The sequence below is a fragment of the Mesorhizobium sp. M7A.F.Ca.MR.176.00.0.0 genome, assembly GCF_004023165.1.
Classification (GTDB): domain Bacteria; phylum Pseudomonadota; class Alphaproteobacteria; order Rhizobiales; family Rhizobiaceae; genus Mesorhizobium.
Window position 1 is genome coordinate 20,311 of record NZ_RZTC01000022.1, and the last position, 47,230, is coordinate 67,540.

A 47,230-nucleotide genomic window follows, 5' to 3' on the forward strand; every position below is an offset into this window, starting at 1 on the left:
GCCTGCTGAGAGGCTAGTTCGCGCAGCGTTATTTTGCGCAGGCGTCGGGGACCTTCGAATAATCCCAGCCCTTGGTCGGCGCCGGGTTCGAGAAATAGGCGTCGAGCCATTCCTCCGGCATCGGATCCTTCGGCGGGATCGGGAAGATCGACACGGCATCCGTCGTCATGCAGTCCTTGTACCAGGCACCGAGATCGGCGGTGTGGACAGGCGGGATCGGGATCAGCATCGTGTTCAGCTTCGGCTTCTGTCCGTCGAGCATGCGCTCGCCGACGCGGAACAGCGTTTGCGCGGTCCAGTGCGGCAGCACCGCATGGCCTTCGAAGCGGTACTTGTCGGGGTTGGCCTTCCAGTAGCCCAGCGCATCGCCGGTGATCGAGCCGGTGATCAATGGCGCCGGCCGGCCGGCTTCGGCGAAGGCTTCGGCAACGACGCGGCTTTCGCTGCCTGTCGTCCACACCGTATCGATCGGCGCCGGGTTGGTGGCGATCGCCTGCAGCACCACGGTCTTGGTGACGTTGGCCGTCCAGTTGCCGTTGACGTTGCGCGAGATCTTCAGCTTCGGATTTTCGGCCAGCGCCTTGTCCGCGCCCTGGCGCTCCTGCACGACGATCGGGTGTCCCGCGATGCCTTCGACCAGAAGGATGCTGGCGCCGTCCGGCTGCGCCTTGCCGATCGCCGCCATCATGTCATAGCCCCAGCGCGCATAGTTGGAATCGACATTGATCGCGTTCGGGCTGGTCACCGAGCCGGCCGCGGTGATGAACGGAATGCCGGCCTTGGCGGCAGCGTCGATGGCGTCGTCAAGCGCCGTCGCCGAACCCGGGATCGAGGTGATGATCGAGCACTTCTTGTCGATGAAGGCGCGGATCTGGTTGATCTGCTGGCTGGCATCGTTGTTGGAATCGGACACTTCGAAGCTGGACACCATTCCGTCGGCAATCAGCCCGTCGACAAGACGCTTCAGTTCCTTGGTCACCGTGACCCGCCACGGATTGCCCTGGTATGATTCCGAGTGGCACCATTTCCACGGCTTCGGCGGCGCGGTGAAATTGTCCCAGGCCGAGGGCAGCACTTTCTGGGGCGCGCCGTCATACTGCGCCTTGAGTTCGGTCGGCAGTCCACCGATGACGCCTTGCACATCCTGTGCAAAGGCGGTCGTTGCAAGCGAGGCAAGCGCCGTTGCGGCCAGCAGGCCGCGGATCATTCCTGTCATTCTTGTTCTCCTCCGTTCGGTTTGGTTCAGGCTCCTCCACCGCAGCGCCGGACACCTGCGCCGGGGAACTCTCCCGAAACAGGCGATTGAGATCGGCAACGACCTGTCGGGCTTGATGCCGGGAGGTCATGCCGGAAAGGATGCGTTCGGAAGCCGCCTGCTGGAACGCCATGTAGCCGTCATGGCGCGGCCGCACCCATGCGCCCTCCAGCGTCGCGCGCGTATCCCGATAGAAGTCGCCGGTTGCTTCATTGACGGCTTGATCTTCCCAGGCCGCTGCATGGCCGGGCTGGCCCCCGGCGGCGGCATAGGGGCCGCGCTGGACATCGCCGCTCGCGACCCAATAGGCGAAGTCGATCGCGGCATCCCTGGCTTTGGAAAAGGCTGAAACCGCTATGCCGGTGCCGCCAAGCGCCGAACCGACCGGGCCGCCGGAACGGATGACCGGAACATCGGCAAAGGCCAGCCGGTTCGCCCGAAAGCCATCCGTCGCATAGGACACGTAGCCATAGATCAGTGGCGCGCAGACGAACCTGGAACTGGCCTCCGCCATACGTTCGGAGACGGCAATCGGGTCCATCTCGAAACACGCGGGATCGACCAGCGCTGTGATCTCGCGCATTGCCTCGAAGACTTGGCTACCGATCTCCACATCGATCAGATCGTCGGATGAATCGGTCGTGCAGGCATGCCCGAGATTGCCGGCAAGCGTGTAGAAAACCATCAACACGTGAGGCGGCCGCAACGGCAGCAGCACGCGGTCTTGACGGGCGAGATCGAGCACCTCGCTCCAGCGCGCCGGTGGCGCACTGATCGCATCCGGCCGCCATGCCTGGACTTGGCTTGCCGCATCGATCGGGAAAGCCCATTGCCGTCCTTGCCAGTTGTAGCTCGGATAGGACTGGCCGACGCTGCCCGAGGCAAGGGCCGTGCGTTCCGCCTCGCGTCCGGCGACATCCAGCGGCTCCAGGCAGCCTTCGGCCGTGATCTGGCCGACATGCGGATGGTCGATGACGATGAGATCATAGGCGCGCGCCAGTTCCTCGACCGGAAAGGATTCGAAGTCCTGAAGTGAGCGCTTGTCCCATTCGATCACGACGCCGGTCTTCTGCTGCCATAGCGTCGAGCAGGCGACCATCGGATCGTAGCCACGCGGATGGCTCCAGGTCATGCCCTTGAGGATGGGCACGCTCACAGGCCGAACTCCGCGCGGATGGCGGCACTGTGCTCGCCGATGCGGGGCGCCGCCCGATCGACCTTGGCCCTTATGCCATCGACCCGGAGCGGCGAACTGGTGGTGAGGATCGACACATCGTCCTCGCGCGTCACAGTCTGCAGCATGTCGAGGGACTGGAACCCTTCGCTCGCCAGCATCTCCGGCCAGGTCAGCACTTTGGCGCACCAGATGTCGGCCGGCTCGAGGATATCAAGCCACTCATCGATGGTCTTGGTCGCGATCCGCTGCGCGATGATCGCCTTGATGTCGTCGCGCGCGGTGAACCAGGATGCCGGCTTGTCGCGATAGGGTGCGAGTTCGCTGAGCGACAGGAGATCGGCCAGCTTGGGGATCGGCGTCATGGCGATGGCGAGATAGCCGTCCTTGGCCGGATAGACACCGTAAGGCGCCGACAGATAGGCATGCGCACTGCGGAAACTGGAGCGCCTGGGCAGCCGGCGGCCGTCATTGAGATGCGTGGTCAGCACCTCGAACTGGAAATCGACAAGCGCTTCCAGCAGGCTGGTTTCGATGTGGCTGCCCTGACCGGTGATACCGCGCCGCACCAGTGCGGCCAGAATGCCCTGCGCACAGGCCGCACCGGCCAGCATGTCGCCGATGGCGAGGCCGAATGGCACCGGCCCCTGGTCCTCGTCGCCGTTCAACCACATCACGCCGGAACGCGCCTGCGCCAGGAGATCCTGGCCCGGGCGTTTGACCCACGGGCCGTCCTCGCCATAGCCGCTGATCGAGGCATAGACCAGGCGTGGATTGATCTTGCGGACCGCCTCATAGTCCAAGCCGAGCCGTTCGATGACGCCCGGCCGGAAATTCTGGATCAGCACGTCGGCCTTGGCCAGAAGGCCGCGCAGCGCCTCGAGGTCGGCCTCGTTCTTGAGGTCGATGGCAAGACTTTCCTTGGCCCGGTTGATGGCATGGAAGATGGTGGAATCGCCGCCGATCTCGGTGTCGCTGAGATAGAGCCGGCGCGACAGGTCGCCGCCATCCGGGCGCTCGATCTTGATGACGCGCGCGCCGAGATCGAGCAGCCTCAGCGAGCAATAAGGCCCGGACAGGAACTGGCTCATGTCGACGACGACGAGACCGGCGAGCGGCAATTCGGCTGCTGCCGGCATCGTTATTTCTCCGTCTTGCCGACGAAGTCGGCCGGGTTGCGGTACTTCACCGTCTGCAGATGCTCGCAATAGAGAACCAGCTCGCCTTCGCCCTTGAACACCTCGTAGCTGGCGCGGATCAGCCCCATCTCCTGGTAGCGGGGCTTCTTGTCGAGATTGGAGCGGATCGAATAGATCGTGTCGCCAATGAAGACGGGTTTTATGAAGCGGAGCTTGTCGTAGCCATAGGAAAAGGCGTTGACGCAGTTGGTGGCGACCAGTCCCAGGCCAGCCGAGAAGACGAAGGCGCCGGCGATCAGCCGCTTGCCGAAAATGCCTTCGCTCTCGGCAAACATCTGGTCCTGCACATAGGGGTGGATGTCGAGCACCAGCGTGTTGAACAAATGGCTGTCGCCTTCGGCCATGGTCCGTCGCAACGAGCGGATCTTCTGCCCGACCGGCCAATCCTCATAGAACCAGTTTTCGGCGTTCCATACCGGCAGCGCGGCATGATCCGCCGGCATGTTCTTGGGATACGTCGAGGCGACACCGACGGTGGATGCGAAATCGTTCATGACCGAATCCGCCAGTCCTGCCGAAGGGACCGCGCAACCATTTGAACACGCATCAAGGCGCCTGAGTGCAAGACGTCTCCTCCCGTCAATCTTCTTTTGTAAATAGTATTTTCACATATGGGGTTGCGTTGCAAGCGTGAACAGGCGAAATTTTGGCTGCTCCGGCGCGCTGAAGCGCAGGCGGGCAGGGAGGAAAATCATGCGCAAGGATTGTCTGGTCTTTGTCGGCAGCCTGAACCGGGAGGCGCCGTATTTTCAGGGCGCTCGGGGCGTCGGTCTCGGCGTCTACAGCTTTGACGAGGAAACGCTGGAAACCCGAAAACTGGCTGAAGCCGATGACGTCGACAATCCAACCTTCTTCTCGGTGACGCCGGACGGTTCACACGTCTACGCCAATTCGGAAGTCTTCACCTGGCGCGAGGGAACTGTCTCCGCCTACAGCTTCGATCGTGCCTTGGGCGCGCTCACCTATCTGAACAAGCAGCCGTCGCTGGGCAGCATCACCGCGCACAACACCATCACCCGCGACGGGACGAAGCTGCTGGTCGCCAATTACGGCATGGGGGAAGGCGGCCCGGACCGCGCGGTGGCGGTCTATTGCTTAGAGGAGAGTGGTGCCTTGTCGGCCCCGCTGGCCAGCGTCTCGCATTCCGGCAGCGGCCCGAATGCGGCACGACAGGAACGCTCGCACGCCCACAGCATTACCGAAACCATTGCCGGCGGGACAGCCATCGTCGCCGATCTCGGCATCGACCAACTGGTGTCCTACCGGATCGAGCACGATGGCAACCTGACCAAGCTTGCGGAATCCGCTTTGCCGGCGGGCGCCGGTCCGCGCCATCTTGCGCTGCATCCAAACGGACGTTTCGTCTTCGTTATGAACGAGCTGGATTCGACCATCGTGGCGATGGCGCTGGACGAAGCCTCGGGCAAGCTCACGCTCATCGACGCGAAGCCCGCGGTGCCGGCCGAGGCGCGCGACAGCAACCATTGCGCCGACATCCAGATCTCGCCGGATGGCCGTTTTGTCTACGGCTCCAACCGTGGCCATGACAGCGTCGTCATCATGGCGGTCGACCAGCAGACGGGTTCGCTGAGCCTCGTCGGCTATATCTCTTGTGGTGGCGCGACGCCGCGCAATCTGGCGCTGACGCCGTCAGGCGGCCATCTGTTTTCCGCCAACCAGAACGCCGACCGCATCTCGATCTTCGCTCGCGACGCCGAGACCGGCATACTCAGCGACACCGGGCGCGCCATCGAGATCGGCACGCCGATGTGCGTCAAGATCGTGCGCTGAACGCCGACAACTGTGAAGCCTTGGACAAAATCGCCCTGGGCTCAAGCCTGTTGTATTGCCGAGAGCTTCCAGTTCGAGCCATTCTCACGCACGAATGTCCACAGCTCGGTCGTCTCTGTCGGATGATCATCGTCGCCCGCGACGACCTTGCCGCTGGCCCGTTCGCGCGTGACGTCACGAGACTCGTAGCGCAATGCGGCCGTGGCGTAGTCGCGGTCATCCTCACGCCAGCTTTCAGCGACGTCGGCCTGCAGCAACGTGATGTCCGTTACCTCGTTCCTGAGACCTTTCTGGGCATTGTCGGCCAGCTCTTCCGACAGATAGGATACCATTTCGGGGGTAACAGCCCGGCGCAAAGCGGCATGGTCTTCGCGCCCGAATGCTTCCTGGACATCGGTCAACAGCTGCTGGAATGCGTCGAGGTCGGTCTGAGCCAGCGTGATCTCATCAGAACCGATGGCCGGAGAGCTTCCGCCCGAACCACCGCCAAAGCCGGGAATTGTGAAGGAGCCTGCAGTCTGCTGCCCTGCCGTTGCGCGGTTCTCAAATCTCGAAGCCTGGGCATGGCCGGCACCGGCGAGCGCTGGCGCAGGACCACGCGCCGATTGCGAGCGGAAGAAGCGGATAGCCAGCATTATCGCGCCACCGATGAGCAGGGCCTGAAGCAGGAAACCGAACATGCCGGCCAGGCCGCCGAAGCCTTGGCCGACGAGCAGACCGATCAGGCCGCCGAGCAGCAGGCCCCGCATCATCGTTCCACCAAAACCGCTCATGAAGCCGGGCCTCTGCGGGCCGGCCTGCGGCTGCCGGGCCGCGTTGTTCACACCGGTGTTGGGCGTCATCGAACGCTCGACCGGAGCGGTCGGGGCCGGTGCGGTCCTAGTCGGCGGTGCCGATTGGAACGTGCGCATGCCACGACTGCCGAAACTGCCGCCGCGGCGCGCCTCGGCATGGTCTATCGCGACCATCGAAAACGCCAGGAACAGTCCTGCAAAGAGGGCTGCAAATCGGCTTGTACGGGAAGTCATCGGAGATGAACCTTTGTCTCTGCGGTTTCGGAAATTTTCAGCCGTCGCCGGGTGCCGGCGTCATGCGGTCAATCGAACAACTCTTCGAAAAATGATTTCTTCCGCTTTGGATAGCGGTGGCCGTGGGAGCGGGAATAATCGTCGTCGCGGCCCTGGCCGTGTTGCGGCTGGGAGAATGCTGCCGGCTGTGGCTGCGGCGCCGGCGCCGCTTCCCTGCCGGAACGCTCGATGATCTTGTCGAGTTCTCCCCGATCAAGCCAGACGCCGCGGCACTGCGGACAATAGTCGATTTCGATACCCTGGCGTTCGCTCATCACGAGCGCAACGCGGCAGGAGGGGCAAGTCATGCCAAGGAGAGAAGTAGATGTCATACGGCGCTCCAAACCAAAAAAGAAGGAACCCGCTCGACCGAAAAGGATGAAAACGGGCCCGTTACAGCGGTCCGACATCACAGTCGCCAAAAGCGACAGTCAGAGGGGCCCGGCCCGCAGGGGACAATTAGGAATGCAGCGCCGCGCCTTCAAGGGGCGATATTGCCCGCAAGAGTGATTTGTTCGCCATCTCGCTCAGACCGTGACCACGATTTCAAATCGTCACCACGATTTCAGATCGTCACCACGATCTTGCCGAACTGCTCGTTCGACTCCAGGTGGCGATGTGCCTCGACGATTTGGTCGAACGCGAAGGTCCTATCGATGATCGGCTTTAGAGTCCCGGTCTCGAGTCCTGCGAGGATGAAAGCCTTGGCGGCCTCCAGTTTCGCCGGGTTGCCGGTGATCTCGTGGACGAGATAGCCGCGCAGCGTCAGCGTCTTGGCCAGCACGGCGAATAGCGGAAACGGTGTCGGCGCCTGGCTCAGTCCGCCATATTCGATGAGGATGCCGCTATGCGACATGGCCGCCGTCAGCGGCTCAAAGATCGGGCCGCCGACCGCATCGAACACGACGCGCACGCCTCGCGGCCCGGCGATCTGGTTCAACCGCGCCGCCAGATCTTCCTCCGTCGAGGACACGACTTCGGCCGCACCTGCCTCGAGCAGCGCCCGCATCTTCGCCGATGTTCGCGTCACCGCAATCGTCGTCGCGCCCACACTGTTGGCGATCTGGATCGCGGCAAGCCCGACACTGCTCGACGCCGCGGTGATCACCACGTGGTCTCCGCTGCGCAGCCCGGCGATATCGATCAGCGCGCCATAGGCGGTGAGGTATTGCATCCAGACCGCCGCTGCCGTTTGCCAGTCGAGCGACGGCGGGTGCTTGACGATAAGTTCCGCGGGATAAGTGGCAAGCTCGCCATAGGCCGGCCAGCGGATCATCGATTGCGGCGGGATGACACTGACGCCGTCGCCCGGCGCGAATTCCTTCACGCCGTCGCCTATAGCCTCGATGACACCCGCCGCTTCGAGACCAAGCCCCGAGGGCAGCTTCGGCGTCTCGATATAGGCACCCGCGCGCAGCAGCGCCTCGGCGCGGTTGAGGCCGAGCGCCTTGACGCGGATTTGAACTTCGCCCGGACCCGGTGGGGAAAGCTCGACGTCCTCGATGCGCAGAACCTCGGGGCCGCCATGCTGGTGAAAGCGAACCACACGTGTCATTCGGGATACTCCAAATCACCTGAACCGAATGAGCTATGCAGATAGACCTTCCGGGGATAAATGGCTGTAGAAGGAGAACAGTAGAAACCAGGAGTTCCGAATATGGACCGGCTCGAGAGCATGGCGGTGTTCGTCAGGGCCGTCGACCTCGGCTCGTTCGCGGCCGCCGCGGTCGCGCTCGACATCTCCGGACCGATGGTCGGCAAGCATGTCCGGTTCCTCGAGGAGCGGCTGGGCGTTCGCCTGCTCAACCGGACCACGCGACGGCAGAGCCTGACCGACTTGGGCCGCGCTTACTATGAACGCTGTCGGGTGGTGCTGGCCGAAGCCGAAGCCGCCGATGCGCTCGCCGCCGACCAGTTTTCAGAGCCACGCGGAAAACTGCGGGTCACCATGCCGGCGCATTTCGGTCGCCACTGCGTGACGCCCGTGCTGCTGAAACTCGCCCGGCAATATCCGATGCTGGAACTCGACCTATCTCTCAGCGATCGCTTCGCCGATCTTGCCGAGGATGGCTACGATCTCGCCATTCGGACCGGCACCCTGGACGACAAGGCGGGGGTGATCGCACGCCGCGTCGCGCGCCAGGGCATGGTCGTCTGCGCGGCACCCTCCTATCTCAGAATTCATGGCGAACCGCGATGCATCGAGGATCTCGCCGATCATCATGCCATTATCTACCGCCGGCTCGGTCAGGTCGTTCAACCCTGGCTGTTCATGCGCGAAGAGCAACCCGCGCTCGAGATCACACCAACCGGCCGGCTTCGGCTCGACGATCTCGACGCCATCGGCGATGCGGCTGCCGACGGCATGGGCCTTGCCTGGTTGCCCTGGTGGCTGGTGCGCGAGCGCATTGAAGCCGGCGTTCTGCTGGCGCTGTTGCCGGATCAGCCGCGATATCTCTACGACTGCCACGCGCTTTGGCTGCAGACACCGCATTTGCCGCTGAAGGTGCGGCTGGCCGTCGATGCGCTGGCCGCCGCCTTGCCGAAGTCGATGGCTTAGACGCAGCGTCGCAGCCGCTTTCAGTTGAGATCGCGCGGATACTCCTTGACCTCGCTGCGGTCGACGATCAGCTCATCGCCATCATGGGCGGTGATGTGGGTCTCGATCCGCCAGACCTTTCGCAGCGCCCTTACCGTCGCCTTCACTGAAAGCCGCACCTGCCAGTCGCCGCGACCATAGGACTTGTCCCAGGTGCAGGTGCCGACCGCCGAGTTCGGATCGTCGGGGTGGATGATGAACCGGTCGACATGCCTCGCCGAGAGCACCATTCCCGTATGCGGATGCCGCACCGTGCCGCCATCATTGACGACCTGGTAGACGGTCTCGCCGGTGACCTGGTCCGTCGACACCGAGCGCTGAAAACCGTCGCCCTTGGCCAGCACCTCCTGCTCCATCGGCGCGGCGCTTTCCGGAGTCAGGAAAACCCCCAGTGTGTCGTCCAGCTTCTGCTGCGCGCGCACCGGCAGGATCAGCCGGCTGTCGCCGCAATGGATCGACAACGTCGCCTGCTCGGCCGTCGGGAAGACGATCGGCCAATGCGATGTCGCCAGCGCCAGCCGGATACGCTCGCCGACCTCGAAACGCTGCCCGCAGCAGCGCAGCTTGATGCGCACCGTCTCCGCCTGGCCCGGCACCATGGGTGCGATGTCCAGATCATCGTTGCGATGGCTCAGATTGAGGATGCCGTAGCTGATACGCGAGGCGGCACCTTCAGGAAATACCTGCGACAGCGTGGCGGACAGAAGGGCGACGGGCTTGTCGGAGGAGAGCTTGACCTCGAATTCGGGGAAGCCAAGGATCTCGACCGCTTCGGTCAACGGCGCCGTCTCGAAGATCAGGGCATTGCCTTCTTCCATGCGCTGGTCGACCGGCAAGGTCGGCATCACGCCATAACCGCACCAGGCGCCGGACGACAGACCGGCCGTCTGCGGCGATGAAATCTCCAGAACCGCGTTTTCGCCCTTGGCTTCGCTCAGCACATGCGGCGCAAGGTGCAGCACCTTTTCGCCGACGCCGGGTCCCGGCCACGCCGGTTCCGCCACCCAGCGGCCGGGCCGCTCGTCATAGATCGCCGCCGGCCGTGCGGGATCCTGGATCCAGGCGCGCAGCATCGGCTCGTCGGCAATGCCGGTGTCGATGCCCTTGAGATATTGATCCCACCAGCGCAGGCACTCCTGCAGGAAGCCGATACGCGGGCCGGGCATGGCGAAGTGCGGATATTTGTGGCCCCAGGGTCCGATCAGGCCCTTGCGAGGGCCGCTCAGCTTTTCCAGCATCCGGAAGATCGGATTGGGATAGCCGTCGGCCCAGCCGCCGACGGCATAGACCGGGATCTCGACATCGGCATAATCCTCGCAGATTGAACCGTGCTTGTAGAAATCGTCGCGGCGCTGGTGTTCGAACCAGTCCTGCATCCAGATGCCGTTGCCGTTCAGCCGTTGCTCCCAAAGATCGCGCCAGCGGTCGCCGACGATGAGCGGATCCGGTGGCGTCATGGCGATGGCCCAGGCGGTGGTTCCCCACATCAGATTGTCGCACATCATCGCGCCGCCGAGATAATGCACGTCATCATTATAGCGGTCGTCGGTCGAGCACAGCGAGACGACGGCTTTCAGCGCCGGCGGGCGGCGGGCGGCGACCTGCAGCCCGTTGAAGCCGCCCCAGCTGATGCCGATCATGCCGACACTACCCGAGCACCAGGATTGCCCAGCCAGCCATTCGATGACCGCCAGGCAGTCATCCTGCTCCTGCTTCAGATACTCACCCTTGCACAGCCCCTCGCTGTCGCCCGAGCCGCGCATATCGACCCGCACGCCGGCATAGCCGTGACCGGAGAAATAGGGATGCGTCAGCGCATCGCGCTCCACCGTTCCGTCACGCTTGCGATATGGCAGATATTCGAGGATCGCCGGCACCGGATCGGCCTCCGCGTCTTCCGGCAACCAGATGCGTGCGGCCAGCTTGACGCCGTCCGGCATCGGAATCCACAAATTCTCGATCTCGCGGACTTTTCGCGGGAAATCGGTGACGACGCGGATATCATGCATGGTGGCTCCTCTCAACGCCCCGGCCGACACTTGCGCCGGTGGCGATCCTTATGTGTTCAGCGGGAAATGGCAGGTCAGGCGGCTGTCGCCAACCGCGGCCGGGACGGGGACATCCACCGCGCAGCGGCCTTGGGCCTGCGGACAGCGTGTGTGAAATTCGCAGCCTGAAGGGCGCGCCAACAAGGACGGAACGTCAGCCGGCAGCGTGATGCGCTGATGCACCCTGTCGGGATCGGGCTCTGGATTGGCCGAGAGAAGGGCCGCCGTATAGGGATGATGCGGCGCGCGGAAGATCGCTTCGGTTTCGCCCTGTTCGATGAAGCGTCCGAGATACATCACCGCCATGCGGTCGGCGATCTGGCGCACGACATGCAGATTGTGGGTGATGATCAGCATCGACAGGCCCATGCGGTCGCGCAGATCGTTGAGCAGGTTCAGCACCTCTCCCTGCACGGAGACGTCGAGGCCGGCGGTCGGTTCGTCGGCGACGACCAGCACCGGGTCCAGCGCGATCGCCCGCGCCACACCGACGCGGCGTGCCTGGCCGCCGGAAAGCTGGTGCGGGTAGCGGTCGGCGAAATCGCGCGGCAGTCCGACCAGCGCAAGAAGCCGTGTGACTTCGGCGTTGAGATCGCGATCCGATAGTCCGTGGATGACGAAAGGCTCCGACAGCAGCGAGCGCACGCTGAGCCGTGGTGACAGCGATCCGACCGGATCCTGGAACATCATCGGCATGCGTCGCCGCACCGGTTTCATCGCGGCGTTGGACAGGCCTTGCAGTTCCTGCCCTTCAAACAGGATCGTGCCCGCTTTCACCGGCTGAAGACCGTTGAGCGTGCGCGCCAGCGTCGTCTTGCCCGAGCCGGATTCGCCGACCAGCGCGAAGGTGCTGCCTCGTTGAAGCGTGAAGCTGACACCGGACACCGCTTCGATCTCGGTGGCCCGCCCCGCGAGCCTGGCGGACAGGCCGCCAACCCGGAACGAGACGCGCAAATCGCTGACGCGGAGCAGGTCGTCGGAGCTCATGCGTTCATCGCTCCCAAGGGAATGTCCGCATGCCAGCAGTGGGCGATGTGAGACCCACCGAGGACTGCGCTGGGGGGCGGCGTCAGGCATTGGGCGTCGGCGCGATCGCAGCGCGGCTGGAAGACGCAGCCGCTCGGCCGGCGGCGCAGGTCCGGTAAGGTCCCGGCAATGGTCGGCAGGCGGGCAACCCGCTGCGACAGCCGGGCCGGATCGCAGGCCAGCAGCTTCTGCGTGTAGGGATGTCGGGCGTCGTGGAATATCTCGCGGGTCGTGCCGCTCTCCACCACCTCACCGGCATACATCACGATCATCTCGTCGCAGAGTTCGGCAATCACGCCCAGATGATGCGAGATGAACAGCACCGAGCAGCCGATGTCGCGCTGCAGATCCTTGAGCAGTTCGATAGTGGCCACCTCCAGCGTCGCATCGAGCGCAGTCGTCGGCTCGTCGGCGATCAGCAGCGCCGGTTCCATCATCAGCGCCATGGCGATGGCGATGCGCTGCTTCATGCCGCCGGAGAACTCGTGCGGAAACTGCGTCAGCCGGCTTTCCGGATCGGGAATGCGAACCTTGCGCAGCATTGCGACCGAGCGCGCATCCTTGTCCCGCTTCGACAGGTTCGAGCGATACTGGATGTCGCGCATCTGGCGCCCCACCGACAGCACCGGGTTGAGCGCACCCATCGGGTCCTGGAAAACGGTGGCGATCCTGAGACCGCGCAAGCCGCGCATCGCGGTGGGGTCGAGCCGGGCAAGGTCCTTGTCGCCCTCGAAGATGATCTCGCCCGATGTGATTTCACCATTGTCGGCGAGCAGGCCGAGAATGGCGTTGATGAGCGTCGATTTCCCGCAGCCGGATTCGCCGACCACGCCGACGCTGCGGTTGGCCGGCACGGAAAAGCTCACCTGCTTCAGCGCCTCCAATCGCCCACTCTCGGTGTGGAAGGCGACGCTCAGATTCTTGACCTCGAGAACCGTCATGAGCGTCCCTTCAGCCTGGGATCGAAGAGGTCGCGCAGCGTCTCGCCGAAGAAGGTGAAACCGAGTGTCGTCAGCACGATCGGCAGGCCGCCGGCAATCACGATCCAGTAGGAATCGCGAATGTTGGCGAAGCCGTCATTGAGGATCGCGCCCCAGCTCGGCGTCGGCGGCCGCACGCCGAGCCCGAGGAAGCTCATGCCGGCCTCGATCGCCACCACCACGGGAATGTCCATCGATATCAGGATCAGGATCGGGCCGATGATGTTGGGCAGGATGTGGACGCGCAGGATGCGGCCCGCACTGGCGCCCATCGAGCGCGCCGCCATGACATGTTCGGCTGATTTGAGCACCAGCGTCTGGGTTCTGATGATGCGGGCATAGCCCGGCACATTGACCAGCATCACCACCAGCACCACCGCGTAGAGCGAGGGGCCGAACAGGGTGACCAGCGTTAGCGCCAGCATGACGGTGGGAAAGCTCTTCACGGCGTCGAAGATAAGCAGCAGCACATTGTCGAGCCAGCGCGGCCCATAGCCTGCGATCAGCCCCAGCACGACGCCGACAACCAGCGACACCGCTGTCGCGCCCAGCGCGATCAAAAGCGCGACGCGCCCGCCATAGAGCACCCGGGTGAGAAGATCGCGGCCGAGATGGTCGGTGCCGAGCAGATGCAGGAGGCTAGGCGAAGCGAAACGTTCGGCCGGCGATATCTTGCTCGGCGCATAGCTGGTCAGGCCGCTGGCGAACACCGCCGACAGCACCACCACCGTCACCAGCGTCAGGCCGATGGCGCCCAGCGGTTCGCGCATGATGCGGCGCACGGTGCGCCATATCATGCCGAGACGGAAGCTGCGGGATGGCAGCTCAGTTGAAACTTGATCTGACACGGGGATCCAATAGGCCGACCAGAATGTCGGCCGCTACGTTGACGAGGACGAAGAAGACCGTGGTGACCAGCACGGCTCCGGAGACGATGGGGTAGTTGCGCACCGAGATCGCCTCATAGACCAGCTTGCCGATGCCGGGGCGGGCGAAGACGATTTCGGCGAAAACGGAAGACGACAGCATGTGGCCGATGCCGACGCCGAGCAAGGTGATGGTCGGCAGCACGGCGATGCGCAGCGCATAGGTGTAGACGATCCGGTGCTCGGTCAGGCCGAAGGCGCGCGCCGTGCGGATATGGCTGGCCTCCAGCGTCTCCAGCATCGAGGCGCGCACCATGCGCGAGATGTAGCCGATCCAGCCAAGGCCGACCGCCAGAGACGGCAGGATGAGGTGCTGAAGCCGGCTGGCGAGGTCGCCCGGTTCGCCGGCGCCGATCGCCGGCAGCCATTGCAGGGCGACCGCAAACACCAGCAGCGAATAGATGGCGACGACGAAGGATGGCACGGCGATCATCGCCACCGACAGCACCCCGATCACCTGATCGACAAAACCGCCGCGCCGCACCGCCGCGATGCAGCCAAGCGGGATGCCCAGCGCCACCGACCACGTGATGCCGCCGACCACCAGCGCCAGCGTGAACGGAAGCTGTTCCATCACCACGTCCAGAACTGGCCGATCTGATAGCACCTCGGTGCCGAGATCGCCGCGCAGGACCGATCCGTAGAAATGTAGGAACTGCCGCCAAACCGGCTGGTCGAGGCCCATGCGTACGCGCAGCGCCTCCATCATCTCCGGCGTCGCGCGCGGCCCCAGCGCGACGGAGGCCGGGTCGCCGGGAATAAGGTAGACCATGGCGAACATCATCATCATGGCGACGCTGATGATGATGGCGCCAAGCCACAGACGCTTGAGGGCGTAGCGGATCATTTCCAGTACCTGTCGGACGGTCTTTGGCGGGAACGAGCCCCGCCCGCCGATGTCATGCCGGTTTGAAGTCGGTGAACACGGGTTCGCCGTTCGGCTTCAGGCCGGCCACTAGCGTGTCTCGATTCATGATGCCGGTGACCTCATGCGTCAGGAAAACGTAGTTGCCGTTCTCCTCCATCAGGTCCTGCAGCTTCTTGTAGATGACATCGCGTTTTGCCGGGTCGAGCTCGACCATGCCCTCGGCGTTGAGCTTGTCGAATTCCTCGCTTGAAAAACGCTCCCAGTTCCACACACCGATCTGGTCGCGGGTAAACCAGGCGGTGGCCCAACTCGGATCCGGCTGCATGGAGAAGCGGCTGATGATCATCTGCAGCTTTTTCCAGTAGTCGCCTTCCTTGGCGCCAAGCGTCCAGAAAGTGCCGCTGTCGTTCTGCTTGATCTCCACATTGAGGCCGACATCCTGCAGGTTCGACTGCACGACCTGCGCCGCGGTCAGCCGCTCGGTCTTGTTGAGGATGTCGAGCGTGATCGTGGTGCCGGCCAGCCCCTCCTTGGCGATCATGTCGCGGGCGCGGTCCGGATCGAAATCGAAGAGGTTCTTCTCGCGATGGCCGGGCAGGCCGGGCGCGATGATGCCGGTGGCGGTGGCGGCGGCGCCGAAATAGGCGGCGTCGACCACTGCCTTGCGGTCCACGGCGTACTGAACCGCGCGGCGCATGTTCGGATTGTTGAAGGGAGCGACATCCTGGTTCATGCCGAGCCAGACAAAGGCCAGCGAAGGCTTCTCGACGACGGTCGTCTTTGGCGGCGGTGTCTGCTTCAGCCGCGAGATCGAGGAGACCGCGGTCCAGGTGTAGTCGAGGTCGCCGGCCTCATAGCCAAGTTCGGCGGTCTTCTCGTCCTCGATCGGATGGATGTGGATTTCCGCGAAGGCGCCTTGCTCGTACTTCCAGTCGGGATTGCGCACCAGCACGGTGCGCTGCTTGGGCAGCCATTCCTTCAGGATGTAGGGGCCCGACTGGGCCACCGGCTTGACGCCCATCTTGCCACCGAGTTCGGTGATGGCGCGCTTCGACAGGATGGTGCCGGACGGCGTCGGCAAGGTCGACGTCCATAGCGGCGCGAAGGCCTGCTTCAGATGGATCAGGCCGGACAGCTTGTCCTTGACCTCGACCTCCTTGAGCGTCGCCCAGTCGCCGGAATAGGGGCTCTTGTTGGCGGGATCGGCGATGCGTTCGATCGAAAACTTGACGTCTTCGGCCGTCATCTGGCCGTAGCCATCGGTGAAGCCGATATTGTCGCGCAGCTGGAAGGAGACGGTCAGCGGATCGAGCTGCTTGATCGTTTCCGCCGCCATCGGCCGCCAGCCCCAGCTATCGCCCGGCGTGGTGACGACGAGGCCGGCGAAGATGACGCTGGTGATGTCGCCTTCGGGGGCCGCCAGCCGGAAACAAGGGTCGAGCGTCTGGATGTCGGCGTAGGAGCGCACCTTCAGGATCGGACCGTCGCTCGACCAGGAAATTTTCGGATTGACCATTGAGGCGAGGCCGAAAGCGCCGGCTCCTGCGAGCAGGCTACGGCGCGAAACCCTGGTGTCGGCTAGAATGGACATGCTCTACCCCTCTGCTGTTTTCGTTGTCTTGTTTCCGGCCGTTGGCCATTCTCCAAGCCGGGCCGAATGTGTCTGTCAGCTAAAACTGCTAATAATAGACATCTATGTCTAGCGAAAATTTTGCCGGCATGTCCGAATCTTGGATACGGACGATCTTGCGGGAAATCTCGATATCCGATCCGACCCCGTCGCTGCGTCGGCATGGGCAAGCGGCTAAGCGCGAAATGTGATCGCGCACACGGTGCGGCCTGGCCCGCCATTCGGTGGGGCCTGGATCAAGAGCTGGAGCGGAGACGCGCTCTCCGCTACCTTCACTTCCAGATTTCGGCCGCCAGGCGCACGAAATTGCCGCCCAGGACGTTGCGCACGGTCTGCTCGGACTGGCCGCGGCGCAGAAGCACATCGGTCAGTTCGCGCATCTGGCCGGGAGCCGCGTAGGTCGTCGCCCCTTCCGGATATTCGCTCTTGGGCCAGAATTGCGGATTGTCGGAAATGATACGGTCGATGCCTTTGACGTCGACGGGGAAGGCGTAGTCCAGCCCGATGCCGACATGATTTGGGCCAGCCAGGTCGACGAGATATTCGATGTGGTCAGCCAGCCTGTCCGAGTCCGTGCGTCCCTCTCCCAGGAAACGATTGAGCCCTACGATCGCGACGATGCCGCCGGTGCGCGCGCAGGCCTTGATCTGCTCGTCGGTGATGTTGCGGCCATGGCCGCACAAGGCCTTGGCGTTGGAGTGCGAGAAGATGACCGGCCGGTTGGAATACTCCATCACCTCCATCGAGGTGCGATAGCCGGTGTGGGTGACGTCGACGAACATGCCGAGTCGGTTCATCTCGTCGATGACCTGGCGGCCGAACGCCGTCAGGCTGGTCTCGACATCGTGGCAACCGCCGCCGGCGAGGTTGTTCCTGTTATAGGCGAACAGGATCTGGCGCACGCCCAGATGGTGATAGAACTCCACCATCTCGATGCGGCCGTCGAGTGCGTTCATGCCCTCGATGTCGAAGGTGATCGCCAGTTTGCCCTCGAGCTTGGCCTTGCGGATTTCCGCGACCGAGGAGACCAGCGTGTAGTGCTCGGGATTGGCAAGGATCCAGTGGCGGAAATTTGCGAGCGTCCGCACTGTCTGCTCCCAGGGCAGCAGGTCGAAGCCGACATCGATCGACAGATAGTCGATGCCGGCGTCGCGCCAGATCTGCAGATTGTTCAGGTCCGCAGCCGGGTCCGGCATGAAGCCGGAATGTGCGTCCCATATGATTTCAGTGTCGAAAATGGCCCTGGCGGCAGTCGAAACGCTCACTTTTTCCTCACTCTCTTGGCAACGCCGACATGACGGAAGGCCGGATCAAGCAGCGTTCCGGACGTGCGATCCAGATGCAGTGCGCATCAAGTATCAGGCCACAGACACATGTGTCTAGACAGCTCCGAACGGGCCTGTATGGTCGCCGTCGCTGCATGTCGCTCCGACCGGACCATCGGCAAAGGGAGAACAAAGATGAGCTCAAACGGAAGCCATGGCGGGAGCGATAGCAGGCATATCGCCGTGATCGGCGGCGGCATTATCGGTTGCAGCGCGGCTTTCCATTTGCTGCGGTCCGGCGTGCGCCGGGTGACGGTCATCGATGCCGGCCAGCCGGGTGCCGCGACCACCAGCGCCGGCGCGGGCTTCGTCTCCCATTGGTCCGCCGGCATGATCCCGCTCGGTGAAGAAGGCCTTCAACTGCAGCAATATGGCCTCGATTTCTATCGCAGGCTGCACGAGGTCGGCGTCGAGATCGGTTATCGGCCAAACGGCACCTTGATCATGGCGCTGACCGAGGAAGGGCGCGAGCGTTTCGTCCGACCGGTGCTGGACTCACCCTATGCCCCACCGGAAATGCAGGATTTGAACGCCGCGCAGATCGGCCAGAAGATGCAGGGCCTCATCGATCCGGCGCGGGTCCATTCGGCCGCCTACAATCCGCATGGCATCCAGCTCGACACCAAGCTGGCGATGGGGGTACTGACCGGCCAGATCAGCGAGCTCGGCGGTGTTTTTTGCAGCGGCACACGCGTAACGGCCGTCCATGATGCCGGTGACCGGGTGACCATCGAGACCGATCAGGGCAGCCTTGAGGCTGACGGCGTGATCGTTGCCGCCGGCGCCTGGAACAACCAGGTCATGTCAGGCCTCGGCTGGAAGTTGCCGCTGCTGCGCGTCGTCGCAACGCGCATCGTCACCGACGATCGCGGGCTGCCGTCGACCATTCCCACGGTCCAGTGCCGCGAATTGCGGCTGTGGCTGCGCGAAACATTCGGCGCCGTCATGTGGGGAACCGGCCGGCATTACAAACCTCTCTACAAGACCGACGACAACGAGATCGAACCTGGCCAGCCGCACAATATCGAGCTGATGCGGGAGACCTCCGAGCAGGAGCTTGCCGAGTTGCAGACTGTGTTCCCGCCGCTGCGCGGTTCGACGATCGCGAGCTGGGCGCAAGGCGTGCCGTGCTACACGCCCGACAACGGCCTTGTCGTCGGCAAGGTGCCCGGCAGCGACAATGTCGTGGTCGTCGGCGGCGACAATGAGAGCGGCGTCACCCATGGACCGGGTCTTGGCCGGCTATCCTGCGAACTGGTCCTCGGGCACACCCCGTTCGTTTCCGCCGAGCGGTTCCGTGTCGATCGCTACGCCTCCGATGCCTTCAAGTCGGAGGCCGAGATCGAGGCCGCCATGCCGGCCTGGGGCGCGCGTCATGAAGCGTCGCGGTTTGGTCGCGAGGCCTGATCTGTCAGCTGTCGCCGACGCTTGCCTGCAAGCTGTCGCCGACGCTGGCCAGCAGCGCCTGCGCCACCGCCCTGACCACCGGGCCGGCATTCTTCCTCATGACGATGTGGAAGGAGCCGGCGTGGCGACGCGAGGCCTTCGTCAGCCGAACGAGCTGGCCGCGGCGCAGATGCTCGTCGGCAAACCCCGCCCAGGCGAGTGCCGCGCCGCGCCCGGCGATGGTTTCATGGATCATCGACATGTAGCTGGTGAACCGAGGCCCATCGAGTTTCCGCTCGGTTCCGATCCATGACTGCCAACTGTCGATCGCGCCGGGCGGCGTCACCTGGTGCAGCAGCGGCACCGCCAGGAAAGCCTCGGGGTCCTCCGAGGCGAGCCCCGGGTAACGCGCCAGGAACGCCGGTGCGCAAACCGGGAACCATTCGCCGTCGAGCAGTTTGTCGGCCACGAATTCGGGCCATTGCCCGGCTTCGCCGAAACGGATCGACAGCGCCACTTCGGGCTGGTCGAAATCCCTGTAATCGGTGGATGTCTGCAAAAGCACCCGGTCGCCGGCCACCCGCGATGTGATGAGGTCGAAGCGCGGCATCAGCCATGCCTGCGCGAAATCGTGGCTGCAGCCGACCACGAATGTATCGCTGTCGTGCGCGGTCAAATCCTCGACCGCTTGCCTGATGGTGCCGAGACCCTCGCGGATCGCTTCGGCCAGCGTGTTGCCGGCCCCGGTGACGGCGACGCGGTTGCCTTTGCGCGTGAACAGCTCGACCGACAACTGGCGCTCGAGGTTGGCGACATGCCTGCTGACCGCCGATTGTGCGATGTTGAGCTCCTGCGCGGCCAGCGTCAGCCCGCCATGCCTGGCGGCAGCCTCGAAGACGACCATGGCGTTCAGCAGGGGAAGCGATGTCTTGAGGGTTTTCACGATCCGAACCTGCATTCATGCCTTTTCGATATGGAGGTCTATCATTTCTGTATTTGCCACAAGCCTTTCCGCATCGCACACTCTATCGAAAAATCATCCTAACGCCAGCGAGCAGAAAGGTGTTTGCCGTGCAGGCCTACACACCGAACAGCCAGCCTATCGATAGAAGCGAGACCGTCAGGCTGATCGACCGGCAACGTCCGGACTGGTCGCTGGAACAGGCCTTCTATGCCGACCCGGCGATCTTCGCGCTGGAACGGGACTTGTGGTTTCCGCGCCAATGGATGCTTGTCGCCCATTCCAGCGAGGTGCCTGAAAAGGGCCGCTACATCGTGCGCCAGCTGTTCGACGAGGAGATCATCGTCGTGCGCTTCGGCGATGGCGAGGACGACATCGCGGCCTATTACAATGTCTGCACCCATCGCGGCTCGCGGCTCTGCGCCAAAGATGGTCGCGGCAAGCTTCTGGTCTGTCCCTATCATGCCTGGTCGTTCAGGCTGACCGGCGAACTGAAATCACGGCAGGACCTTCCAGCAAGCGTCGACCCGGAAGCGCTGGGACTGCACCGCGTGCCCTGCAAAAGTTTCGGCGGCCTCGTGTTCTGCGGCCTCGATGCCAACTCGTTGCCCGATATCCAGCCTGTCGCGGACGGGCTGACCGCCGGGTTGTGCGAAAACGGCCTCGACCGTGCACGCATCGTCGCACGCAAGAACTATCTGACCAAGGCGAACTGGAAGCTGGTGCTCGAGAACTTTCTCGAATGCTATCACTGCCGGCCGGCTCATCCCGAATATTACCGCGTCAACGGCCATGTCAAAGTGACCGCGACCCGCGATGCCGACAAGGCGGTCGAGTGGCAGAACGAAATCGAGGCCTGGCACAGCGTCATCGGCGATGCCGAGTTCCACAAGGGCGCATGGCAAGCAGGCGACCTCGACACGATGCCGTTTGCCATGCACCGCAAGCCGATCGGCTCCGGCCGTAACACGCTGTCCAATACGGGCGAGGGGGTCTCGTGCCTGATGGGTGGTCGTCACGCCTATGATGGCGGCGAAAGCGGCTTTCGCCTCGGACGCCTGTCGTTGGCAAGTGCTGCCAATGATTATGTCACGCTGTTCCAGATGATACCGCGCAACGCCATGGAAACAGACGTCATCCTGACCTGGCTCGTCGACAAGGATGCCGATAACGACGTCGACGCCGATGCGATCAGTTGGATGTGGGACGTCACCACGGTGCAGGACAAGAAGATCACCGAAGACAATGCCGACGGCATCATGTCCCGTGCCTACCGGCCGGGCCCTTATACGCCGCTGGAAAGCCAGACCTCGTTCTTCGTGCAGACCTATCTGTCGGAACTGCGCTCGCTGATCACCGGCACGCGCGGCGCGCCGGTCAGCCAGTGGTCCGCGCCGAAGGAACTTTTCGCTTCGCCGAAGGCGGCGAGCTGCAACACGCGGCTCTGACCCGCGGCCGAAGATGCCTCTTTGAGGCGTCGCATTCCGATGCCATATGAAGGTGGCCGACGGAATGTTGCGGGAGAGACAGTTTATGACCAAAGGTTCGGACTTGTTCGTCGCGGCCCTCGAGAACGAAGGGGTCGAACGGATTTTCGGCATTCCCGGCGAAGAAAATCTCGATATCGTCGAATCCATCCGCCGCTCCTCGATCCAGCTGATCCTGACCCGCCACGAGCAAGCAGCCGCTTTCATGGCCGCCACCTATGGCAGGCTCACCGGCAAGGCAGGTGTGTGCATCACCACGCTTGGCCCAGGCGCGCTCAATCTTTCGACCGGTTCGGCCTATGCGCTGCTCGGCGCGATGCCGATGATCATGATCACCGGCCAGAAGGGCATCCTGTCATCCCGGCAAGCGCGCTTCCAGATCGTCGATATCGTCGCGGCGATGAAGCCGCTGACCAAGCTGTCGCGCCAGATCGTCTCGCCGAAGATGATCCCCTCGCTGGTGCGCGAAGCTTTCCGTGTCGCCCAGGAAGAGCGTCCCGGCCCCGTACATCTTGAACTGCCGGAAGACATTGCGGCGGCCGAGTGTGAACCGATCGCGCTGGTGCCGACGCACCCCGTCGAACTGCCGCTGGCCAGCCCGGGCGCGCTTGATCGCGCCGCCCGTATGATCATGGAAGCCAGGCGTCCGCTGTTGATGTTCGGCGCGGCGGCGTCGCGACCGCGCGTGACCCCCGATGTCGCGCAGTTCGTGCTGCGGACGCAAATTCCCTATTTCACCACGCAGATGGGCAAGGGAACCGTGCCCGGCGGCACGGAGCTCTATATGGGAACGGCAGCCCTTTCGGAGCGCGACTATGTGCACGAGGCCATCGAGCAGGCCGATCTGATCATCACCATCGGTCACGACACCGTGGAGAAGCCGCCCTTCATCATGGGAGCGAAGGGGCCGAAGGTCATTCATGTTGGCTACCATTCAGCCGATGTCGAGCAGGTCTATTTCCCGCAAGCCGAAATCGTTGGCGACCTCGGTCCTTCGCTGGCGCTGTTGGCCGACCGCATCGAGGGCAAGATCCCCAACGCACAGGCCTTGCTGCCGCTGCGGGAAGGCATTCTGAGCCGGATCGCCGCGCGCGCCACCGAAGACCGTTTCACGCCGCAGCGCATCGTGCATGACGTGCGCGCCGTGATGCCGGCGGACGGAATCCTGGCTCTCGACAACGGCATGTACAAGATCTGGTTCGCGCGCAACTACCGGACGCGCATGGCAAACACGATCCTGCTCGACAATGCGCTGGCCACCATGGGCGCGGGCTTGCCGTCGGCGATGATGGCGGCACTGCTCTATCCGCAGCGCCGTGTCATGGCCATCTGTGGCGATGGCGGGTTCATGATGAACAGCCAGGAACTGGAAACCGCCGTCAGGCTCAAGCTCAACCTGGTCGTCCTGCTGCTCGAGGACCACGCCTACGGCATGATCCGCTGGAAGCAGGCGGTCGATGCGTTCCCGGATTTCGGCATGACCTTCGGCAATCCCGATTTCGTCAAGTATGCCGAGGCCTATGGCGCCAAGGGGACCAGGGTTGCGGAGATCACCGACTTGCGGCCGGTGCTGGAACAGGCCTTCACCGGCGGCGGCGTGCATCTCGTCGTCGTGCCCATCGACTATTCCGAAAACACCAGGGTGCTTGTCGACGAACTGCGCGAGCGGCTGCCAGCGCCGCAGACGCCCTGACGGCAGCGACAAGCCGCCGTCAGGATTGCTTGGGCGGAAGACCCTACACCTTGCAGTAAGGCGTCACCGGCTCGATGGTGCCGAAGTCCTTAGCGATCTCGTAGCCGATGCCGTCGGCCGCCGCCTTGCCTACATAGGAATGGCACAGCGTGTGGTTGTTGGTGGCGTCGACACGGATCTTGCCTTGCGGTGCGTCGAACTCGATCGACGGCAGCGCGGCCAGCACATCGTCGTCCTTCAATGATCCAGCCTTCTCGGCGGCCAGCGCATAGAGATGCAGGCCGTTGTAGCCGGCCTCGCCGATGCCGTTGACCATCTTCTCCTGGCCGAATTTCTCGCGGAAGCTCGAGATGAACTTCTTGTTGACCGGGTTGTCAAGCGCCATCCAGTAGGGTTGCGGCGCATAGGTGCCGGCCGCCACGCCGGGCGGCAGCGCGTCCTTGTTGAAGACCTCGTCGAGCGGGGCGATCAGCGGCTGCTTGATGTCGAAGCTGCGATACTGCTTGAGCTGGGTGACGGCGTCGTTGCCGACCACCATCGACCAGACGACGTCGGGCTTCAGCGACTTGATCTTCTGGAAGGCCGGGCCGAAATCGGTGGTGCCGAACGGATAATAGTCGGCGCCGATGATCTTGCCGCCGGCCTTCTCATAAGCCGCCGTGATCGCCTCGGTCATCTTCTGCGGCCAGGCATAGTCCGAAGCCATGACATAGATCGTCTTGCCGAGGTTCTCGGCCACCCACGGCATCATCGGGTCGACCTGCTGCATCGGGATCGGGCCGGTGGCGACGAAGTAGCGGTTGCATTCGCCGCCTTCGAAATTGGTCGGGTAGAAGAACAGCTTCTTGGCCTTCGAGGTGACCGACAGCGTGGCGCTGCGCTCGGGCGAAATGATCGTGCCCATGATCACGTCGACCTTGTCTTCGTTGATGAGCTTGCGCGCCTTGTCGATGGAGCCCTTGGTCGTGGTCTGGTTGTCCTCGATGATGAGCTCGACCTGGCGTCCGCCAATGCCGTTGGCGGCGTTGAGCTCGGCGGCGGCCAACTTGTAGCAATTGAGCAGCGTCTCGCCGAGGATCGCCTGCAGCCCGGTGATCGGGATCGACAGGCCGACCTTGACGGTGTCGGCGGCGCGCAGGATCGACGGCGCGCCGACGATGGCGAAGGCGGCCGCGGCGCCGCCGGATTTCAAGACAGTTCTTCTGCTTATCATTGTTGTGTTCCCTTCCAGTCCCAGGCGCGCCCCATGCACGCCTTACAAAGCCAACAGGTCCAGGCGCGCTTCGGGCGGGCCCTATAAAGCCAACAAATCCTTGAGCAGGGTCTCGTCGGCGAACGCCTCCGGCGCGCCTTCATGGACGATCCTGCCCTTCTCCATCACCAGACAACGGTCCGATGCCTTGAGAACGAGATCGAGATTCTGTTCGACCAGAACGATCGCGATGCCGCGCTCGCGGGCTATGCGCGGCACCAGTTCGGCGATCGACTGCACGATGTTCGGCTGGATGCCTTCCGAGGGCTCGTCGAGCAGCAGCACCGACGGCAGACCGCAGAGTGCGCGGCCGATCGCCAGCATCTGCTGCTGGCCGCCCGAAAGCGTGCCGGCGACCTGCGCTTCGCGTTCGCGCAGGATTGGAAAATAGCCGAAGATGTCGGCCGGAATGCCGCCGTCGCCACGGTCCTTGGCGGCGCGGGTGCCGACTTCCAGGTTTTGCCGCACCGTCAGCTGGTTAAAGATCCCGCGCCCCTGGGGCACATGCGCGATGCCTGCGCGCGCGCGGCGGAAAGCCGGAGCGTTGGTGAGGTCCTGGTCGCGGAGGATTATGGCGCCGCCGCTTGCCCGCAAGCCGCCGGCGATGACGCGCAACAGCGTCGTCTTGCCGGCGCCGTTGCGGCCGAGCAAGCCGATCACTTCGCCCGGCGCGACGCTGAGGTCGATGCCGTTCAGCACGGGGAGCAGACCGTAGCCGGCCGACACCGCCATTGTCCGCAGCATGATCAGCGCCTCCCCAGATAGACATCGCGGACCATCTCGTCGGTCTCGATGTCATGGAAAGGACCGCTGCGCAGCCGGCGTCCCTGATGCAGCACCAACGTCTCGCAGTTCAGCGCCCGCACGAAGCGGATGTCGTGCTCGACGGCAACAATCGAGAACTCGCCCTTGAGGCGCAGCAGCATCTGCGCCGTCGCCAGCGTCTCCTGCGGCGTCATGCCGGCAGTGGGTTCATCGAGCAACAGCAGGCGCGGCTCTATGGCCAACGCCATCCCGATCTCCAGCCATTGCTTCTGGCCATGCGCGAGCTCGCCGGCCAGCGTGGCGGCACGGTTACCGAGCGCGACCAGTTCCAAGAGTTCACCAACCGGGCGCACTGGCGAAGGCGCGCCCCAGCGCGCGACCTTCAGATTGTCCTCCACCGAGAGGTTCGGGAAGACCGAGGGAATCTGGAATTTGCGGGCGATGCCGAGCCGGGCGATGCGATGCAGCGGCAATCCGGCGATGTCATGGCCGAGGAAGCGCACGCTGCCGCTGGTCGGACGCAGCGTGCCGGTCAGCACGTTGAGGAAAGTGCTCTTGCCAGCGCCGTTCGGCCCGATGATGCAGCAAAGCTCCTTGTCTCGTACGGTGAGGTTCAAAGCCTCCAGCGCCTGCAGTCCGCCAAAGCGGATACCGACATTTTCAGCCTGGAGCAGGATGTCGCTCATTGCGCGCGCCTCCTGCCCTTGAACAGGCCTTTCAGCCGCGCGTAGATCGACAGGATGCCATCCGGCAGGACGAAGACGATGATGACGAAGACACAGCCGAGCAGAAGGGGCCATAGGCTCGGGTTGAAGCTGCTGATCGTCTGCTGCGCGCGCTGAATGAAGATGGCGCCCAGTACTGGCCCAAGCAGCGTGCCGCGTCCGCCGACCGCCACCCAGACGACAACTTCCGTCGACAGAAGCAGCCCGGACAGATCGGGTGCCACCAGCCCGGCCATGCAGACATAGAGGGCGCCGGCAAGGCCGGCGATCGCCGCCGACAGGACGAAAGTGACAAGCAGCCGCAACGGCGCATTGTGGCCGAGCGCGGCCGCCCGGATTTCATTGTCTTGAATGGCGGTCAGCACCGTGCCCCAGCGGCCACGGCTGATCAACCAGAGCGCCAGCACCGTCATGGCGACGATGGCCGAGACGAAGATGTAGCTGGGCAGATCCTGGCTGAGATCGACGTGCAGCCCGCCAAGATCGAACTCGATCGGCGGGATGCCGATCAGGCCGCTGTCGCCGCCGGTAACCGAGCTCCAGGAGACCGCGGCCTGCTGGCAGATGACGCCCATGGCCAGCGTGACGATGGTGAAATAGCTGCCACGGATGCCGCCGAAGAACAGGAAGTAGCCGATGATGGCGGCGACGAAGGCCGCACCCGCCACCGCACCCATGATGCCGAGTAAGCTTCCAAAGGGGATGGCATCATTGAGTGTGACCAGCGCCATGATGTAGCCGCCGATGCCGAAAAAGGCGGCGTGGCCGAAACACAGGATTCCGGTGCGGCCCCAGAAGAAGTCGAGGCTCGCCGCGAAAAGGCCGAAGATCAGCGCGTCGCGGATCACCGTCAGCTGATAGCCGCCGGCAAAGAACGGATAGATGATCGCGAGCGCCACGCAGGTGGCGAAGATCAGCAGCCAGTTGCGATCACGGGCGATCATCGCGACGCTCCGTTGAACAGACCGTTGGGCCGCAGACGGACAGCGACGATAGCAGCCAGCAGCACGATCGCCTGCGCCAGCGACGGCGAGATCTGATAATTGAGGATGCTGGTCATCCCGCCGACGAAGACGCTGCCGGCGACAAGGCCGCCAATCGAGCCGACGCCACCGACGATGACGACGAAGAAGGCGTTGGCGAGATAGTTCACCCCCATCTGCGGCAGCACGATCGCCAGTGGCGCGACCAGTCCGCCGGCAAGCCCGGCGATGGCCGCGCCGAAGGTGAAGGCAATGGCGTAGGTACGCCGCGTGTTGATGCCGACGCCCTCGGCCATCTCGCGGTTCTGGATGACGGTTCGGATATCGAGGCCGAAGGGCGTCCGGCTGATCAGCAGGATGACGCCGAGCAAGGTCAGCATGGCGATGCCGATCAGGATCAGCCGGTAGGCCGGATAGACGGTGAAGACGAGATCGAGCGTGCCCTCGATCGGCGGCGTCACCGGCTTGGCGCCGAGGCCGAAGGTCAGTTCCAGCCCTTGCTGCAGGATCAGGCTGACGCCCCAGGTGGCGAGCACGGTCGAGACAGGCCTGGAATAGAGATGGCGGATGATGGCGAATTCGAGGATGCAGCCGACCACCGCGCCGGCGATGGGCGCGGCGGCCAGGCCCAGCCAGAAAGAGCCGCCCATGCTCTGGACGAAATAGACAGCGAAGGCGCCGACGGTGACGAACTCGCCATGCGCCAAATTGGTGACGTTCATCAGCCCGAAGCTGATCGCCAGCCCGAGCCCGACCAGCATCAGGATGCTGATCAGCGTCAGCGCGTTGAGCAGCGTGGTGATGAGAAAATCCATCGCGTCAGGCCGCGCTTGCGAGACGTTGGCGCAGGCCGGCGAGCAGCCCCTCCGCGGCATCGATCGCAGCAGCCTGGTGTGGCTGCAGATCCTGCCCAGCCCACTCGTCGATATGGTCCGACAGCGGATCGACCACTTCGGTACGGTGATTGGCCAGCGTCTCGATGACGGCATGGCCGCAGAACGGCACATAGCCTTCGGAGTAGCCGCCTTCATGGGTCATCATCAGGCGCCCTTGCGAAGTTTCGGCGGCCAGCGCCACCATGCGCGCGGCGAGCCGCCTGAAGCATTCGCTGTTGAGCATCATGCGGCCGAGCGGATCGAAGCCGGACGCATCGAAGCCGGACGCGACGATGACGAGGTCCGGCCTGTAGGCGCGCAGCGCCGGCGCGACGACGCGGTCGAAGGTCGCTTCATAGGCGCCGGTGCCGCTGCCGGCCGGCAGCGGGATGTTGATGTTGTAGCCTTCGCCGGCATCTTTGCCGTTGTCGGCCAGCGCACCACGCCCGGTCGGGTAGAGATTGTCCTGATGCAGGGAAATGGTCAGCACCGACGGGTCGGAATAGAACACCGTCTCGGTGCCGTTGCCGTGATGCACATCCCAGTCGACTATCGCCGCGCGCCCGAGCAGGCCTTCATGCTGCAGCCGGCGGACAGCAACGCCGATGTTGGAGAACAGGCAGTTGCCCATCGCCTGGTCGGGTTCGGCATGATGCCCCGGCGGCCGCGCCAACGCATAGGCATTGTCGACGCGGCCGGTCAGCACCGCGCGCATGGCGGCATAGGTGGTGCCGGCAGACAGCAGCGCGATGTCGAAGCTGTTGAGACCGATCGGCGCCTGTGGTCCGGCGAAACCGGAGCCACGCTCGCTCAGCATGCGGATATCGTCGACATGGCGTTGCGTGTGCACGCGCAGCAGGTCTTCGACCGAGACCGGCTCGGGGATGATCGGGACGAGATGGCGCGACAGGCCGCTGACCTGGATCAAATTGTTCAGCCGGCGCTTCGAGCCAGGCGATTCCAGATGGCGGCCGGGTTCCACGAAACGGCCGGGCGGCATCATGTCGGCACTGGAGCCGGTGTCGTGCCACATCAGCTGTTCGTGAAAAACGTAGCCTGTCGCCATCCGCAGCGTCCTCCGAAAACCAGGTGACGCTAGCAGGCTGACGATCATGTGGCCCGACCCGAAAGAGGGGTTGTGCCCGCTATTCTATACCCCTCCTTTCGGAGGGGGATGGGCGCCTGCTGACCCTTGCGCGGCGCGCACCGCCTGCACCCGGTTGGATACCGCAAGCTTGCCGAAAATGTTCTTCAGGTGCCATTTCACCGTGGTTTCGCTCACCGACAGCGCCAAGGCGATATCGCGATTGGACATGCCCTCAGTGAGATAGCGCAGCAGTTCGGCCTCGCGCTGGGTGAGCTGTTCCTTCTCAGCGGCTGGTGCGGCCAGCTTGCGTGTCGCGACAGGCATTGTCTGCGCGGCGTCGATGATGCGCGTGGCATAGGCTGACAGTGCTGGATCGGTCTTTGACCGGGCCGCACGCAGCCGCCTCAACCCTTCGACGACAGGCCTTCCCTCGTCGACGAAGGAACGGATGAAGCCTGACGGCTGGGCAAGACGAAGTGCTTCGAGAAGATAACGGTCCGCCACGCGTTGGTCATGGGTGGCGCTGACTGCCTTGGCGCGCAGGATCAGCGCGAGGATATGGCGGCGCATGCGCCCGCTGCTTTTCGTTCGCACCAACAATTCGTCGAAAATACGGGCGGCCGCGGCATAGGATTTCTCGGCCGTCAGCAGGCGTCCTTCGGCGAAGAACTCGAACTCGTTGGCTGTGGTGATGGCCATCGAAGCCTCGGTCCCTTCGCCGCGATGCTCGGTCAGCAGCGCGCGCGCCTCGACATTGCGGTTCTGGTCGAGCAGCACACGTATGCGGTCATGCACGATCATCGATGCCAGGCGGCGATAGACGGTGCCGCGCACGCGTTGATAGACGCGCTCAAGCATATCCAGTGCCGCTTCGGTGCGGCCGGTCAGCTGCAGCACGCGGGCATAGGTCGGCACGCTGGCCAAGGGATAGACGATGACCGCAGCGCCTTCGATCTGCGGTCCGAGATTCTCGACCAGCGTCAACGCCTCGCCCGACGCATTGGTCTCGTAGGCGAGTTCGGCAAGCAGCGTTCCGGCTAGGGCTTCGGCATAGGAGTTTGCACCGATCCGCGCCCTGGCCTCGATGATGGCGTTGCGCAGCAGCCGCTCTGCGGCGGGCAGGCGGCCCGCCGAACGCTCGATCACGGCCATGTAGCAATTGGCGATGGTGACGCCGAGCAGGCTGCCGCTTCGCTCGTGCGCCCGTCGTGCCGCGTCGATGGCGGCGCGGGCACCTTCGAGGTCGCCCAGCGCATAGAGGTTGTAGCCTATTACGTTGGCGGTCGCGCCCTCCATGAACCAGGCATCGGGCGCGATGACGCGCAGGGCCGCAAGGGCTGTGTCGCGCGCCTGATCGAACTGCTCCAGCGTGCTGTGCACGGCAGCGGCAAGGACCACCAGCTCGGCCTTTATCGTCGTGCCGGTCATGGTGCCCGGGTCACTACAGTCGGCCGGTCCGGCCTCGACCAGCTTGCGCGCGTTGCTAAGCGTCTGCTGCGCAATCTCGGGTTGGCTGCTGTGCACCGCCAGCCACAGCACGACGAGTTGCAGCCGGATGCGCTGGTCAATCAGCGTCCTCGGCAGCAGCGCAAGCAACTGACGCACATAGAGGAGCTGGCACTGGGCGATGAGGTCGAGCGCATTGTTCTCGACGAACACCGCCGCGCGGGCCTGGTCGCCGGCGGCCAACGCGTGCCCGATCGCCTCTGTCAGCATCTTGCGCTCGCCGAACCATTCGGCGGCCGCCAGATGCAGCGGCGCGATCATCTCCGGTTCGCGCCGCTCCATTTCGCGGCTGAGGAAATCGCGGAACAGATGATGGTAGCGGAACCAGCGCCGTTCTTCGTCGAGCGGCACCAGGAACAGGTTGCGCGTCTCGACCTCGGTAATCGCCGCCTCGGCATCGGGCGCCCGCATCACCGCTCGGCAGGCCTCGGCACTGAAGCGTTCGAAGATCGAACTGTAGAGCAGGAATTTTGCGATTGCCGGCGGCAGTTCCAGGAACACTTCGCCCATCAGGAAGTCGGCGACGTTTCGGTTGGCGCCGGTGAAGTTGCCGATGACGGTTTCGGGTGCATGTGCGGCACTCAGCGACAGCGAGGCCAGTTGCAGGCCGGCGGCCCATCCTTCGGTGCGCGAGCACAGGGTTTCCACCGCACCGCTGCTGACGCTCAGGCCCAGCTTCTCGTTGAAGAAAGCCTCGGCCTCGGACGAGGCGAAACGCAGATCGTCGGGGCCGATTTCGAAGACGTCGCCCAGCACCCTGAGCTTGCCGAGTTGCAGATCGGGCAGGCTGCGCGAGCCGATGACGAAGGCGACGTTTGCTGGCGCCTGCCGGGTCAGACGCTCCATGAACCGCTTCACCGCCGTCGCCTCGACGGCGTGGTAGTCGTCGAAGAACATGGTGATGTCGGCCTCGCGCGCCGCCAGACCCGCCACAAGTGCCGAGAGCACGACATCGAGCTGGGGGATCGGGCTCGACTGGAAGGCAAGATCGAGTTCCGCCGGACTCTGGACCAGTTGGCGCAGCGCGCCCACCAGATGCGACAGGAAGGCGCCCTCGTCATTGTCCGTCGCTTCGCAAGACAGCCAAGCGGTCAGCCGGCCGTGGCGCGCGACTTCCGCGGCCCATTGCGCCATCGTCGTCGATTTACCAAAGCCGGCGGGCGCGGCGAACAGCACGATGCGCGTGTCGATATGGCGTTCCAGCGTCGACAGGATGGTCTCGCGGCGAACCCATCGGCGATGGTGCGGCGACGCTTGGCTGACGGATTGCGGGGCTGTTCTCATCTAGGTCCGCGCAACTTGTCGCTTTTCCGGGGAAAGCGCGGCTCCCTTGCCATTGCTCCACTCCGTTTCGATCAGCGGAATCTGCGGTGCGGCATCGCGCGGCAAGGTTCCCTTGATCCGGGGATCGTCGACGATCTCAAATCCGGTCGCGAAGGGCACGAACCCGCAGGCACTGTAGAACCCGATGACACTGTGATGATCGAAGCTGCTTGTATGCAGCCAGATGCGGCTCGGGTTGAGACGCCATGCGAGGTCCAGTGCCCCGGCCATCAGCCGTTTGCCGAAACCCCTGCCGGTCAGGGACGGGAACAGGCCAAAATAGGTGATCTCGATCTCGCTGCTGTCGGCGACGAAGAATTCGACCATACCGAGATGCGCGCCGGTCTCGTCATGGCCGTAGTAGAGATGCTGGCGTGGATCGGCGAAATGCTCGGTGATTTCGGCATCGGACATTTCGGAAACACGGTCCCAAAGCCAGGGCGCGCCGATCTCGAGGAAGATCGCCCGATAGGAAGCGCAGTGGGGCGTCGTGATCCGTGTCATGGCCAAGGGGTGCGCGAGATCGGGCTGCGGCGAGCGCGCCTCCATCCACGTCACCGCATTGGCAAGCTTGCCCGCCGGCAGGCGATGGTAGCCAATGGCGAGATCGGTGATTTCGGCCGGCATCGTGTCTTCGGTGATCAACGCATTCCCCGTCATGTCTTCCAGAGATAGCAGTATCGGCTTGCTGCATCCGATGCCAACTCCCCAAGAGCATGGCAGCATCGAACGGCAAACCCTGGACTGAAAGTTTGGCGCGTATGCCTCTTGCATTTCACAGGAATGGCATATGAGATATGATACACCATCCAGAAGAAAGTGAAATATGATGCCTGAGCGGATTGCGGACGAGGCCATTCTTAGCGCGGTCGATCACGGCTTCGCGCGGCAGGTAGCGTTTCTGCAAGAGCTCGTGCGTTTTCCTTCGCAGCGTGGCGAGGAACATGCCGCACAATCGTTCATGGCGGCTGCCTTTGAGGCTGACGGCTATGCCCTCGACATGTGGCGCGTCGATGTCGATGCGATTCGCGACCTGCCGGGTTTTTCACCCGTGGCAGTTTCTTATGACGACGCCTTCAATGTCGTTGCCACGCATACGCCGCGAAACGCGACCGGCCGCTCGCTGATCCTCAACGGCCATATCGATGTCGTGCCGACCGGACCGTTCGACCGCTGGGTGCGCGATCCCTACGACCCGGTGATCGAGGACGGCTGGATGCATGGCCGTGGCGCCGGCGACATGAAGGCCGGCCTGTCCGCCTGCCTCTATGCGCTGGCCGCATTGCGCAGCCTTGGCTATCAGCCGGCCGCGAACGTGTATCTCCAGTCGGTGGTCGAGGAAGAATGCACCGGCAATGGCGCGCTTGCCTGCCTGCAGCGCGGCTACCGCGCCGACGCCGCCTTCATTCCCGAACCGCTGGAGCCGAGGCTGATGCGGGCACAGGTCGGGCCGATCTGGTTCCGGGTCGAGGTCGACGGCGACCCGCAGCATGCGTCGGGTGCATTTTCGGCCGGGGCCAATGCCATTGAAAAGGCATTTGGGATCATCCAGGCGCTGAAGCAACTCGAAATCGTCTGGAATGCGCGCAAGGTCGACGACAAGCATTTCCGTGATCACCCGCACCCGATCCGCTTCAATCTCGGCAAGATCGAAGGGGGCGAATGGACATCGAGCGTTCCGGCGCGATGTGTCTTCGAGATGCGCGTCGCCACCTATCCCGGCCAGAGGCTCGAAGACGCGAGAGCCGAGCTCGAGGCCTGTATCGCCGAAGCGGCGCGTGCCGATCCGTTCCTGGCCAATCGTCCGCCGAGCCTCACCTACAACGGCTTCATGGCCGAAGGCTATGTGCTGGAGGGTGCCGACGAGATGGAAGCCGTGCTGCGCCGCAGCCACACCGCCGTCTGGGGCGAGCCGCTGACGGAGCACGTCACCTCGGCGACCACCGATGCGCGCTTCTTCGGCCTCTATGCCGACACGCCGGCGATCGTCTATGGCCCGATCTGCCGCATGCCGCATGGTTATGACGAGGCGGTCGATCTCGACTCGGTGCGCAAGGTCACCCAGACCATCGCGCTGTTCATCGCCGACTGGTGCGGGCTTGAACCTATCGAGGCTAAGCCATGAATGCGGCCGTCCCCGATGCGTTCGGCGAAACACTCGCCGAGGACGCGCCTGATGTTTCGGCGGCCGAAGCGCTCGCCATCCTGCGCCGGTACTATGGGCTGACCGGCACCGCGCGTCCGCTGCCTGGCGAACGCGACCACAATTTCCACATCCAGGCCGACGGCGAGCGTGAGTTCGTTCTAAAGATCTCCCATCCGGCGGAAGAGGCCGGCTTCACCGATTTCCAGAACAAGGCGCTCGACCACATCCTTGCAGTCGACCCCACCTTGCCGGTTCCCTCGGTGCGCAAAAGCCTTGAAGGCGAAGCGCAATTTGCGGCCAGTGTTGGTGGATCGGCGCCGCGCATCATCCGGCTGGTGACTTATCTGCCCGGTCAGCTGCTGTCGCGCTCGCCGACTTCCGATGCGCAGGATCGCAATCTCGGCGTCTTCCTCGCCCGCCTTGGCCGGGCGCTGCGCGGCTTCTTCCACCCGGCCGCTGGCAACGACCTGCTCTGGGACATCCGCAAGGTCGCCAAGACACGGCCGATGATGGCGCATATCAGTGATCCGAGCCGGCGGGCGATGGTCGAGCGCGCGATCGACTCCTTCGAGCAGCATGCGGCGCCGGTCATTCCCACCCTGCGCGCGCAGATCGTTCACAACGACATGAACTCCTACAATGTGGTGATGGACGCGTCGCGGCCGGAGATCGTCAGCGGCATCCTCGATTTCGGCGACATGATCCATTCGCCGCTGATCTGCGACCTCGCCATCGGCGCCGTCTATCGCTGGCCGGCGGAAGGCCATCCGCTGGCGCCGGCCGCGCGCTTCGTCGCCGGCTATCAGTCCGTGCAGCCGCTCGAGGAGGAAGAGATCAGCATTCTCTTCAATCTGATCCGTGCCCGCCTTGCGCTCATCGTCAATATCGCCAGTTGGCAGGCCGAGCGCTTCCCGGCCAAGCGCGACTATGTGCTGCGCCTCGCCACCGAGGTCTGGGCCTCGCTTGAAAAGCTGGATGGTCTGTCATCCACCGATGCCCGCCGCTATTTTCTCGACAATTCCAATCCGGAGTAAATGCTCGTGTCCCAGTCCTCGCCATATCCTTCAAATGCCGACGCGGCAGCATCGGAGCGCGCGCTGCTCGAGCGCCGCGCCAGGCTGCTCGGGCCGACTTATCGCGCCTTCTACCGCAACCCGATCCATCTGGTGCGTGGCAGCGGTGTGTGGCTCTACGATGCCCAGGGTCGCAGATTCCTCGACGCCTATAACAACGTCGCCTCGGTCGGACACTGCCATCCGCGTGTCGTCGAGGCGCTGTCGGCGCAGGCCGCCACGCTCAACACCCACACACGCTATCTCAGCGAGATCATCCTCGACTACGCGGAGAAACTTCTCGGCACCGTGCCGGCCCACCTCGGCCATGCCATGTTCACCTGCACCGGCAGCGAGGCCAACGACCTCGCCATCCGCATCGCCCAGCATTCCAGCGGCGGCACCGGGGTGATCATCACCGACTTTGCCTATCACGGCGCCACCATCGCGACGGCGCAGCTGTCGCCGGCGGCGGTCGGGGCAAAGGGCGTGCCCGCGCAGCACCGCACCGTGACAGCGCCGGACACGTTCCGCGACCATGGCCGGGCCGCGCATGATTTCGCCAGAAATGTCGCGGCCGCCATCGAGGACATGGGCGCAAAGAATATCCGGCCGGCAGCGCTGCTTCTCGACTCGGCCTTTTCCAGCGACGGTATTTTCTTTCCGGATGCGGCGGTGATGCGCGAAGCGGCGGATCACGTCAAAAAGGCCGGCGGCATCATCATCGCCGATGAAGTCCAGTCCGGCTTCGGCCGGCTTGGCCAGGGAATGTGGGGTTTCGCCAATTATGGAATCGAGCCCGACATCATCACGATGGGCAAGCCGATCGGCGATGGGCACCCGATGGGTGCCGTGCTGGTGCGGCCGCAACTTGTCGCCTCCTTCGGCTCGAACACCGGTTACTTCAACACTTTTGGCGGCAATCCGGTCGCTGCCGCCGTCGGCCTCGCCGTTCTGGAGGTGATCGAAGGTGAAGGACTGATCGAGAATGCGCGCAATGTCGGCGCCTATACGGCTGAGCTGCTGCGAGCCCTGCAGAGCCGGCATGGCGCGGTCGCCGATATCAGGCACAACGGCCTCTATTTCGGTGTCGAGCTGACGGCGGACGGTGACGAGGCGCTGGCCGCCACCAAGACATCGGCGGTCGTCGAAGCCATGCGCGAGGACGGCGTGCTGATCTCGTCCTGCGGTCCGCACGGCAATGTGCTGAAGATCAGGCCGCCACTGCCGTTTGCCAGGGACAACGCCGAGCAACTGGCTGAGACGCTCGATCGCGCTTTGTCGAACTGGTGATCGGAGCGCGCCGCGCATGCTTAAGCTCGAACATCAAACCCTGAATGACCGCGCCTATGGCGCGCTCAAGCAGGAGTTGATTTCAGGCGGCTTCAGCCCGGGGCAGACGCTGGTTATACGCAAGCTCGCCGAGACGTTCGGCATCTCGACCACGCCAATCCGCGAGGCGCTGCAGCGGCTTGTCGCCGAGCGACTGCTCGAGATGCAGAACAACCGCTCGGTCATCGTGCCGTTGCTGTCCGCGCCTGCCTTCGAGGAACTGACGCGCATCCGTATCGCCGTCGAGGGACTGGCGGGCGAGATGGCGGCGACCAGGATGAGCGAAAGCGGGCTGGCTGACATACAGGCGACGCTCGCCGCCATGCAGCGTGCCATCGAGGCCGGCGACGCCAGGGCCTATCTCTCGTTGAACGAGGCGTTCCACTTCGCCATCTACCAGCATGCCGGCGCGCCGATCCTTTTGAACATGATCCGCGACCTCTGGGGGCGGGTTGGGCCTTATCTCAAGCTGCTGATGCAGGCCGATCGCTACATCCCGCACTCCAACGACGCGCATCGCGAGATCGTCGCCGCACTGGAGCAGCGCAGCGGCCCCACTGTGCGGGTCTTCATAGAAGAGGACATCGCGATGGCGGCCGCCGTGCTGTCGGCAAACCTTGACGCTGCCAGGTAACCGTCGGCCTAGCTCGTCCCGTCCAGCCGGTCGCGCAGCATGCTCCAGCCGAGCAGCATGTTGGGCGCATGCCGCAGCAAGGCATGGAACGGGATTGGCGCCGGCGACGCATAGGGCAGCGGCAGGTCGCGGGCCTCGGTTCCAGAGGCCCAGTCCGCCAGCACCTTGCCCATCGCCGTTGTCATCGCGATGCCGCGGCCGTTGCAGGCGCGTCCGGCGATCAGGCCCGGACCGAGGTCGATCAGGTGCGGCAGGAAATCCGGTTCAACCGCTGCCATTCCCGACCAGCTGTAGGCAAGCGGCGGCAGGTCGGGCAGACCGAGATGCCGACCAAGCCTTCGCCAAATCGTCTGCGGTACGCGCGTGTCGGCACCAGCGCCAAGGATGTTCATGCCGCCGCTGATCAGCCGGTTTTCGGCGTCGAAGCGGAAGGTGAACAGATTGCGTCTGGTGTCACCGACGCCTTGCCCGCCGGGAAGCAACCGGCTGCGTACTTCACGAGGCAATGGCGCTGTCGCGGTCTGGAAGACTTTCAGCGGGAAATAGGTTCGCTGCAATGACGGATTGAGGGACCAGCCATAGGCGTTGGTGGCGATCAGCACCTTGCCGGCGCGTACTGAGCCAGATGGGGTTTTTAGCATCCAGCCATCGGCTATGCGATCAACCGAGGCGACGCGCGTCTGCTCGAAGACCTTCGCGCCGGCTTTCTCCGCCGCATCGGCAAGCCCGCGCGCATAGGCGACCGGATTGAGCACGCCGCCGCAACGATCCATCCAGCCGCCGGCATAGCCCGGCACGCCCGTCAGGGCTTCGATTTCCTGCCGGTCCAATGTGACTGCCGGCCGGCCAAGCTGTGCCCATTGCCCGGCACGTGACTTGACCTTCTCGAAGGCGGCAGGCGAATGCGCAGGCTGGATCCATCCGTTCTGCACGGCGTCGCAGTCGATGCCGTGCTGCCGGATCAGGCGGAAGACCAGGTCGGCGCTGCCGGCGGCGAAATCGATCAGCCTTTCGCCGCGCGACGGTCCGAGATGGGCCAGTATGTCGACTGGATCCATTTTGGCGAAGTTCGGCACGACAAAGCCCGCATTCCTGCCGGTCGCACCCCAGGCGATGAATTCGGCTTCGAGAACGGCGACGGAAAGGCCTTTCCCCGCCGCGTGCAGCGCGGTGGAAAGACCGGAAAAGCCACCGCCGACGATGGCCAGGTCGACAGCGAGCCCGCTCTGCAGCGCCGGCCGCTCGCGGCGGTTGCGGCTGACGGCATGCCACAGCGAAGCGCCATGCGTTTCCCGCCGAACCGTGGCATTCATGACGGCGAAATGCTCCTGGCCGTCGCCGCCTTCGCCCGCTTACCTAACCAGGACCGCCGCGGTCTGTCGCCGAATAGGCCGTTCGGCCGGATCAGCAGTATGACGCAGAGCATGACGCCGATGGCGGCGATCTGCAGCGCGGCGGCGCGAGCCTGCTGTTCCGGCGGGAAGAGGATGCTGGTCAGCGTGCCCGATCCGGCCCATATCGCCCACACCAGGATGCTGCCGATGACGGCGCCGAGATTGCTGCCGGAACCGCCGACGATCAGCATCACCCAGACCTGGAAGGTCAGGATCGGCAGATAATTGTCCGGCGCGATGAAGCCGGTGAAATGCGCCTGCAGCGCGCCGGCCAGCGCCATGATGGCGCCGCCGACGGCAAAGGCCTGGACGCGGTAGAAACGCGCGCTCTTGCCAAGCGAGATCGCCGCCCGCTCATCCTCGCGCAACGCCTTCAAGACCCGCCCCCACGGGCTGCGCGACAAATGTTCCAAGGCGAGATAGGCGATCAGCGTCACCACCGAGACCACGCCAAGGTTGGACAGGTTGAACAGCAGCGGCGTCTCGGCAAGGCTGCCGAAGGGGCGCGGAATAAAACCGATGCCGAACGGGCCGCCGGTCAGTTTCTGCGCGTTGAGCGCGACCAGTTGCACGACGACGGCGACGCCGAAGGTGGTGATCGCCAGATAGTCGGATTTCAGCCGCAGCGTTGCCATGCCGGTAAGCGCTGCAGCGATGCCGCCGACGACCATGGCGCCCGCCCAGCCGACAAGGATCGGCAGGCCGAAGCCGCCCAGCCGCGCGGCATCGTCCGGTGTGGTCAGCAGCGCCGATGTGTAGGCGCCGATGGCGACGAAGCCGGCGAGGCCGACATTGAACAGCCCGGTCAGGCCCCACTGCAAATTGAGCCCTAGCGTGACCAGCGAGAAGATCAGCGCTGTGGTCAGGAAGAAGGCGCCGTAGCCGAGCAGGTCCATCAGCGTTCCCTCACACCAAACAGGCCGATCGGCCGCACGAACAGCACCGCCATCAGGATGATGAAGGAAACGGCGGCGCGCCACTCGGCGCCGATCAACTGCACCGCACCAGCCTCGGCGAGCCCGATGATCAGGCCGCCGAGCACCGCACCGGGAATGCTGCCGATGCCGCCGAGAATGGCGGCGGCGAACATCGGCAGCAGCATGTCGAAGCCCATGAACGGGCGGATCTGCACCAGAATGCCGATCATCACGCCGGCGACGCAGGCGAGAGCGCCGCCGATGACCCAGGTGACGCGCACCACGCTGGCGACATCGATGCCGACGATGCGGGCCAGCGCCGCGTTCTGGCTCAAGGCCTGCATCGAGCGGCCGGTCTGCGTGCGCGTTATCAACAGATGCACGCCGAGCACCAGCACCGCGGTCAGCAGCAAAAGCGCGATCTGGTCGGGTGTGATGCGGATGCCGAAGCCGACCGGCATGGCGATCTGGATCGCGCGGCTGAAATAGGTCGGCCGCGAGGTGAAGGTGAATTCGAGCAGGCTTCTCAGCGCCATCGAGGCGCCGAAGCTCGCCATCACCACGATGATCGCCTGGCCTTGCGAGCGAAGCCGCGAAAACAGCACCTTGTCGAGCAGCAGCGCCAAGAGCGCGGTGAAGGCCATGCCGATAACGAGCGCAACAATGAGCGGCCAGCCGAAGGACAGCGGTGCGATCGGCGCCACCTTGCCTACTGTCGCACCGATGGCGCTGACGACGGCCAGCGTCGCATAGGTGCCCCATGCCATGAAGTCGCCATGGGCGAAGTTCGAGAAGCGCAGGATCGAATAGGTAAGCGTCACGCCGATGGCGCCGAGGCCGATCATCGAACCCGTCAGCAATCCGTCGACGACAAATTGCAGGCTCATGCCTCACCTCCTTTCCCTGCCTTAGATGGGCGCTGGCCGAGATAGAGTTCGGCGACCACCGGATCGTTCCACAATTCGGAGGCGATGCCCTCGTGCCGGTCCTTGCCTTCGACCAGGACATAGGCGCGGTCGCCGATGGCGAGCGCCGCCTTGGCATTCTGTTCGACCAGCAGGATGGTGACGCCGGACTTGCGGATGCCGGCCAGCATCTCGAACACCATCGAGACGAATTTCGGCGACAGGCCGGCCGACGGCTCGTCCAGCACCAGCACTCTGGGGTGGACGATCAGCGCCCGTGCGACAGCGAGCATCTGCCGCTGTCCGCCCGACAAATTGCCGGCGGCGGTGCGGCGCTGGCGGACGAGGTCTGGGAAGGCGGCATACATCTCCTCGATGCGGGCAGGGATTTCGCGCCGCTCGAGGACGCCGCAGGCGACCCTGAGATTGTCCTCGACCGACATCAGCGGGAAGATGTTTTCGGTCTGCGGCACGAAGGCCAGTCCAAGCCGCACCATGGTGTGGGCAGGCGCAGCGGTAATGTCCTTGCCGTCCAGAAACACCGTGCCACCGGTGATCGGGACGAGGCCGGCGATGGCCTTGATGAAGCTCGACTTGCCGGCGCCGTTCGGGCCCAGCACGACGACGATCTCGCCTTTTTTGACAGTGATCGAGGCGCCGCGCACGATCGGCACGCCGGGCTCGTAACCGGCTTCGAGGTCGCGGACATCGAGGACGATCTCGCTCATGCCGCGCCTCCGAGATAGGCCTCGATGACACGTGGGTCGCGAGCGACTTCTTCGGCCGTGCCTTCGCTGAGCAGCTGGCCGCTCGCCATGACGAGGACGCGATGGCAAAGCCGCGTCACCATATCGATATTGTGCTCGATCAGCAGGAAGGTGATGCCACGCGCGTTGATGTCCCGGATGCGGTCGATGATGACCTCCAGCAGCGTCGCGTTGACGCCGGCCGCCGGTTCGTCGAGCAGTATGATCGCCGGGTCGGCCATCATCACGCGGGCGAGTTCGAGCAGCTTGCGCTGGCCGCCGGAAAGCACCCGCGCCGGCTCATGCGCGAGATGGGTGAGGGTGACCAGTTCCAGCAGTTCGAGCGCCTTTGTCCTGGCGGCTCTTTCCTGCGCGGCGACGCGCCATGGCGTGATGAAATTGGCGAGCAGCTTTTCGCCGGCCTGGCCCTGTGCGGCCAGCATAATGTTTTCGATCAGCGTCAGATTGGGCAGCGGGCGCGGGATCTGAAAAGTTCGGCCAAGGCCATGACCGATGCGCAGATGCGCGGCTTCGCCCGAGACAGGCGTGCCGTTGAGTAGGATCTCGCCGCTGGTCGGCAGGATGCTGCCGGCGAGCAGGTCGAACATCGTCGTCTTGCCTGCACCATTGGGGCCGATCAGGCCGAGGATTTCTCCCGCTTTGACGTCAAACGAGACATCGTTGACCGCGACAAGGCCGCCGAACCGCCTGACGACATTCCTTGCCGTCAGAACCGGCGCGCGGGTTTCCCCTTGCCGTTTGGTTGCCTCGCTCATCAAACCCTCTGGCCGAAGACGATCGTTGCCGTCTCCTGATTATGATTTGTGATCACACTTGCTTTGATCACGCTATTCGGCTTTAATTTCATCCGCAAGCCGAAAACCGGCCAAGAACGGAATTCCATGCAAAAGGCTGCCATCGAAAAGAACAACGAGGCGATCGCGGCCCAGCTTGCGCCAGTCGGCCGCGAAACTGTGCAGGACCGCGTCTACTCGGAATTGCGCCGCGCCTTGATCGGCGGCCTGTTCGAGCCGAGCCAGGTGCTGACCATCCGTGGCCTAGCTGACGCCTTGGTCACCTCGACCATGCCGGTGCGCGAGGCGCTCGGCAGGCTGATCACGGAAAAGGCGCTGGAGGCGCTGCCCAACCGTTCGGTGCGTGTGCCGCCGATCACATTGGAACGGCTGGATGATCTCTTGCGTGCCCGCATCCTGATCGAGGGCGAAGCGATCGCGCTGGCCGCCGCCCGCATGGGCCCGCGCCAGATCGCCACCATCGAAACCATTCTCGGCGAATGGGACGAGATGCGGGCGCTGAAACACAAGAAGGACGTCGATCGCGAAGTGACGCTCAATCAGAGCTTTCATTTCGAGATCTACCGCTCCTGCGGCTCGGCCGTGCTGATCCCGATGATCGAGAGCCTGTGGCTGCAATCGGGGCCCTGCATCCGCGTCGCTATCTATGCCTTCTCGGAGGCCGGCGAAGTCGACACCGCCCAGTATCACCGCCGCATCGTCATGGCGCTGTCCACGCAGGATGCGCAGGCGGCGCGCGAATCGCTTGTCGCCGACATCAGCCGCCCCTTCACCTTCCTGCGCAGCAAGCTGCAGGCCGCCGCCGCGAAAGACCAGACATGACCGCCATCAGGATCACCGAGCCGCGCTCGCAGCTTTCCGTCACGGCGCTGCTGCTGCCCGAGAAGGCACCGGAAAACGCTGCCTTCCTCTCGGCCTATCTCGGCACGCCACGTGTCGTCCCTGGCATCCATGCGATGTGGACGGGGCCGGAAATCTCCTGTCCGGTTCCCGCGGCCGATCTCGAGGGCCAGGCCTATGCGAAACCGTTGCCGGCCGAGAACGCGACGCTGACGCCGCAGCCGGGCGACATCGTGCTTTCCTACGTGCCGCCACGCATGTGGGGCGGCAATCCCAATGCGATCTTCGACATCGGCCTATATTACGGGCAGGGCGCGCGGCTCTTGTTCCCGATCGGCTGGCTGGCCGGCAGCGTGGTGGCGCAAGTGCGCGTCGAAGAGCGTGACCGGTTTGCCGCCGCATGCGGTGTTATCCGCCGCAACGGCGCCTGCGATGTTACCTTCAGCCTGGTGGAGGCCTGAATGGCCGACGACAGTTTCGAGCTGTTCGATCTTCGCGTCGAGGCGGTCATCCCCGAGGGCAAGCCGATCTATTGCGGCGCCAAGGAAGGCGACTATTTCGAACTTAAGGGCGAGATGCTGTCGATGCCGGCAGGACAGGGTTTTTCGATCTATTCGCTTGCCGCCGTCTTGCCGCTGCTGGCGGCGAAACAGCGCCCGACTCACCCGAACGACTGGATGACCTCGGACGCGGAGATCGCTTGTCCCGATCCCAATTGCGCCAGCCGGCTGAGGATCGTCAGGATGGCCAAGCGGCGGTTCAGCCACGCCGAGACCACGGCGGTGCCGCTGCCTAAAGAGGATGACCTGAGATGAGTGCCAAGACCTTCGAACTCGGCTCTGGCTACACCATCTCGCGCGTCATCCGCGGCGGTTGGCAGCTGGCCGGCGGCCACGGCGCCATCGACCGCAGCCAGGCGGTGGCCGATCTGATCGCCACCTTCGATGCCGGCATCTGGACCTATGATTGCGCCGACATCTACACCGGCGTCGAGGAATTGATCGGCGCCGCGCGCCTGCGACTGGCCAGTGAGCGCGGCCTCGATGTCGCCGCCCGGATGAAGGTGCACACCAAGCTGGTGCCCGACCTCGAACGGCTGGCCAGCATCAGCCGCGACTACATCAGGAGCATCGTCGACCAGTCATTGCGGCGGCTGAAGACCGAGCGGCTCGATCTCGTTCAGTTCCACTGGTGGGATTATGACCAGCCTCGCTATGTCGAGGCGATGGGCTGGCTCGACGAGCTTCGGCTTGAAGGCAAGGTGCGCAATCTCGGCACCACCAATTTCGACACGCCGCGCCTGGCTGAAATCCTTGCCGCCGGCATACCGCTGGTCAGCCAGCAGCTGCAATATTCGGTGCTCGACCAGCGGCCTGGCAACAGCTTGGCGAACCTCGCCGCCAAACACGGCGTCAGCTTCCTCTGCTATGGCTCGGTGGCCGGCGGCTTTCTCAGCGACAAATGGCTCGGCGTGGCCGAACCGGCCACGCCGCTCGAAAACCGCTCGCTGGTGAAATACAAGCTGATCATCGACGATTTCGGCGGCTGGGGCCTTTTCCAGCACCTGCTTCAGGCGCTGAAGGCCGTTGGCGACCGCCACGGCGTCGACATCGCCACCATCGCCAGCGCCTGGGTGCTGGAGCAGCCGCAAGTGGCGGCCGTCATCGTCGGCGCCCGCAACCAGGCGCATGCGCTGGCCAATGCAAAGATCATGGACGTTGCGCTCGACGCCGAAGACCGGGCGCGGATTGCCGCCGTCATCGCGCAAGGCACCGGTCTCGAGGGCGACGTCTACACGCTGGAGCGCGACCGTCACGGCCGTCACGGCTCGATCATGCACTACAACCTCAATGCGGGGAAGAAATGAGCGACGAGCCCTCCCTGTTTTCACGCGCCAGCGCCGAAATCATCGACCTGCACCGCTTCTTCGTCGACTGGTTCGTCGCTGCGCGCGCCAACACGGTGGACTTCGGCCGCTTCGAACGCGCCATGGGCAAAGACCTCAGCATGGTGGCGCCGGACGGGCAGATCCTCGACCGCGAAGCGGTCATCGATCATGTCGGCGCAAGCCGCGCTTCCTGCGACGATGGTTTTGCCATTTCGATCGAGGACATCCGGCCCGGCTGGCAGGACGCCGATACCATCGTCGTCCTCTATGTCGAAGCGCAGCTGCGCGCAGGCAAGCACAGCCGCCGCCAGTCCAGTGCCGTCTTCACCACCAGTTCATCGGCGCCCAACGGCGTTGAATGGCGACATCTGCATGAGACCTGGCTGCAGGTGCCGGAACGCTGAACAGGCTCCAGAATTCAAATACAGTCGAGTAACGAAAGGGGAACAACAATGACAAAGACGATACTCCAACTCACCACCGCGCTCGCCCTCGTCACGATGGCGGGTGCTGCGCAAGCCGCCGATTGCAAGATCACCGTCGGCCTCGTCATGGAGCTGACCGGCCCGGCCGGCGAATACGGCCAGGCCGGCGCCAAGTCGGTCGAGATGGCCTTCCGCGACATCAACGGAGCCGGCGGTGTGCGCGGCTGCGATCTCGTCACCGACACGCGCGACAGCCAGAGCCAGGGCAACGTCGCCGTTGACGCCGCCACCCAGCTGGTTCAGGTCAAGAAGGTGCCGGTCATCATCGGCGGCATCATCTCCTCGGTGTCGATCCCGATCCTGACTTCGGTCACCGCACCAGCCAAGATCGTCCAGGTCTCGCCGGCTTCGTCCTCGCCGACGCTGACCGCGCTCGGCCGCGACGGCAAGACCAACGGCATCTTCTTCCGCACCATCACCTCGGATGCGCTGCAGGGCGTCGCCGCCGCCAAATACGCCGTCGACAAGGGTTTCAAGAAGCTGTCGATCATCCATGTCAACAACGATTTCGGCGTCAACATGGTGGCCGAATTCTCACGTGCCTACAAAGCGCTCGGCGGCACCATCGTCTCCGACACGCCCTACAATGAGAAGCAGTCGAGCTATGCCTCGGAAGTCACGGCGGCAATGGCCGGCGAACCGGACGGTCTTTACCTCGTCAGCACGCCGGTCGACGGCGCTACGGTCGCCCGTACCTGGATCTCGCAGGGCGGCGTGCAGAAATTCCTGCTCAATGACGGCATGAACAGCCCGGACTTCATCGAATCCGTCGGCGCCGATTATCTGAAGGAAGCCTACGGCACGTCCTCCGGCACCAGCCCGACGGCCTCGACGGAGTATTTCACCAAGAACTACAAGGAATTCTCCGGCATCGAACCGACCAATCCGGCGGCCGACCGCTCCTATGACGCCGGCGCGATTGTTGGTCTGGCCATCGCCATTGCCGGTTCTGAGGACCCGGCCAAGATCAAGGATGCGATGTACAAGGCCGTCGATCCGGCCGGCACGCCGATCTTTGCCGGCAAGGAAGAGTTCGCCAAGGCGCTCGGCCTGATCAAGGACGGCAAGCCGATCCGCTATGAAGGTGTCATCGGCCCTGTCGCCTTCGACAAATATGGCGACATCACCGGCCCGTTCCGGCTGTGGAAGATCGTCGACGGCAAGGTGGCCACCGACGGCGAAATGACCACCGACGACGTCAACGCCCTGCAGGCCAAGCTTCAGTAAGACAACTCTCCGGTATCGATCACGATCCATCGTGATCGATACAGGACGATTGTCCTGTTTTACATTGCCGACGGACACGGACGACGTCGCTTTGCGTGGACGATCGTTTGCCCGGCAGGCGGCGTTTCGGCCGAACATGGCATCGGCCTCGACAAGAAGAAGTGGCTGCATCTGGTCCGCAGCGACGCCGAGATCGCCACGATGCGGCGGCTGAACGCAGCGCTTGACCCGAGAAACATCCTCAATCCGGGACGGGTCTTCGACCTCGACCCGACTGCCTTCTGCCGATGACGATCCCGCACAGCCTGACGCATCAGCCGCTTTGCCTTGCCGCTTCGCGGATGGTCTGCAGCAGGATGGAAAAGGCCGGCGAGGGCGCGGTGTCGGTCCGCATGGTCAGGCCGACCGGTCCCTTGGTTTCCTCGGTGTTGACCGGCAGGGCGACGAAGGCGCCGCTGCCGAGTTCATTGGCAACGACGCCAGCCGAAATGATCCAGACGGCATTGCTTTGCCGCAGGAAGGCGCGGCCGAAGGAGTCTGAAACGGTTTCGATCTCGGTTGCCGGCGCCGTCATGCCGTTGGTGATGAACAGGCGGTCGACGAAGGGGCGGATGACCGATTCCCGCGTCGGCATCAGCATCGGGAATTCGTCGAGCCGTGCGAACACATCCTGTCCCGGATCAAGCAGCGGATGTCCGGCTCGCACCACGAACAGCACCGGTTCAGAATAGAGGTGCTCGAAGAAGAAGCCGGTCATGTTTTCCGGCGCCGCCAGCCTTCCGACGACGAGATCGAGCGCTCCGGTGCGCAACTGTTCGAGCAGCACGGCGTTCTCGCCGGTGACGATCTTGATCGCCGCACCTGTGTCCTCCTCAAGGAACAGGCCCATGGCGAGCGGTATCACCCCTGTCTCTTATA

The 47,230-nt window shown here is 64.0% G+C and carries 43 protein-coding genes and 2 pseudogenes; 16 read left to right on the forward strand and 29 right to left on the reverse strand.

What is annotated here, in order from left to right:
- Positions 1 to 28: 28 nt before the first annotated feature.
- The 4 genes from EOB59_RS10155 to EOB59_RS10170 are packed head-to-tail and all read right to left on the reverse strand — an operon-like array spanning position 29 to position 4,122.
- Positions 29 to 1,207, reverse strand: coding sequence for an ABC transporter substrate-binding protein (locus EOB59_RS10155; RefSeq protein WP_245486582.1), 1,179 nt, complete (start codon positions 1,205 to 1,207; stop codon positions 29 to 31).
- Entirely contained in the window at positions 1,092 to 2,411 is a 1,320-nt protein-coding gene (locus EOB59_RS10160) for an extracellular solute-binding protein (RefSeq protein WP_245486581.1), read from the reverse strand. Before EOB59_RS10160 ends, EOB59_RS10155 begins: the two co-directional genes overlap by 116 nt.
- The gene (locus EOB59_RS10165; protein WP_127255131.1) at positions 2,408 to 3,568 is read right to left on the reverse strand and encodes a CaiB/BaiF CoA-transferase family protein; all 1,161 of its coding nucleotides are present in this window, start codon (positions 3,566 to 3,568) and stop codon (positions 2,408 to 2,410) included. The genes EOB59_RS10160 and EOB59_RS10165 overlap by 4 nt, the downstream gene beginning before the upstream one ends.
- Before the next feature lie 2 nt (positions 3,569 to 3,570).
- On the reverse strand, positions 3,571 to 4,122 hold the full coding sequence (locus EOB59_RS10170) for a MaoC family dehydratase (RefSeq protein ID WP_128288284.1): 552 nt from the start codon (positions 4,120 to 4,122) through the stop codon (positions 3,571 to 3,573).
- A gap of 199 nt (positions 4,123 to 4,321) precedes the next feature.
- Here EOB59_RS10170 and EOB59_RS10175 point away from each other — a divergent pair, with 199 nt between their 5' ends.
- On the forward strand, positions 4,322 to 5,419 hold the full coding sequence (locus tag EOB59_RS10175) for a lactonase family protein (RefSeq protein WP_128288285.1): 1,098 nt from the start codon (positions 4,322 to 4,324) through the stop codon (positions 5,417 to 5,419).
- A gap of 41 nt (positions 5,420 to 5,460) precedes the next feature.
- On the opposite strand, the gene EOB59_RS10180 is transcribed toward EOB59_RS10175, so the two are convergent.
- The 3 genes from EOB59_RS10180 to EOB59_RS10190 all read right to left on the reverse strand — a co-directional run bounded on the left by EOB59_RS10180 (position 5,461) and on the right by EOB59_RS10190 (position 8,041).
- On the reverse strand, positions 5,461 to 6,447 hold the full coding sequence (locus tag EOB59_RS10180) for a Tim44 domain-containing protein (RefSeq protein ID WP_128288286.1): 987 nt from the start codon (positions 6,445 to 6,447) through the stop codon (positions 5,461 to 5,463).
- 68 nt (positions 6,448 to 6,515) lie between these two features.
- The gene (locus EOB59_RS10185) at positions 6,516 to 6,818 is read right to left on the reverse strand and encodes a zf-TFIIB domain-containing protein (RefSeq protein WP_127397117.1); all 303 of its coding nucleotides are present in this window, start codon (positions 6,816 to 6,818) and stop codon (positions 6,516 to 6,518) included.
- Between the two features lie 233 nt (positions 6,819 to 7,051).
- Positions 7,052 to 8,041, reverse strand: coding sequence for a zinc-dependent alcohol dehydrogenase family protein (locus tag EOB59_RS10190; RefSeq protein ID WP_128288287.1), 990 nt, complete (start codon positions 8,039 to 8,041; stop codon positions 7,052 to 7,054).
- 102 nt (positions 8,042 to 8,143) lie between these two features.
- Here EOB59_RS10190 and EOB59_RS10195 point away from each other — a divergent pair, with 102 nt between their 5' ends.
- The gene (locus tag EOB59_RS10195; protein ID WP_128288288.1) at positions 8,144 to 9,046 is read left to right on the forward strand and encodes a LysR family transcriptional regulator; all 903 of its coding nucleotides are present in this window, start codon (positions 8,144 to 8,146) and stop codon (positions 9,044 to 9,046) included.
- A 20-nt stretch (positions 9,047 to 9,066) separates the two neighbouring features.
- Here EOB59_RS10195 and EOB59_RS10200 read toward each other — a convergent pair whose 3' ends face one another.
- The 7 genes from EOB59_RS10200 to EOB59_RS10230 all read right to left on the reverse strand — a co-directional run bounded on the left by EOB59_RS10200 (position 9,067) and on the right by EOB59_RS10230 (position 17,828).
- Positions 9,067 to 11,094: a CocE/NonD family hydrolase gene (locus tag EOB59_RS10200; RefSeq protein WP_128288289.1), complete on the reverse strand. Its 2,028-nt coding sequence runs from the start codon at positions 11,092 to 11,094 to the stop codon at positions 9,067 to 9,069.
- A 48-nt stretch (positions 11,095 to 11,142) separates the two neighbouring features.
- Positions 11,143 to 12,120, reverse strand: a complete 978-nt coding sequence (locus tag EOB59_RS10205) for an ABC transporter ATP-binding protein (protein ID WP_128288290.1) — start codon at positions 12,118 to 12,120, stop codon at positions 11,143 to 11,145.
- Positions 12,117 to 13,100 (reverse strand): ABC transporter ATP-binding protein, encoded by a 984-nt coding sequence (locus EOB59_RS10210; protein WP_128288291.1) that lies wholly within the window; start codon positions 13,098 to 13,100, stop codon positions 12,117 to 12,119. Before EOB59_RS10210 ends, EOB59_RS10205 begins: the two co-directional genes overlap by 4 nt.
- Positions 13,097 to 13,936 carry an ABC transporter permease gene (locus EOB59_RS10215; protein WP_127395805.1) on the reverse strand — a complete coding sequence of 280 codons (840 nt, stop codon included), beginning with the start codon at positions 13,934 to 13,936 and terminating at the stop codon, positions 13,097 to 13,099. Before EOB59_RS10215 ends, EOB59_RS10210 begins: the two co-directional genes overlap by 4 nt.
- A gap of 28 nt (positions 13,937 to 13,964) precedes the next feature.
- Positions 13,965 to 14,912 carry an ABC transporter permease gene (locus tag EOB59_RS10220; protein WP_127327013.1) on the reverse strand — a complete coding sequence of 316 codons (948 nt, stop codon included), beginning with the start codon at positions 14,910 to 14,912 and terminating at the stop codon, positions 13,965 to 13,967.
- 52 nt (positions 14,913 to 14,964) lie between these two features.
- Complete coding sequence (locus EOB59_RS10225) at positions 14,965 to 16,524, reverse strand: ABC transporter substrate-binding protein (RefSeq protein ID WP_128288292.1); 1,560 nt, start codon at positions 16,522 to 16,524, stop codon at positions 14,965 to 14,967.
- 311 nt (positions 16,525 to 16,835) lie between these two features.
- Positions 16,836 to 17,828, reverse strand: coding sequence for a membrane dipeptidase (locus EOB59_RS10230; RefSeq protein WP_128288293.1), 993 nt, complete (start codon positions 17,826 to 17,828; stop codon positions 16,836 to 16,838).
- A gap of 195 nt (positions 17,829 to 18,023) precedes the next feature.
- On the opposite strand from EOB59_RS10230, the gene EOB59_RS10235 reads away from it, so the two are divergent.
- Positions 18,024 to 19,295: an FAD-binding oxidoreductase gene (locus EOB59_RS10235; RefSeq protein ID WP_128288294.1), complete on the forward strand. Its 1,272-nt coding sequence runs from the start codon at positions 18,024 to 18,026 to the stop codon at positions 19,293 to 19,295.
- A gap of 4 nt (positions 19,296 to 19,299) precedes the next feature.
- On the opposite strand, the gene EOB59_RS10240 is transcribed toward EOB59_RS10235, so the two are convergent.
- Positions 19,300 to 20,232, reverse strand: coding sequence for a LysR family transcriptional regulator (locus EOB59_RS10240; protein WP_206622038.1), 933 nt, complete (start codon positions 20,230 to 20,232; stop codon positions 19,300 to 19,302).
- Positions 20,233 to 20,345: 113 nt separating this feature from the next.
- On the opposite strand from EOB59_RS10240, the gene EOB59_RS10245 reads away from it, so the two are divergent.
- Together EOB59_RS10245 and EOB59_RS10250 are read left to right on the forward strand one after the other, a co-directional pair.
- A complete protein-coding gene (locus tag EOB59_RS10245; RefSeq protein WP_164895619.1) occupies positions 20,346 to 21,683 on the forward strand; it encodes an aromatic ring-hydroxylating dioxygenase subunit alpha in 1,338 nt (445 codons plus the stop codon).
- A gap of 85 nt (positions 21,684 to 21,768) precedes the next feature.
- Positions 21,769 to 23,415, forward strand: coding sequence for an acetolactate synthase large subunit (locus tag EOB59_RS10250; protein ID WP_128288297.1), 1,647 nt, complete (start codon positions 21,769 to 21,771; stop codon positions 23,413 to 23,415).
- Between the two features lie 43 nt (positions 23,416 to 23,458).
- On the opposite strand, the gene EOB59_RS10255 is transcribed toward EOB59_RS10250, so the two are convergent.
- From EOB59_RS10255 to EOB59_RS10290, 8 genes are all read right to left on the reverse strand, one after another.
- A complete protein-coding gene (locus tag EOB59_RS10255; protein WP_127327020.1) occupies positions 23,459 to 24,628 on the reverse strand; it encodes a substrate-binding protein in 1,170 nt (389 codons plus the stop codon).
- An 81-nt stretch (positions 24,629 to 24,709) separates the two neighbouring features.
- The gene (locus EOB59_RS10260; protein WP_127811113.1) at positions 24,710 to 25,411 is read right to left on the reverse strand and encodes an ABC transporter ATP-binding protein; all 702 of its coding nucleotides are present in this window, start codon (positions 25,409 to 25,411) and stop codon (positions 24,710 to 24,712) included.
- A gap of 2 nt (positions 25,412 to 25,413) precedes the next feature.
- The gene (locus EOB59_RS10265) at positions 25,414 to 26,118 is read right to left on the reverse strand and encodes an ATP-binding cassette domain-containing protein (RefSeq protein ID WP_127327022.1); all 705 of its coding nucleotides are present in this window, start codon (positions 26,116 to 26,118) and stop codon (positions 25,414 to 25,416) included.
- A complete protein-coding gene (locus EOB59_RS10270; protein ID WP_127811111.1) occupies positions 26,115 to 27,101 on the reverse strand; it encodes a branched-chain amino acid ABC transporter permease in 987 nt (328 codons plus the stop codon). Before EOB59_RS10270 ends, EOB59_RS10265 begins: the two co-directional genes overlap by 4 nt.
- Positions 27,098 to 27,955: an urea ABC transporter permease subunit UrtB gene (gene urtB / locus EOB59_RS10275; protein WP_128288298.1), complete on the reverse strand. Its 858-nt coding sequence runs from the start codon at positions 27,953 to 27,955 to the stop codon at positions 27,098 to 27,100. Before urtB ends, EOB59_RS10270 begins: the two co-directional genes overlap by 4 nt.
- A 4-nt stretch (positions 27,956 to 27,959) precedes the next feature.
- On the reverse strand, positions 27,960 to 29,081 hold the full coding sequence (locus tag EOB59_RS10280; RefSeq protein WP_128288299.1) for a class II histone deacetylase: 1,122 nt from the start codon (positions 29,079 to 29,081) through the stop codon (positions 27,960 to 27,962).
- Positions 29,082 to 29,165: 84 nt separating this feature from the next.
- Positions 29,166 to 31,892: a LuxR C-terminal-related transcriptional regulator gene (locus tag EOB59_RS10285; RefSeq protein WP_128288300.1), complete on the reverse strand. Its 2,727-nt coding sequence runs from the start codon at positions 31,890 to 31,892 to the stop codon at positions 29,166 to 29,168.
- Positions 31,893 to 32,591: a GNAT family N-acetyltransferase gene (locus EOB59_RS10290; protein ID WP_128288301.1), complete on the reverse strand. Its 699-nt coding sequence runs from the start codon at positions 32,589 to 32,591 to the stop codon at positions 31,893 to 31,895. It abuts the gene before it with no gap.
- Positions 32,592 to 32,760: 169 nt separating this feature from the next.
- Between EOB59_RS10290 and EOB59_RS10295 the strand changes: the two genes are divergently transcribed.
- From EOB59_RS10295 to EOB59_RS10310, 4 genes are read left to right on the forward strand one after another with little or no spacing between them, the layout of a single operon-like run.
- Positions 32,761 to 34,056 (forward strand): ArgE/DapE family deacylase, encoded by a 1,296-nt coding sequence (locus EOB59_RS10295; RefSeq protein ID WP_164895621.1) that lies wholly within the window; start codon positions 32,761 to 32,763, stop codon positions 34,054 to 34,056.
- Entirely contained in the window at positions 34,053 to 35,111 is a 1,059-nt protein-coding gene (locus tag EOB59_RS10300; protein WP_128288303.1) for a phosphotransferase, read from the forward strand. Before EOB59_RS10295 ends, EOB59_RS10300 begins: the two co-directional genes overlap by 4 nt.
- The gene (locus EOB59_RS10305) at positions 35,112 to 36,422 is read left to right on the forward strand and encodes an aspartate aminotransferase family protein (RefSeq protein WP_164895622.1); all 1,311 of its coding nucleotides are present in this window, start codon (positions 35,112 to 35,114) and stop codon (positions 36,420 to 36,422) included.
- 16 nt (positions 36,423 to 36,438) lie between these two features.
- Positions 36,439 to 37,095: a GntR family transcriptional regulator gene (locus EOB59_RS10310; RefSeq protein WP_128288304.1), complete on the forward strand. Its 657-nt coding sequence runs from the start codon at positions 36,439 to 36,441 to the stop codon at positions 37,093 to 37,095.
- Positions 37,096 to 37,103: 8 nt separating this feature from the next.
- On the opposite strand, the gene EOB59_RS10315 is transcribed toward EOB59_RS10310, so the two are convergent.
- From EOB59_RS10315 to EOB59_RS10335, 5 genes are read right to left on the reverse strand one after another with little or no spacing between them, the layout of a single operon-like run.
- The gene (locus EOB59_RS10315; protein ID WP_127398651.1) at positions 37,104 to 38,408 is read right to left on the reverse strand and encodes an FAD-dependent oxidoreductase; all 1,305 of its coding nucleotides are present in this window, start codon (positions 38,406 to 38,408) and stop codon (positions 37,104 to 37,106) included.
- Entirely contained in the window at positions 38,405 to 39,388 is a 984-nt protein-coding gene (locus tag EOB59_RS10320) for a branched-chain amino acid ABC transporter permease (RefSeq protein WP_164874023.1), read from the reverse strand. Before EOB59_RS10320 ends, EOB59_RS10315 begins: the two co-directional genes overlap by 4 nt.
- The gene (locus EOB59_RS10325) at positions 39,385 to 40,293 is read right to left on the reverse strand and encodes a branched-chain amino acid ABC transporter permease (RefSeq protein ID WP_127327031.1); all 909 of its coding nucleotides are present in this window, start codon (positions 40,291 to 40,293) and stop codon (positions 39,385 to 39,387) included. The genes EOB59_RS10320 and EOB59_RS10325 overlap by 4 nt, the downstream gene beginning before the upstream one ends.
- Positions 40,290 to 41,039: an ABC transporter ATP-binding protein gene (locus tag EOB59_RS10330; RefSeq protein ID WP_127381440.1), complete on the reverse strand. Its 750-nt coding sequence runs from the start codon at positions 41,037 to 41,039 to the stop codon at positions 40,290 to 40,292. The genes EOB59_RS10325 and EOB59_RS10330 overlap by 4 nt, the downstream gene beginning before the upstream one ends.
- Positions 41,036 to 41,833 (reverse strand): ABC transporter ATP-binding protein, encoded by a 798-nt coding sequence (locus EOB59_RS10335; RefSeq protein ID WP_127398307.1) that lies wholly within the window; start codon positions 41,831 to 41,833, stop codon positions 41,036 to 41,038. The genes EOB59_RS10330 and EOB59_RS10335 overlap by 4 nt, the downstream gene beginning before the upstream one ends.
- A 126-nt stretch (positions 41,834 to 41,959) precedes the next feature.
- Here EOB59_RS10335 and EOB59_RS10340 point away from each other — a divergent pair, with 126 nt between their 5' ends.
- The 7 genes and pseudogenes from EOB59_RS10340 to EOB59_RS10370 form a co-directional block, all read left to right on the forward strand.
- Positions 41,960 to 42,694, forward strand: a complete 735-nt coding sequence (locus EOB59_RS10340) for a GntR family transcriptional regulator (RefSeq protein ID WP_127270675.1) — start codon at positions 41,960 to 41,962, stop codon at positions 42,692 to 42,694.
- On the forward strand, positions 42,691 to 43,173 hold the full coding sequence (locus EOB59_RS10345) for a DUF3830 family protein (protein WP_128288305.1): 483 nt from the start codon (positions 42,691 to 42,693) through the stop codon (positions 43,171 to 43,173). The genes EOB59_RS10340 and EOB59_RS10345 overlap by 4 nt, the downstream gene beginning before the upstream one ends.
- Positions 43,174 to 43,527 carry a TIGR04076 family protein gene (locus tag EOB59_RS10350; RefSeq protein ID WP_127270671.1) on the forward strand — a complete coding sequence of 118 codons (354 nt, stop codon included), beginning with the start codon at positions 43,174 to 43,176 and terminating at the stop codon, positions 43,525 to 43,527.
- On the forward strand, positions 43,524 to 44,579 hold the full coding sequence (locus tag EOB59_RS10355; RefSeq protein ID WP_127811104.1) for an aldo/keto reductase: 1,056 nt from the start codon (positions 43,524 to 43,526) through the stop codon (positions 44,577 to 44,579). Before EOB59_RS10350 ends, EOB59_RS10355 begins: the two co-directional genes overlap by 4 nt.
- On the forward strand, positions 44,576 to 45,004 hold the full coding sequence (locus EOB59_RS10360) for a hypothetical protein (RefSeq protein WP_128288306.1): 429 nt from the start codon (positions 44,576 to 44,578) through the stop codon (positions 45,002 to 45,004). Before EOB59_RS10355 ends, EOB59_RS10360 begins: the two co-directional genes overlap by 4 nt.
- Before the next feature lie 48 nt (positions 45,005 to 45,052).
- Positions 45,053 to 46,312 carry an ABC transporter substrate-binding protein gene (locus EOB59_RS10365; protein ID WP_127266586.1) on the forward strand — a complete coding sequence of 420 codons (1,260 nt, stop codon included), beginning with the start codon at positions 45,053 to 45,055 and terminating at the stop codon, positions 46,310 to 46,312.
- Between the two features lie 117 nt (positions 46,313 to 46,429).
- Positions 46,430 to 46,603: pseudogene (locus EOB59_RS10370) on the forward strand (FAD-linked oxidase C-terminal domain-containing protein); the annotation flags it as partial.
- 22 nt (positions 46,604 to 46,625) lie between these two features.
- Here EOB59_RS10370 and EOB59_RS10375 read toward each other — a convergent pair.
- Positions 46,626 to 47,216 (reverse strand): annotated as a pseudogene (locus EOB59_RS10375) (LysR substrate-binding domain-containing protein); the annotation flags it as partial.
- Positions 47,217 to 47,230 lie beyond the last annotated feature (14 nt).

Coding starts and splice junctions, on each gene's coding strand:
- EOB59_RS10155 (WP_245486582.1), bottom strand. CDS start 1,207: ATGATCCGCGGCCTGCTGGCCGCAACGGCGCTTGCCTCGCTTGCAACG.
- EOB59_RS10165 (WP_127255131.1), bottom strand. CDS start 3,568: ATGCCGGCAGCAGCCGAATTGCCGCTCGCCGGTCTCGTCGTCGTCGAC.
- EOB59_RS10170 (WP_128288284.1), bottom strand. CDS start 4,122: ATGAACGATTTCGCATCCACCGTCGGTGTCGCCTCGACGTATCCCAAG.
- EOB59_RS10175 (WP_128288285.1), top strand. CDS start 4,322: ATGCGCAAGGATTGTCTGGTCTTTGTCGGCAGCCTGAACCGGGAGGCG.
- EOB59_RS10180 (WP_128288286.1), bottom strand. CDS start 6,447: ATGACTTCCCGTACAAGCCGATTTGCAGCCCTCTTTGCAGGACTGTTC.
- EOB59_RS10185 (WP_127397117.1), bottom strand. CDS start 6,818: ATGACATCTACTTCTCTCCTTGGCATGACTTGCCCCTCCTGCCGCGTT.
- EOB59_RS10190 (WP_128288287.1), bottom strand. CDS start 8,041: ATGACACGTGTGGTTCGCTTTCACCAGCATGGCGGCCCCGAGGTTCTG.
- EOB59_RS10195 (WP_128288288.1), top strand. CDS start 8,144: ATGGACCGGCTCGAGAGCATGGCGGTGTTCGTCAGGGCCGTCGACCTC.
- EOB59_RS10200 (WP_128288289.1), bottom strand. CDS start 11,094: ATGCATGATATCCGCGTCGTCACCGATTTCCCGCGAAAAGTCCGCGAG.
- EOB59_RS10205 (WP_128288290.1), bottom strand. CDS start 12,120: ATGAGCTCCGACGACCTGCTCCGCGTCAGCGATTTGCGCGTCTCGTTC.
- EOB59_RS10210 (WP_128288291.1), bottom strand. CDS start 13,100: ATGACGGTTCTCGAGGTCAAGAATCTGAGCGTCGCCTTCCACACCGAG.
- EOB59_RS10215 (WP_127395805.1), bottom strand. CDS start 13,936: ATGATATGGCGCACCGTGCGCCGCATCATGCGCGAACCGCTGGGCGCC.
- EOB59_RS10220 (WP_127327013.1), bottom strand. CDS start 14,912: ATGATCCGCTACGCCCTCAAGCGTCTGTGGCTTGGCGCCATCATCATC.
- EOB59_RS10225 (WP_128288292.1), bottom strand. CDS start 16,524: ATGTCCATTCTAGCCGACACCAGGGTTTCGCGCCGTAGCCTGCTCGCA.
- EOB59_RS10235 (WP_128288294.1), top strand. CDS start 18,024: ATGAGCTCAAACGGAAGCCATGGCGGGAGCGATAGCAGGCATATCGCC.
- EOB59_RS10240 (WP_206622038.1), bottom strand. CDS start 20,232: ATGCAGGTTCGGATCGTGAAAACCCTCAAGACATCGCTTCCCCTGCTG.
- EOB59_RS10250 (WP_128288297.1), top strand. CDS start 21,769: ATGACCAAAGGTTCGGACTTGTTCGTCGCGGCCCTCGAGAACGAAGGG.
- EOB59_RS10255 (WP_127327020.1), bottom strand. CDS start 24,628: ATGATAAGCAGAAGAACTGTCTTGAAATCCGGCGGCGCCGCGGCCGCC.
- EOB59_RS10260 (WP_127811113.1), bottom strand. CDS start 25,411: ATGCTGCGGACAATGGCGGTGTCGGCCGGCTACGGTCTGCTCCCCGTG.
- EOB59_RS10265 (WP_127327022.1), bottom strand. CDS start 26,118: ATGAGCGACATCCTGCTCCAGGCTGAAAATGTCGGTATCCGCTTTGGC.
- EOB59_RS10270 (WP_127811111.1), bottom strand. CDS start 27,101: ATGATCGCCCGTGATCGCAACTGGCTGCTGATCTTCGCCACCTGCGTG.
- urtB (WP_128288298.1), bottom strand. CDS start 27,955: ATGGATTTTCTCATCACCACGCTGCTCAACGCGCTGACGCTGATCAGC.
- EOB59_RS10280 (WP_128288299.1), bottom strand. CDS start 29,081: ATGGCGACAGGCTACGTTTTTCACGAACAGCTGATGTGGCACGACACC.
- EOB59_RS10285 (WP_128288300.1), bottom strand. CDS start 31,892: ATGAGAACAGCCCCGCAATCCGTCAGCCAAGCGTCGCCGCACCATCGC.
- EOB59_RS10290 (WP_128288301.1), bottom strand. CDS start 32,591: ATGACGGGGAATGCGTTGATCACCGAAGACACGATGCCGGCCGAAATC.
- EOB59_RS10295 (WP_164895621.1), top strand. CDS start 32,761: ATGCCTGAGCGGATTGCGGACGAGGCCATTCTTAGCGCGGTCGATCAC.
- EOB59_RS10300 (WP_128288303.1), top strand. CDS start 34,053: ATGAATGCGGCCGTCCCCGATGCGTTCGGCGAAACACTCGCCGAGGAC.
- EOB59_RS10305 (WP_164895622.1), top strand. CDS start 35,112: ATGCTCGTGTCCCAGTCCTCGCCATATCCTTCAAATGCCGACGCGGCA.
- EOB59_RS10310 (WP_128288304.1), top strand. CDS start 36,439: ATGCTTAAGCTCGAACATCAAACCCTGAATGACCGCGCCTATGGCGCG.
- EOB59_RS10315 (WP_127398651.1), bottom strand. CDS start 38,408: ATGAATGCCACGGTTCGGCGGGAAACGCATGGCGCTTCGCTGTGGCAT.
- EOB59_RS10325 (WP_127327031.1), bottom strand. CDS start 40,293: ATGAGCCTGCAATTTGTCGTCGACGGATTGCTGACGGGTTCGATGATC.
- EOB59_RS10330 (WP_127381440.1), bottom strand. CDS start 41,039: ATGAGCGAGATCGTCCTCGATGTCCGCGACCTCGAAGCCGGTTACGAG.
- EOB59_RS10335 (WP_127398307.1), bottom strand. CDS start 41,833: ATGAGCGAGGCAACCAAACGGCAAGGGGAAACCCGCGCGCCGGTTCTG.
- EOB59_RS10340 (WP_127270675.1), top strand. CDS start 41,960: ATGCAAAAGGCTGCCATCGAAAAGAACAACGAGGCGATCGCGGCCCAG.
- EOB59_RS10345 (WP_128288305.1), top strand. CDS start 42,691: ATGACCGCCATCAGGATCACCGAGCCGCGCTCGCAGCTTTCCGTCACG.
- EOB59_RS10350 (WP_127270671.1), top strand. CDS start 43,174: ATGGCCGACGACAGTTTCGAGCTGTTCGATCTTCGCGTCGAGGCGGTC.
- EOB59_RS10355 (WP_127811104.1), top strand. CDS start 43,524: ATGAGTGCCAAGACCTTCGAACTCGGCTCTGGCTACACCATCTCGCGC.
- EOB59_RS10360 (WP_128288306.1), top strand. CDS start 44,576: ATGAGCGACGAGCCCTCCCTGTTTTCACGCGCCAGCGCCGAAATCATC.
- EOB59_RS10365 (WP_127266586.1), top strand. CDS start 45,053: ATGACAAAGACGATACTCCAACTCACCACCGCGCTCGCCCTCGTCACG.